Raw genomic sequence first — 57323 nt, forward strand, 5'->3', positions numbered from 1 at the left:
GAACTGAATGTGATTTCTTAAAAATAAAATTGCTCTACAATTGTAGAATTAAAAACAGGATTTCTTATATTTACAGAAATCCTGTTTTTTTATGAATAAAATAATTCTCTTTTTGTCCTTAATTTTAGTGATTTCATGTAAAACTAAAATGAATCAGTATATTCTAACAGATGATAAACACAAGAAAAGACATGGGAAATGGAAGGAAGAGTATTCGGCCGACGATGGAAAACTTACCGCCATTGGAAAATATAATAAAGGTGAAAAAGTAGGAAAATGGAAAATCTGTCTGGGAGATAAGCCTTACGAAAAAAATAAAGTCCGAAAAGATATTACAAAGATCAAAAGATATTTTCCTGATGGAAGACTCATGGAAAGCGGGCAAACAAAGCTGGACATTTCAGCAAACGAGCGCCATTGGTATTACTTCGGAGACTGGAAATATTTTAGTAAAGAAGGCAAACTTTTATACATCAAAACTTTTTATCGAAACAAAAAAGCAGACAGTATATCTTATGTAAAGTAGTTTTTATCAGGAGCTTTTTCCGGCTTTCGCTACTCGCTTTTTTCGATTTCAGGGTTGCGGCTGGCGGAGCCAGCCGCAACCCTGAAATCGAAAAAGAGCTCAAACATGCCGCTCAATCCGGGCTAGGAAATGGCTGTTTCAATTCACTATTTACCCTTTTATAAGAAGACAATTATTTAAGGTTTAGATTCAAAAGAATAATTAATTCTAAACCTAAAACAACAAAGGCAATATTTATTCTATTTTCTATCAAATATTTTTATCATTAACATTATATTTGCCATTATTTTTTTCAAATGCTTTACACTATAATAAAAGCGCTTCATATTATCTTCATGGTAAGCTATTTTGCGGGGATTTTCTATCTCGTGAGAATTTTTGTTTACTATAAAGATACCGATGAATTCCCCGAAGAAAAGAAGAATATTTTGAGGGAACAATATACATTCATGGCGAGAAGACTGTGGAATATCATTACCGTTCCGGCGGGCGTAATCATGGCGGTTTGCGGTTTGGTGATGATCTTTTTGAATTCCGGACTGATGAAGATGCCTTGGTTTCATTTAAAACTGACCTTCCTAATCGGTTTGGCGATTTATCATTACTGGTGCTGGAAGAAGGTTTTAAAACTAAAAGAACTCAACGGAAGTACACTGGAAACAGCGAATATAAAATTAAGACAGGCCAACGAGATTGCAACCTTCATTTTGTTTCTGGTTGTCTTCACCGTGATCTTAAAATCTCAGGTAATTGAATATTGGTGGCAATTAATCGCCGGATTTTTCGTTTTGGTATTTTTAATCATGATGACCGTGAAACTGGTTAATAAGAATAAAAAAAAGTAATGATTTGGTTGCTGGTTAACAGTTTATAGTTGATGAATGAGAAATCTAGCAACGATCAACCAACAACAATCAACATTTGACAATAAAACTATGATTGCAATTTTTAAAAAAGAACTTTGGAGTTACTTTGGAAACTGGAGCGCGTGGATCATCATTGCCGCATTCAGTTTAATAAGTACTCTTTTTTTGTTTTTTTTCGATAACGATTCTAATATTTTCGAAATCGGACTGGCTTCTTTACAAAGTTATTTTGTTTTAGTTCCTTGGTTGCTGATGTTCATCATTCCGGCACTTTCCATGAAAACTTTTGCGGAAGAACAACAAACGGGAACCCTGAACTGGCTTTTTTCTCAACCTCTGAAAGTTTCAGATTTGGTATTTGGGAAATTTCTTTCCGTTTGGGTAGTCGGGATTTTATGTCTTATTCCGTCATTAATTTACCTTTATACCGTATACGTTTTAGGTGTTCCGGAAGGAAATATTGACATGGGAATGACCTTCGGAAGCTATTTCGGATTGATTATCCTGATTGCAACTTTCTCAGGAGTTGGTATTTTAGCATCTTCACTGTCTCAAAATCAGATTATGGCGTATTTGTTGGGCGTTTTCATGTGTTTTATCATGTATTTCGGTATCGAGCAGTTAGCAAGTTATAAACTATTGGGAGGCGCAGATTTTATTCTTCAGAACATTGGTTTCTACCAGCATTTCTTAGGTTTTACAAGAGGGCTGATCGATTTTAAAGATATTGCGTATTTCGTTTTTGTTATAGGTCTTACATTAGCATTGTCCAATCATTTTATCAATAAAAAGAAGTAGAATTATGAAGAAGATATCATTCAAATCTCCATTAGGAATTTTACTGTTTGTGATCCTTCCGTTAGCTATCATTTTAGCAGTTACGGGAATCCGATTGGATTTAACAAAAGAGAAAAGATATACCCTTTCCGATAATACGATCAAAGTATTGGAATCTGTGAAAAAGCCCGTAACGGTGGAAGTTTATCTTGAAGGAGATTTCCCTGCGAGCTTTAAACAATTGCAGAGTGAAACGAAATTCATGCTGGAAAATTTCAGAAAAATAAATCCGAAAATAGATTTTAAATTTATTGATCCCATTAAAACCAAAATGTCGAAAGACAGCCTGATGGCCATGGGAATGCAGCCTTCCGTTCTTCCGGATATTAAAGACGGGAAAGTTTCGCAAATCGTGCTGTTTCCTTATACGGTGGTAAAATACGGCAGTAATGGGGTTTCGATTCCATTGGTGGTTCAGCAGACAGGAATTGATGCAGACGAGCAGTTGAGAAAATCAATCGAAAATCTGGAGTATAATTTTGTTTCAAATATTAAAAACATCGCGGTTGATAAAAGAAAGAAGGTAGGAATTCTGGTGAATCAGGATGAATTAAGTCCTGAGGAATTTCAGGGTTTCATGCGTCTGGCATTAGAAAATTATGATGCCGGACCTGTTATTCCTAAAAATCAGACAGAGCTTACATTGGCAGATGTTCCGTTATTGAAGCAGATGAGCGCTTTGGTCATTGCAAAACCGAGAAAAGCATTTACCGACAATGAAAAAGTGATTTTGGATCAATATATCATGAACGGCGGGAAAACACTTTGGATGATTGATGCCGTAAATGCTGAAATGGATACTTTGATGAGGTCACAAAAAGTAATGCCTTTCCCTGTAGATATCAATATGACTGACTTTTTCTTTAATTACGGATTAAGAATCAACCCGGCATTGGTGAAAGATGTAAAGAAGTTCGCTTTGCTAAAGCTGGTAACAGGCGAAGTAAGCGGGAACCCTCAGTTTACAACACTTCCGTGGCCGTATTATCCGTTGGGAATTGCTGAAAATGATCATCCGATCACAAAAAATATCAATCCGGTAAAATTTGAATTTCCGACTTCCATTGATACATTGGGCGGAAGAAAAAATATCAAAACAAAAGTTCTTTTCGAATCGAGTGAAAGAACCTTATTGAAGCAGGTTCCTAATTATGTGGAATTGAAAGAGGTAGCAAGCGTAGACAGCCTTGGGCAAATGGAAAAACCAAGTACTCCGAAAATTTACGCAGTGGCTTTGGAAGGCAAATTCAACTCGGCCTATGCTTCAAGAATTGAAAGAAAAGGATACCCGAATTTTAAAGGATCAAGTCCTGAAAATAAAATGATCGTCATCGCAGACGGTGATGTGGGGCGAAATAAAATCGTAAAGGGCGAAGCATTACCTTTGGGCGTTGATCTAATGACCAACGAACAGTTTGGAAACGAACAATTCCTGAGAAATGCATTAGATTATTTGTTGGATGACAGCAATCTGATCGATCTTAGAAACAGAAATATCGAAGAAAGGCTTCTCGACAGACACCGAATTAACGAAGAGAAAAACAACTGGCAGTGGTTTAATTTGCTGCTTCCGCTCGTAATCATCGGAATTTTAGGAGGTTTATTCTTCTGGTTGAGGAAGAAGAAGTTTGGATAAATGATACAGAAAAAGAGAAGTTTTTGGCTTCTCTTTTTTTATGATGCTTTTATGAAGTATGATCTGAGTTTATTTAATAGAATTGATTGTTTAGTGAAATTTTTTTCGCTCATTATTTTATTAAATAAATCGAATAATTCAGATTGAGATAGTGCAATTGGCTCAATTCCATATTTGTGGATTTTGCGATTTAGTTTACAAATATACATTGTGTAGGTTCCTTTTGGAGTTAAATCAATATATATATCATCACAATGGAAAATATGCTCATCATAATTGTCGAAGTGCGGATGAACAATTAAAAAAGAATCTTTTGATCTCGGATACTGCTTGTAAGCTTTGTTATTACTAATTACTTTATCAATATTCCCCTCTACTTCTTTATTCTTTTTAATCTCGTTACAATCACTGCATATAACACATAAATTTTTTGGTTCAAACATAAATTTTTTATTCGAACTTTTTGGAATAATATGTTCAATATGGCAATTATTTGCAGATTGTAATGAAATTTCTTTTCTACAATAAGAACATTTCTTTGTTAAATCTCTATAATAATCTCGAATAAATTTTCGAATATCTTTAAGGTCTTCATGTGACCAATCTTCTATTTTAAAAGTTGGATCTGATAACTTTTGAGAAATTCTTTGAGTAAATTCAGATGTGAATTTGATTGGTTTATCAATATCTGCCATTATTTCTTCAATTCTTTAATTAAATTAAATAAACTAATGATAGGATCGTTTTTATGAAGAAATTTAATTTGAGATTTTAATACATTATAATTTTTAACATCTTCTTCATCAAATTTTTTAGTTTTACCTACTTTTGAGATAATGGAAAATGAAATCCTACTTAAATATTCATTTTTAAAACCAGGTGAATTAAAAATATTTGCTAATTGAAAATCGATAGAATTATTTGCGTATTCATTTGCATTCATTAATTCTTGATTATCCATTTGTAAAATATAACAGTTTTCGGTAGATAATTTAGAAATTAATTGAGGTGAATGAGTTGCAATTATAAAATGACAATTTTTATAATTTTGGAAAGTTTCAATTAATAATGTAATATATTTTTCTTGCCATTCAGGGTGTAAAGAAATTTCGGGCTCATCAATTAGTATTAAACTATTGTCAGAAATATTGCAAGCTATACCAACTAATGTTGTGAATATACATTGCTGGCCAGAGCTGGCATCGCTAATTTGATGAATTTTATTTGACTTTAATTTCTTTAATCCTACATCACGTAATTTTGCAAGTCCTGAATCCATCAAAAAAATTAAATCATTTATTTCTATTTCTGAGTCGGTAGATGAAGAGTTAACTACTGCTTCATAAATTCTTTTCCTTCCTCCAAAATTATAAGAATGTAAAATTTTAAGAAGCTTATCTATTCGAACTTTATTGAGTTCATCGGATTCTGCATCTTTAAAAAAGGAGAAGTTTGGTTTGTAGAAGCCTGTTTTAGAGAGGATTTCCATAAATTCATGCTCAAGAACATCTGCTTCAAACAATCTTTTAATTTGATTATTTAATAATCTAATTTCAAAAACTAAATGAATATCTTCTGAATATTCTAAATAGTTTAATACCTGAATAATTTTTGAAAATTGTTTGGAATCATTGTTTCTAATATTTAATAGTTGATTAATTATTTTCGACATAAATCCAAGAGAGAAATTGGAGGTTTTTAGATCTCTGATTCCTACATAAGAATAGTTTTTATACTCATAGTCATATTTACGTTGATCATTGATAATTGGAAATTTATCGTATGGACTTGTAGATACTGCAATGATTTTTTTAGGAATAGAAAGAAATTCCAAATCATTAGTATTAAATAAATCTCTTTCAAGCCTAAAGTATTCAATTACTTCATTTAATAGACGACTTTTACCAGATCCATTTTTTCCAACAATAACAGTGTAGATATTTTGATGATTATTCCGTTTGGGTTCATAAAAATTATAAATTTTATTTCCTTTTTTATATCTTACTATCATATTTAGTTTAAATGATTATATAGTTTTTTCAAATATATTCAAAAATAGCCAAATAACTATTTAATAAAAAAAAGGAAAACCGTAAAGCCTCCCTTATATTTCAATTAAACAACCTCCTAAACTCCCCCGGCGACTGATTCGTCTTCTGTTTAAACAACTTACTAAAAGACTGAGGATGTTCAAATCCCAGTTCATAAGCAATTTCACTCACAGATAAACTCGTTGTGCTTAGTCGCTCTTTCGCATGGTCGATCAGTTTATTCTGAATGTGCTGCTGCGTATTTTGTTGGGTATGAATTCGGAGTAATGTTCCCAGATAATTGGGTGAAATATTCATCTGTTCAGCGATGGATTTTACAGAAGGAATGCCGTTTTCTATAAGATTTCTGTTTTCAAAATATTCGGAAAGTACTTCTTCAAATTTATCCAACAGTTCATGGCTTGATTTTTTTCGTGTAAAAAACTGTCGCTCATAAAAACGTTCAGCATAAATCAGAAATAATTCAAGTTGGGCAACAATCAATTCCTGAGTAAACTTATCAATATTCGTCTGATATTCTTTTTCAATGTTTTTAAATAAATCAACAATAATTTTCTCCTCTTTATCAGATAAAAAAAGCGCTTCATTGATCTGATAACTGAAAAATTCATAAGACTTAATCTTCTTTATCAGAGATGTTCCCCAAAGAAAATCGGGATGAATCAGCAATAAATATCCGGTAGGTTCCACTTCGACATCGGGCTTCATTTCAAGGCTTAAAAACTGAAGCGGCGACACAAAACATAATACACCAGAATCGAAATCATATTCCTGTTGTCCATAATTAAACTTGGCATTCACATTCCTCTTCAAGCCGATGGAATAAAAATTCTGAATCCATTTCAGCTCTGTATCATCCGTAGGATAGTTCACTTTACTGTAATCGATCAAGCTGATCAACGGATGCTCAGGATTTGGAAGATTGCAGAACGCATGAAAATCGGAAAGCGTATTAAAACGAAACGTATTTTTCATAATGACTAAGTTATTTAATTATTTTGAAAGGTGGATTGAATTTTAAGTAGTAAGATGATGAGGAGATCCTTCGACTTCGCTCAGGATGACATCGCTAATACTAACCGTTACAATTATTACGGAAAGTTTTCACGGTGTCATCCTGAGCACGAAGCAGTCGAAGGATCTTATAAACTTTAATTAATGAGTTCTGATTACGTCAGTTCGAGTGTTTTTCGAAATGAAATGAAGAAAAATGTATCGAGAACTTTAATTTAAATAAACTTCTCGATACGATTTTTTTCAAAAATCTACTCGAAGTGACGTTGTGTTATAGCTGAGTTTTTATTTTGGAGTGAAAGAAAAATTAAATCACAGTAGAAAACGTCAGTTCACTCCATTTCTCTGCATCGTCTGTAATGGTTTTAATTTTGTTATTCAAAAACTCATCAGTTCCGCTTCCCAATAAGAAATGTACAGGCGGATTTTCAACTTCGCTGATGGCTATAATAGCTTCTGCTCCTTTGTCGGGATCGTTGGGCTGATTTCCATTGATTTCATCCAGATGAGCCTGCTCAGAATTTCTTGCCGCTTCGTATTCAGGAATTGAATTTTCCGGAGTTCTGACAGATTCTTTTGATAAGAAATCAGTTCTGAAATATCCAGGATAAACCACAGTTGCTTTCACCCCAAAGTCTTTCACTTCCTCAGCTAAAGCTTCCGTTAAGCCTGCCACGGCAAATTTTGTTGAACAATAAATTCCCCATCCCGGAAAGTTTCCTGAATATCCACCGATAGACGAAATATTGAAGATATGTCCGGATTTTTGTATACGGAGATGAGGCATTGCGTTTCTAATTACGTTTAATGTTCCAAAAACATTTACGTCAAAATTAGCTCTTGCTTCTTCATCAGAAAGCTCTTCCAAAGTTCCCAATTGACCGTAACCTGCGTTGTTTACCACAACGTCTACCTGTCCGAAATGTTGAACCGTCTTTTCGATGGCCGATTTTACATTTTCATTGTCGGTTAAACTTACTTCAAGCGGTAAAAATGTTTCCGAAATCTCTCCGATTTCAGCGATCAATGACTGTACATTTCTTGTGGTGGCAGCCACACGATAATTTTGTTCCAGTAATTTTTTAATTAAAGATAATCCTAATCCTTTTGAAGCTCCTGTCACAAACCATACTTTTTTTGTTTCCATTTTTAAATATTTTATTGTTGTTAAATGATGATACAAAGATGGCAAGATGGAAGATGGTAAAAGTAGCTGGATCAACGAATGATGTATCTGAATCGTGAATGTTTCATTTTTAATGAAAAAAAATATTCACGTCTGAGTCTCAGACGAGTCAAAATATTTTCCCTACGTCTGAAGTTCAGACGAGCCCAACCTAAACTAGTTTAGGTAATCTGGAACTCAGACGAACAGAACTACTATTGCTTTATACTTTCTGAAGTTCAGACGGGCAGAATCATAACTGGTTTAAAGAATCTGAAGTTCAGACGAAGATATTTTAAATACGTTGAGGTTTTCTGAGAATCAGACGGATAAAATTTATTTTTTGGGAGCTACTTATAAATAAAAAAGAGAACCCCCGAAAAGCTTCTCTTTTTGATATATTTAAACAAATTCTACCATGGGCTTACTTCAATACCATCTTTAATTTCATTGCTGTAGAACTTACCTGTAGGCGCATCTTTATCCGTTAATGTATGTTTAATGATAAATGTTGCAGCACTTTCTACAGAACCGGTACCGTTGTGATGGTTGAAATCTGTGGCGGTATATCCGGGATCAATAGCATTTACTTTAAAAGGCAGATCTCTCAGATCATAAGCCAAGACGACGGTATAGGCGTTCAAAGCTGTTTTAGAAGTACCATAGGCAGCTGTTTTATAATCGTAATATTTCCAGTTAGGATCGCTATGGAATGTTAAAGAACCAAGTCCGGAAGTGATATTGGAGATTCGTGGACTGTCGGATTTTTTTAATAATTCCAAGAAAATCTGAGTGACATTAATGGTTCCAAAGAAATTGGTTTCAAAAACTTCTTTGATATCTTCAATCTTAGTATCTAAAGAATTCTGAGGAACTTCTCCTAAAATCCCGGCATTGTTGATGAGGATATCCAGTTTTCCCTGTTCTTTTTCGATATTATTTTTAGCAGAAAGAATAGATTCTTCTTTGGTGACATCTATTTCGATGGCTTTAATATTTTCAAATCCTTCTTTTGTTAAATTATTGACAACAGATTCTCCTTTTGCAAGATCACGGCTTCCGAGATATACAAATAATCCTTTTTTAGAAAGTTGTTTTACGATTTCCAAACCAATACTTCTGTTGGCTCCGGTAATTAATGCTGATTTCATTTTTTATGTTTTGAATGATGAAGCAAAATTCAGAATTTTAAAAATGAAATCTTTTGCCATTTGACAAAAAATGAAATTTTTATGAGATAGGGGTTGAAAGTTTAATCTTTGAAGCTAAATTTATGCTTCGATCTTACTACTTTAATTAATATTTTTCCTGATTCTGCTTAAAGAAGATTGCGTCACTCCTAAATAAGAAGCAACATAAGATAGCGGAATCTGGTTTATAATATTTGGATAAATTTCCAGAAATTTAAGGTAACGTGTTGTGGCATCTTCTGCAACTAACGGGCTTCTTCGTTTTATTTTCTGAAGTAAAGCATGAGAGATCATTTTATTAACCATAATATTCCATTGTTCAATTTCTACAAGAAGTCTTTGCCAGTCTTCCCTTGAGAATACAATAAATTTACAGTCGGTCATTGCCTGAATGCTTCCATCTGAAGGGGTGAGGTTATTAAAACTTTCTATATCAACCACGAGATTATTTGCTTCAACAAAATATTTGGTTATTTCTTCACCTTTTTCGTCATGATAATAAACACGAAGGATACCTTCAAAAATAAAGGCTACCTTATGATGAATTTTTCCTATCTCAGAAAAATGTCCGTTTTTGCTTACATTCAAAGTGGTCACATTACTTAAAATAGTATTGATTTCCTCTTCTTTCAACTTGCCGAATTGTAAAAAGTATTGTATTAATTCTTTCATATCGGAAAGTTAGCTAAAAAGATGCACATCAGGTAAAATAAAAAAGAGAAACCCGAAAGCTTCTCTACCTATTGTTTTCAAATTAAAATTAATTCTGCAAAATAGGAATCAAATGTTCCCATTTTAGTTGTTTAGCATAATCTAAAGCCGTTTTTCTGTTGTTTGCTTTTAAATTTTTATCGGCTCCATGCTCTAAGAGTACTTCAATCGAGCTTAAATTTCCGGCAATTGTTTCTTTGTGAAGAAGAGATAAACCTTCCTCGTCCAGATTGGTCAATTCATTCGGATAATCCTTTAAAAAAGTGATAAAACTTTCCTTCATATTCTTGCTCATGGGATGTTCAGTCAGGTTTTCAGGATGTTCCGTTTGCTCGTAAACGACTTCAATATGATTAAAATCTCCAAAATCAAGCCCCCACATGGCATCGTGTTCCTGAAGTTCTTGATCAGACTTCATATCGGCGCGCATTTTATGAATCGTAAATCCTCCGTATGCTTTTGGAATCCGCTCTTCTGAAGAAGAAAATAATTTGGAAAGACCTTTTGGTTTTTTAACAGGGGGTGTCATCGCGAAAAGCCAGTCGCTGATCTCATGCAGAGGAATTTCAAAATAATCACCTGCCTGAATGCTGCTAAGGTTATTGGGTTCATTGATGAGGTAGCCTTTTATGGTATCTCCATTAAAATCAATATCATTGATCCACATATGTTCAACGATTTCTTCTCGGGTTTCGGGATGTTTTTCAGAAAAAGAAGTTTTTACACAGGCAAGGCTCATCGCCGGAATAATTCTTCTGTATTCCCAGGACAGTTCTCTCCAGAAATATTTAAAAGTATCCTGCGCTTTTTGGTAAGCTTCAATCATTTTAGGATCGGCTCCGTCTGTGAAGATGAACGTGTTTTCTTCCATGAAGTTAATATTTTTTGTGATTTAATAATTAGAAATGTCAATGTGAATTTTACTGAAAAGCATTATGAATACTTACCAATTGATATTTTTAGTTTGACTAAAATACAAAAATTATTTAAACGGAAGTTTAAGTTTTATGTGAATTTTAGAACTGTCTTTTATTACCACATTTAGGACAATACGATGCAGTATGAGTTCTGTAAGGTTTTCCACAATTTTCACAATCAGGACCGTATAAATCTATAAAGTGATGCATGATTGCGTTTGGATTGGTTTCCCCAAAACCCGTTAATTCATTATAATAATCAAGAAGTTTTTTGAAATTTTCCTGAAGAGGAGATTTCATCGATTTTTTAGATTCCTGAAATCCTTCAGCTAATAGTTTTGAAGCAATTTTACTTTCTTCTTTATCCAACATGGGAACATCCATTCTGCATCTCCAACAATATCTGATTTTCATGGTATGTTTATTTTATTTGTCCTGATTTTAGATTGCTTTATGAAAAATAATTTTACTTTCCTGTACAAAAAAACAGGAAGCTTGAAAAATAGTAATTCAAATAAAATTTCTGCTAAAATTTCAAGAATCATAATTGTTAAACATCTTTTATAAAATCTTCATATTCATAATAAAACCTTTCAAACCCATCCATTTTATCAACGAAGAATTCAAAAGCTTCCTGCCATGTATTTTTATTGAAAACCGAAATTCCTTCCTTTTCTACCCAAATTCTGCTGATGACTTTTCCGTTTTCCAGTGTATAAAATTCCTCTTTATGGAAATCACCGATAAAATCTTTCAGAATATCTTCGAGAGACCAGATCTTGTTGTAATAAGCATCTCTGAAAACTTCATCTTTCATTTCTATATCTAAAGAAACCTCTGCTTTTTTCTTATCTGCATAAAATTTAAACGAGAAATCTTTGATCTTGGTATCATACAAAATCCATTTTCTCGGAAAAGACTTTCCGAATGCCGTCCAAAACTCTTTTTTTAATTTTTGCGCTTCCTCTTTACTGAACATGATACAAATGTAGGAAAAAAGTAAGAAGCAAGTAGAAAGGTAAAAGAGCCAAGTATATGAAAACTTTGAAAAATTTACGCTCCAATGATAATTCTTTTCACCCTTACTTTTTACTTTTAACTTAATTCTTTTTTCTTAATTTTGCTGTAATGCTGTCAAAAAAATCTCAATATGCTTTTAAGGCGCTGTCATATCTTGTAGAAAAAAGGAATGACGGGCCTATTCTGATTTCTGAAATCGCGGAACACAAAAAAATTCCGTTAAAATTTCTGGAAAATATTTTGCTTGAATTAAAAAAAGCAGACATCCTCGATAGTAAAAAGGGAAAAGGTGGCGGATATTTTTTCAAAGAAAATCCTGAAAATGTGAAGCTTGCCAAAATCATACGATTGGTAAACGGACCTATCGCCATGCTGCCTTGTGTAAGTCTGAATTTTTATGAAAAATGTGCCGACTGTAATGAAGATCACTGTAGTTTGCACGATGTTTTGATTGAGGTTCGGGATGCATCTCTTAAGATTTTGGAAGAAAAAACGTTACTGGATTTGATCGACTGATCTAAATCCTTTTTTTTGAATAATTAGTCTACTTGTTTGGTAGGATAATTATTTTATCAGATATTTGCATTACTTCAAATGAACAAAATATGATTTCAACAGAAGATGCAGATATACTGAAACAGCTTTCAGCAGAGGAAGGATTGAAATTCATCTCCGAAAAATTCTCAGAGGGAGTTGTTTTCTCCACATCTCTTGGTCAGGAAGATCAGGTGATTACAGATATAATTTTCAGTCAGCAACTACCGATAAAAGTGTTCACTTTAGATACCGGAAGACTTTTTTATGAACATTACGATTTACTTTCAAAAAACAATTCAAGATATAAAATAAAAACGGAAGTGTATTTTCCGGAGGCTTCTGATGTGGAAAATTACGTGAATGAAAAAGGGATAAACGCCTTTTATTATTCCGTAGAAAACAGGAAAGAATGTTGTTTCATCAGAAAAGTAAAACCGTTGAACCGTGCATTGGAAAATGCAAAAGTATGGATCACGGGGTTACGTTCTGAACAATCTGAAAACCGTGAAAATATGCAGGTTTTAGAATGGGACGAACAAAGAAACCTTTACAAATACAATCCACTGATCCACTGGACTTATCAGGATGTTTTGGATTATCTTGAAAAAAATAAAGTCCAAGATTTGCCTTTGCATAGAAAAGGATTTATCAGTGTGGGTTGTCAGCCTTGTACAAGAGCAATTGACCCCGGAGAAAACCCTCGTGCTGGACGTTGGTGGTGGGAAAGTTCACGTAAAGAATGCGGTCTGCATTCAAATTAATTAAAAAATCTTTCAAATAATAATGAGTAATTATACATTAGATTATCTGGAGCAGCTGGAGGCAGAGAGTATTTACATTATGCGTGAGGTGGCTGCACAGTTTGAAAAACCGGCTTTGCTTTTCAGTGGTGGAAAAGATTCTATCACTTTGGTTCATCTGGCGAAAAAAGCGTTTGCTCCGATGAAGATTCCGTTTCCTTTGGTACATATAGATACGGGGCACAATTTCCCTGAAGCCCTTCAGTTCAGAGATTATCTGGCTGAACATTTAGGTGCTGAACTGATTGTAAGAAAGGTAGAAGATACTATTAAAGCTAAAAATTTAACCGAACCTAAAGGAAAATTTGCTTCCAGAAACTGGCTTCAAACACATACTTTATTAGATACGATCGAAGACTTTCAGTTTGATGCCTGCATCGGCGGAGCGAGAAGAGATGAAGAAAAAGCAAGAGCAAAAGAACGTTTTTTCTCGGTTCGTGATGAGTTCGGGCAATGGGATCCGAAATTACAGCGTCCCGAATTGTGGAATATCTATAATGGAAGAATAAATAAAGGTGAAAATGTAAGAGTTTTCCCAATTTCAAACTGGACGGAACTGGATGTTTGGAATTATATCCGAAAAGAAAATATTCAGCTTCCTTCAATTTATTTTGCGCACGACAGAGAAGTGATTAAGTATGACGGTCAGTTAATTGCCGCTTCCGATTATATTCAGATTGATGAAAGTGATGAGGTGATTACGAAAAGAGTTCGTTACAGAACCGTCGGAGATATGACCTGTACAGCAGCTGTGGAAAGTGATGCGGAAACTTTAGACAGCGTGATCAACGAAATTATTGCTTCTAAAATTTCTGAACGTGGCGAAACCCGAATCGATGATAAAGTAACGGAAGCCGCGATGGAAGACAGAAAAAAAGGAGGTTACTTTTAATAAATAATGGGCAATGAGTAATAAGTAATGCAAAATATCCTGTATATTTTACTCATAGCTTAATATTAAATTATCAAAGATGAGCGGTTTGAAAGAAATTACTCATTACCAATTACTCATTACTAATATTATTTACGTGGACATACTAAGATTTATAACTGCCGGAAGTGTAGACGATGGGAAAAGTACCCTGATCGGAAGACTTCTGTACGATAGTAAAAATATATTGATTGATCAGCTTGAAGCTCTTGAAAAACAATCAAAAAATAAAAACGAAAATGGAGTAGACCTTGCCATTCTTACAGACGGACTGAGAGCCGAAAGAGAACAGGGGATTACGATTGATGTGGCTTACCGCTATTTTTCGACTCCAAAAAGAAAATTCATTATTGCCGATGCGCCAGGGCATATTCAGTATACCAGAAATATGATCACAGGAGCTTCTAATTCACAGTTGATTATTATTTTAATTGATGCCAGACAAGGCGTTATTGAGCAAACGAGAAGACATTCCATCATTGCTTCATTATTAAAGATGAAAAACGTGGTGGTTGCCATTAATAAAATGGATTTGGTTGATTATTCCGAAGAGATTTTTAACGATATTAAAGCACAATATCAGTTGGTTGCTCAAAAACTAGAGTTGGAAAATGTAAATTATTTCCCGATTTCTGCTTTTTACGGCGATAATATTGTAGATGAATCTGAAAGAACACCTTGGTATGAAGGTCCTACGTTGCTTGATTTCCTTGAAAATGTTGAAGTAAATGACAATACGAATCTTGAAAATGCAAGATTTCAGGTACAGTATGTGATTCGTCCCCAGACAGATGAACTGCATGATTACAGAGGATATTCAGGCGAAATTATTTCAGGAATTTATCAGAAAGGCGATCAAATTACCATTCTTCCGCAAAATATTGAAACAACCATTTCAAAAATTGAAACAGGCGGAAAAGAGGTTGATCTTGTTTTTGCCAATCAGCCTGCCGTATTACATTTGGAAGATGATATCGATGTAAGCCGTGGCGATTTTTTTGTGAAAACCGAAAATCAGCCCAAAGTAGAAAATGAAGTAGAAGCCATTGTCTGCTGGCTGGATAAAAAAGAACTGAACGAAGGCAATAAATATTTCATTCAACATAAAAGTAAGGTTGTAAAAACCATCATCAAAGAAATTGAATATAAAATTGATGTCAATACCCTTGAAAATATTCCGATTTATTCTGGGATTAAGCTGAACGAGGTGGTAAAAGTAAAATTGAAAACAGCTTCACCCCTTGTTTTTGACAGTTTTAATGAAAATAATGATACCGGAAGTGCTATTCTGATTGATGAAACCAGCAATTCTACGGTGGGAGCTGTAATGATTTTATCATGATGGTGATCTCAAGAAAAATCCAGATGAGGCTCAACGTTCTTTTTGTAACGGTTGCCGTTTTGTTCATTGTTGCTTTTTCAATGTATGAAATGGGCTATTTGGATGAGCTTTTTGTAATATTAGCCAAAGACGATTATATTTTTTACTGGATGATGCTTGTCGGAGTATTGGCCGAAATCGTTGCGGGATCAATGGGGATGGGCTATGGCGTAATTTGCACAACGACGCTTTTATTCCTTAATATTCCGCCGCATGCTGTAAGTGCCAGTATACATTCTGCGGAAAGTTTTACCACTGCCGCAGGAAGCGCGAGTCATATTAAACTGAAAAATGTAAGTAAAAGTTTAGTTAAAAAACTGGCTATTCCGGGGGTGATTGGGGCTATTCTCGGTGCTGTTGCCTTAACGTATCTGGGTGAATATTTTTCTAAAATCACGAAAACAATTATTTCTTTTTACACTTTATATCTTGGTATTAAGATTTTATCGAATGCTTTTCAAACCAAACAGGATAAAAAACTGAAGAAAAAGACGAATCTTACAAGATTAGGGGTAATAGGAGGTTTTATTGATGCCTTTGCCGGCGGAGGTTGGGGACCTTTGGTGACAGGAACTTTAATTAAAAATTCTTTTACTCCGAGGTTTGCGGTGGGAAGTTCTACGGTTGCAAAATTTATTCTGACGGTTACGGCTGCGGTCACATTTATCTTTACGTTGGGTGTTCAGCATTGGAATATTATTCTCGGACTTTTAATCGGCGGAATTTTTACCGCTCCTTTTTCTGCAATGCTGACCGCGAAACTCCCTGTGAAAAGTATGTTCGTAGTCATTGGAACTTTGGTGATCGTTATGAGTTCGATTACGATTTACAAATCTGTTTTTTAAGCATAAAATCTGTTAAAGTGGAAAAATAAAGCGAAGAAAAAATAATTTGACTTCGAAAATAATTTACTTTTACAGTCTAATTTAACAGTACATGAATTTACATATCGTTGCGCTTTTTAAGTTTAATGAAAATTACTTGATGGAAGCGGTAGAATTGTTTCAGAATTTGGTGAAAGAAACAAGAAAAGAAGAAGGTTGTCTTCAATATGATTTGGTTGAAGATAAGGATAATAAAGGAACTTTCTTCCTGATCGAATTATGGGAAAGCGTAGAACATCATAATCGTCACAACGGACAAGATCATTTGCTGGATTTCCGAAAAGATGCTTCGAAGATCATGGAAAAATCGATAGAAGTGTATAAAGGATTTAAGATTTATTGATTTAAAAAGATAAAAGATAGAAGATAAAAGATAAAAGAATTTCGTTAACTTTAGCTTCTATCAACTATCAACTATCAACTAAAAAGTATAAAAGGCTGCCTTACGATCTGTAAAGCAGCCTTTATTAGAAAAAATAGAAAGTATTAAAATTTAGATTTTTGAATTGATATTGATCTGAACTAAAAATTCATGTTTGACCATTTACAATTCATTTTTTTATTTTACAATCAGCTTTTTGGTTTCTGAACTTCCACCGTAAGTGATTTTAACTAAATAATTTCCCGGGATTAGTCTAGACAAGTCTAAATCCTGTTTGTAGAATCCCGCCTGATTGGTTAATTCAGCCTGATAAACCTGTTTTCCTGTAAGATCAAATACCTGTACAGTTCCTTTATTATCAAGTTTTTCTTTAACATCAAATAAAACAGTCACTTTTTTATCAGCCGTTGTAGGATTTGGATAAATACCGAAAGAAGCTTTTTTTCCAGCAATATCTGTAACACCTAGCACAGAAGTGATATTTTTATATTTAAAGTACATGTTTCCTGTAGTTGCTCCTCCGTTTGAAATGAAGTACATTCTGTAATATTCACTTCCTTTTTTGATATAATAAACAACGTCTGTATAGAATCCTTGAGTAGGTTTCCAAGAGTGACCAATGGTTGTAATATTTTGGGAAAAGTTTGTACTTGCAGGAATTGAGAATGTAGAAGTCTCCTGTGTTTCCGGACGAACTTTTGCCACTGTGATATTTGGACTTTGAATCACTCCTGAAAGCGGATACATCATGATATTATTATAGAATGTATAATATTTTGTAAACATGAAATCCCAGGAAGCTTTTGGTGGTTCAAGATTTTCAACTTTTGCACCTGTCGTAAAAGAGAAATAGTTGAAGTAAGCATCATCAGACCCATTGGCGATTGTTCTTGTTTCTGTTGCTCCCCAAGTTGACGTAGCAGCATTCCATTTAGAATATTTGAAAGTATAAGCACTGAAATAGTCTGTAATGGCAAATTTAATATAACTATCATCCGGATACTGTAAAACAAAAATAATTGTTCCATCCACATGGTGAGTTCCTCCATTATAATTACCCCAACCAAAAGAAGCTGAACCTTGTTCAAAAGCACCGTCTGCAAGAGATGTTGTTTGATCCGGATTGTAAATAGGAGCCCCCCAAGATGATAAATTGGCAATATTGATATTATCCCATTGGCTCATATCATTAGATGCCTCATATACTTTGATATCTTTAGCATCATTTACTCTTGAACCAAAGCTCGTTGCAGAATTTCTAAAGAATGCAATGTCCCAAGAATTGGCAGGTTGAGAAACCTGATTATTATTTTGTAGACCAAAAAAAACACGATTTTGATATTGACTTCCCATCGACATATCCACCTGCGTGTATCCTAAAGCATCTGTCTGAGCTAAAACCGTTTGTTGAACCGTAAGAGCCAATAAAGAACTCAAAAGTAGTTTTGTTTTCATAATCTTAATGTTTAAATTCTTATTTAGAATGATTCCACAAAACTATAAATTTATTTTTATTAATTCTAAATAAAAACATGATATTTATCTTGTTTTTATATTAATTTTTTGAAATATTGAGATTTAATGGGCTTTTTGAAGTGGTGTAAAAAGAAAAAGTCGACTTATGAAAAATTCATAAATCGACTTCCCTGATATAGTAGTCTAATAAAATCTTTTATTTCTTGATAAATTTAGATTTTGTAGCAGTACCATCTGCTTCTTCGATAAGAACAAAGTAAACTCCTGATTGAAGTTCGCTGATGTCTAATCTTTGATTGTTCAATTTTCCGTCAGCTACTTTCTGTCCTAAAGCTGAATAAACCTGAACATTTTTAGGATCTTTCTTAGTTACAAACTGTAGTGCAGTGTTGTCTGAAGTTATAGCAAATTGAGTTTTAGTTGAAGATTTTAAAACATCTGAAGTTCCTAAAACACTAGTAAAATCATATACTACATCATCAAAATCAGCTGCAGTGTGTTGAGCTCCAGCTACAGTATTAACAGTTTTGAAAACAATATAAGATGAAGAAGAACTAGGAATTACTCTTGTAAACGTTTGAAAAGTAGTTTGTTGAGTAATTATAATAGGATCTCCTACAGCCACAAAAGTAGTCATATCTGTAGGGCTCGATGCTAAACCTACTTGTAGTGTTACCTGTGCCGTGTTAGAGCTATTTAATCTTGTTTTAAAGGATAAAGTCTTATCACCTGTCGGAGCTACAATTTGTGGTGAAACTAAATATTGAGGAGTATCCTTATTACCTCCAGAGTATGATGAAACGTACTTATCAGAAGCATTTCCTGCAGTTTCATAAACAATCATCATTGGTGGGGGTGGGCTTGGTGGCATATTCATTGGAGGAAGTACCGCAGACCAACCACCTTGTGGAAATGTTGTATTCCCTGCAGTGAAGTTATTAAAGTTTTCATTAATCGTAGCTACTTGCGCATTAGCTGTAACAGCCGTTAGCATTAAAGTCCCTAAGAGTAGTTTTAAATTCATAACGTTATTTTTATTTAGAATTATTCCACAAAAATACATATTTATTTTTAATTGTTCTAAATAAAGCGCTATATTTGCGAAAAATTTTTGCGTCTATGAAGAAGAAAATGCTTTCTATACTGTCATTGTCTGCCGTTCTATGGGTAAATGCACAGGAAAAAGATTCTCTACAACAGAAAAAAATAGAAGAGGTTGTCATCACAGGGCAGTATATGCAACAATCGATCAATAAGTCTATCTATAAAGTTGAGGTAATTGATGCTGAACAAATAAAAAATATGGCAGTAACTACTGCAGCTGAAGTACTTAATCAAAATCTTAATATTTTAATTGAACCTAATAGCGGAACAGGAGATTCTGGTGCCAGTATTATGGGATTGAGCGGAGCTTATACAAAGATTCTTATTGATAATATTCCTGTAGTAAATGATAGAGGTGTTGGAAATCAAGTAGATCTTAGTAAAATTAACGTTAATAATATTGAACGTATTGAGATTGTAAAAGGTGCAATGGGGGTTGAGTATGGTAATAACGCGGTTGCTGGTGTAATCAATATTATTACTAAGAAAAATTATTCTAAAAAATTCAATGCTTTAGTTTCTTTACAGGAAGAAACAATAGGTAAAGATTATGATTGGTTTAAAAAAGGAAATGGTCGTCATATTCAATCTTTAAATTTAGGATATAGAATCAATGACAATTGGTCGGTAACAGCCGATATTAATCATAATGATTTTCAGGGTTATAAAGGGAAATATAATGGATATAAATATTTTACTGAAGGTAACGACGGAAAAAGAGGTTATGAATGGTTGCCAAAAGATCAAACAACAGCAAATGCAGCGATTCGTTATTCTAAAAATAGTACAACTTTCTTCTATAAGATCAACTATTTGAGTGAAGAAGTTAATTTTTATAATCAATTAGTTGAAGATTTACCTCTAGGAGCAGGGAACAGAACCTATATTTCTAAAGATAAAGATTATTTTACTAACAGATGGATTCATCAATTTAATATTCAAACGAAATTAGGATCTAGAATCAATTATAATGGCGATTTTTCTTACCAGACTCAAGAAAGAAAATCTCAGGATTATGTTTATGATGTTCCTAATAGACAAGAGATTTCCAGAGCGGATAAGTCGACTTATTATGATTCTAAGATATTATACTCACGAGGGATGTTTAGTAATTTCCTAGATAGTGATAAAGTTAATTTCCAGATTGGATATGAGTTGGAAAGAACTAGTGGTTTTGCTAATGCTTCTACGTTTCAAAGTGTTTCAGAACGTCCGGATGTAAATAGAGCAATATTCAATTATTCTAATTTTGTTTCTGCAGAATGGAGAATTACAGATAAGTTTTCACTTCGTCCAGGAGTAAGATTAGCTTTAAGTGATAAATTCGATAGTCAATATAACTATTCACTTACAACAAGATGGAATACTTCTGAAAACTCTGATCTACGTGCTGTTTTTGGTTCTTCTAATAGATTTCCGACTTATGAAGAACTTTACACCTATATTGTAGATAATAATCATGATATCAGAGGAAATGAAGATTTAAAGCCAGAAACAGGGTACTCTTTAGGTGTATTTTGGGATTATAAAACAACAATGTCAAACGCTTGGAAATTTAATTTCAGTGCTTCCGGAATGTATCTTGATGTAAAAGATAGAATTCAGGATGTAATAATCAGCAATAGTCCGTTGCGATATACATTTTTAAATATAGATAAATATAGATCTCTTTTATTTGGTGGTGCAATTACGGCTAGAAAAGATAATTTTTCACTAAATGCAGGGATTTCTGTAATGGGAATTTCGCAGGTTCTTAATGCTGCAGGCGTTGTTTCTCCAGATGATTATAATTTTTATACTGAAGCCAATTTTTCAGCAAATTATACATTACCAAAGATAAAAACATTATTTGCTCTTTATTATAAGTATACTGGGGTAAGAAAGCAGTATACCCAAGAAGTTACATCAAATCTTGCTGCTGAACCAAAATTCTTTTTAGGCGAAGTTGGAGATTTCAATATGATGAACTTCACGGTAACACAGCCATTCTTCAACAATCACGTAGAGTTTAGTTTAGGTATTAAAAATATTTTCGACGTATCCAGTGTGAGAAACTCAATAGCTTCTGGAAATGCACATAATGCAGCTCCGGATAATCAAAATCTTTTTTATGGAAGAAGCTATTTCGCACGGTTAAATTATAATTTTTAAAGTTTTAAAAATGAAAAAAATACTATTTGGTCTTTTAGTAGGAGCATCTTTTATCTCTCAATCATGTATTAATGATAACGAAGATCCTGTTGCAGTATCTCCTATAGAAGGCGCAATCGTAAATCCTGTTGTTGGCGGTGCTACGCAGCCAAATCAGGTATGGTTTGATTTAAGTGAAGCAAATGAAGTTCTCACAAAAAGAACTGACTGGGATTTGGCATTATATTCGGGAAGTGCTTTTAAAGTTGTTTTAAACTCATCAATTATGATGGCAGCAGCTAAAATTCCTAATGCAACAAATATAGATTTGGTTACAGACGCAAGTGTTGCAACTTTGAAAACGCAGGTTCAGGTAGCAAATTTTAATCCTTCCAATGAGGTTTATATAGATGATGTTAAAGGAAATTTTCCTTCTGGATATACTGCTATAGAAGAAATTAAAGCAAATGATTCTGAAAATGCAGTGTACTTGGTAAATATGGGTAAAGAGATTTACACAGGTTCAGTTCCAATTGGTTCAGTCTCTACAGGTGGAGACAGTAGAGGTTGGATGAAAGTACAGATCGTAAGATCTGCTGATGGCTACAAAATAAAATATGCAGAGGTTACTTCTACTACACACCAAGAGTTGAATGTTGCTAAAAATGTGACATATAACTATAATTTTGTAAGCTTAAAAAATAATAAAGAAGTATTTATTCAACCTGAGAAGAAGAAGTGGGATTTATGCTTTACTGTATTTACCAATGTTATTGCAGGAGCAGGAAGTTACATTTACGCAGATTTTGTTACGAATAATAATGTAGGTGGAGTTGGAGCATATGAAGTGATGGTTACTTCGGGATCAGGAGTTGAGGCTTATAATAATTTTAAATCTTCTGATATTGATCAATCTAAATTTATATATAATGACCATAGAGTAATTGGAGCAAACTGGAGAAATCCTGTAGGTACTAATGGACTGGAAGTATATGGAGATCGTTTTTATGTCATTAAAGATTCCGATGGGTATTACTTTAAATTAAGATTCACGAGACTTACAAAAAGTGATACAGGAGAAAGAGGATTCCCTCAATTCGAATACAAACCTTTATAAAATCAAACAAATAGTATATCATGAAAAAATTCATTTTGGCAGCATCGGTTCTTATTGCAGTGTATTCATGTAAAAAAGAAACCGGAGCTAAAACTGAAACTACGACAGAAGTAAGTTCTGAAACACCAAAATCAAATAATAAAATTGTAACGTTAAACGGAGGAATTACGGAAATCGTAGCCGCTTTAGGTCACGAAAAAGAAATCGTAGCAACCGATGTTACAAGCACCTATCCTGAATCTTTAAAAACAACGGCTAAAAATTTAGGACACATGAGATCGATGACAATCGAGCCGATCATGTCAGTTAATCCAACATTGATTTTAGTTTCAGATAAAGATATTAACCCTGAATTGATGGGTAAAATCAAAGCTTCAGGAATCAAGACAGAGACTTTTAAACAAGAGTTTACGGTTGACGGAACTAAAAAATTAATCGCCGACGTAGCAAAAGCGATCGGAAATACAGATTATCAGAAACTAACGGATAAAATCGATGCTGATTTAAAACAAGTTCAGCCTATCGCTAAAAAACCTAAAGTATTATTCATCTATGCAAGAGGAAATATGCTGATGGTTTCAGGAACAAAAACTCCAATGGACGCATTGATCGGTCTTGCAGGTGGTCAAAATGCCGTAACTGATTTTGAAGATTTCAAACCGTTAACGCCTGAGGCTGTGGTAAAAGCAAATCCTGATGTTTTATTCTTCTTCTCAAGCGGACTGGAAAGTGCGGGAGGTAACGAAGGAGCATTAAAAATGCCGGGTGTTTCTCAAACCAATGCCGGTAAAAATAAAAATATTATTGCAATGGACGGAGGTTTGGTTTCCGGTTTCGGACCAAGACTTGGTGAGGCTGTTTTAGGATTAAATAAATTATTAGTTGAAAGCACAAAGTAAATTATACTTTTACATTACAATGAGTTCCACACTGCTTGTCATTCTTGCAGTATGGTCTCTTAATACAGGGGTTTACGACTTTGGTGGTAAATCTGCGTTTGAGGTGTTGGGTAAAGTAATGAAAGGAGATTCAACGTTGTCGTTGAGTGATAAATATGTAGTTTGGGATGTAAGAGCAGCCAGAATTATCATGGCAATTCTCATCGGAAGCATGCTTTCGGTATCCGGAACGAGCTTACAGGGATTATTCAGAAATCCATTAGCAACAGGAGATTTAATCGGGCTTACCGCCGGAGCTACATTAATGGCAGCCATTACCATTGTTTTAGGAGGATATTTCAGAGAATATCTTCCTGAAGTAGTACAGTTTTCGCTGGTCGGGATTGCAGCTTTCATTGGTTCGCTTTTAGCCATGCTATTGGTCTACAGAATTTCCACAAGCGGTGGCAAAACCAATGTGGTGATGATGCTTTTAACGGGTGTCGCTATTTCAGCTATTGGATTTTCCATCGTAGGTTTTCTGATTTATATTTCGAAAGACGAACAATTGCGAGATCTTACCTTCTGGAACATGGGAAGTTTAGCCGCTGCCACATGGACGAAGAATATTATTTTGACAGTGATTTTAATACTTTCGTATTCCATTCTTTTGCGAAAAGGAAAGGCGTTAAATGCCATGATGTTGGGTGAAAAAGATGCTCAGCATTTAGGAATTAATGTTGAAAAGCTTAAAAAACAAATCGTCATTATCGTATCATTAATGGTGGGAAGTTGTGTGGCTTTTTCCGGTACAATTGGCTTTGTAGGATTAATTGTTCCTTATATTTTAAGGCTTTTATTTAAATCAAATTACAACTATATTTTACCTTTATCAGCCATATTGGGAAGTGTTTTATTACTGGCGGCAGATACTATCAGTAGAAGTATTGTGCAGCCTTCCGAATTACCGATCGGGATTTTAACAGCTATGATGGGAGCTCCAATTTTCATTGCTATTTTAATGAAATTTAAAAAATCAATGTAATGGTTAAAGCAGAACAGATCAGTTATAAGCACAAGGATTTTTTTATTCTGAATGAAGTTGATGTCACTTTAGGCTATGGTGAATTTTTAGCCATTGTTGGTCCCAACGGCGCCGGAAAATCAAGTCTTTTGAGTGTTTTGGCGAATGAAGTAAAGTCGGATCAGAAGATTTTATTTAAAGATAAAAATATCCGCGATTGGAAGGTGGCTGAATTATCTAAACATAAAGCTAAATTCTCCCAGCACAACAGCAATGATATTCCACTTGAGGTAAAAGATGTCGTGATGATGGGGCGCTACCCTTATTTTGATGCACAACCAAGACAGGAAGACCATGAAGCCATGAATAATATGATGTATGAGACAGATGTTTATCATTTAAAAGACAGGGAGTATAATACTTTGTCCGGAGGTGAAAAACAACGTGTACATCTTTCAAGAGTAATGGCTCAGTTGCAGAATGATATTACCAATAAGCTTGTTTTTTTGGATGAACCTTTGAATAATTTGGATGTTAAACATCAATACAAAGCATTAGAAATCATTAAAAATTTCACCAAAAAAGAAAATTCGGCGATTGTTGTTTTGCATGATTTAAATCTTGCCGCACAGTTTGCAGATAAAATTTTATTGATGAAATCAGGAAGAGTGGCTTCTTACGGAACACCAACGGAAGTTTTTACGGCAAAAACCATCAGTGATGCGTATAATTTTCCGTGTACCATTTGCGACCATCCGATCACAAGCAACCCAATGATTATTTTTGGATAATATGGACAAAGAAAACTTAAAAATATTAGCTCAGAATTTAGCCAATCCTCAAGGTGAAAAAGGAATTGAGATCGGCGAGATGATGAATGCCACCAATATCGGGATGACGCTGGAAAGCATTAAAACACTTTTAATTGAAGATGACGAAACAGTTCTCGAAATCGGGCATGGAAATGCAGCTCACGTTAAAAGTATTTTAAACAAAGCTCAAAGCGTGAAATATACAGGGATTGATATTTCTGAAACCATGCATAACGAAGCCAAAAGATTAAATGAAGAGTTTAAAAATCAGGCAGATTTTGTTTTGTATGAAGGATCTAAATTGCCTTTCGAAGATAAAATTTTCGATAAAATATTTACTGTAAACACCGTGTATTTTTGGGAGAAACCGATTGAATATTTAAATGAAATTTACAGAGTGTTGAAAGACAACGGAACTTTTGTTCTTACGTTCGGACAACGAGATTTCATGGAAACTTTACCTTTTACCCAATTCGATTTTACATTGTACAATACTGATGAAATGGAAGAAACCGTTTCTAAAAGTCATTTCAAAAGAATGAAAATTTCTGAAAAGGAAGAAGAGGTAAAAAGTAAAACAGGAAACGAAACAATGACAAGAAATTATACAGTTTTAACCATAAAAAAATAAAATAATGAGCACATTAGTTAACGATTTAAAGGAAAAATGGGAAGCTCTGAAAGCTGAAAATCCGCATTTGAGAATCAGAAATGCAGCTGCGCAACTTGAAGTAAGTGAGGCAGAATTATTAGCAACAAACGTAGGAGAGGGCGTTACCGTTCTTAAACCTGAATTTCAAAATATTTTAACAGAAGTTGAACAGTTAGGTAAAGTGATGGCTCTTACGAGAAACGACGAGTGCGTTCACGAGAGAAAAGGAACTTATCTAAACGGAGATTTCAGCAGCCCGCACGCTCAGCTTTTTGTAGGGGAAGATATCGATTTAAGAATCTTCTTAAACCATTGGAAATTCGCTTTCGGTGTTGTGGAAGGTGATAAAAAAAGTCTTCAGTTCTTCGGAAAAGACGGTTTGGCACTTCACAAGATTTATTTAACAAAAGACAGTAACGACGCTGCTTTTGATGTGATTGTTGAAAAATTTAAGGCTGATGAGCAAAATTCTACATTAGAATTAGAAGCTGTGGCTCCAAAAGCTCCTGAAAAAGCCGATGCTGATATTGATGTGGAAGGCTTCCAAAAGGCTTGGTCTGAACTGAAAGATACGCACGATTTCTTCATGATGACAAGAAAATTCGGAGTGAGCAGAACGCAGGCTCTGAGATTGGCTCCGGAAGGATTTACCAAAAAAATTGATAATTCTAAAGTAGTAAATGTTCTTGAAGATGCTTCTGAAAAAGAACTTCCGATTATGATTTTCGTTGGAAACAGAGGAATTATTCAGATTCATACAGGAAATGTGAAGAAAGTTCTTTGGCACCAGCAGTGGTTCAATGTAATGGATCCTGATTTCAATTTACATCTTGATGTAACTAAAATTCATGAGGCTTGGATCGTGAAAAAGCCAACGGAAGACGGAGAGGTAACGGCTATTGAAGTATTTAACAGTGAGGGTGACTTCATCGCACAGTTCTTCGGAAAAAGAAAACCTGGAATTCCTGAATTACAAGAGTGGAAAGACCTTGTAGCAGAATTGGAAAAATAAATAGTTAGATGATTTTATAAGGCCGTTTTGGAATTTTCAAGGCGGCTTTTTTATTAGGCGGAAAAGTTAAATTGTAAAAAATGTAAATTTATCAGCGTCTAGTTTGTCATTCTGACGAAGGAAGAATCTCAATTTTATTTTTAGAGATTCTTCACTATGCTTTGCTCCGTTCAGAATGACAGCTAAGTATTAAATATGAAACTAAAAAAAATAAAAATATGAAAAACATTTTCATCGCGATATTATTAGCAGGTTTTTGCTCATTACAGGCACAAAGCTTCAAAGCCTATCAGTTTTACGATAAAAAAGGAAAAGAAATAAAGACTGAAAAATTGATCAAAGAATTGGCCGATTACGATGTGGTTTTCTTTGGCGAAAATCATAATAGCTCAATCAATCACTGGCTTCAGTTGAAAATTACAGAAGCTTTATTTGCTCAGAAAAACGGTCAGCTTATTTTGGGTGCTGAAATGTTTGAAAGAGATAATCAGTCTCAATTAAATCAATATTTTAACGGGAAATTTGATGCGAAAACATTGAAAGACTCTGCCCGTTTATGGAATAACTATGCAACAGATTACAAACCGCTGGTTGATTTTGCTAAAAGTAAAAAGCTGAATTTCATTGCAACCAATATTCCGAGAAGATATGCTTCTCAGACGGCAAAAGAGGGCTTGGAATCTTTGAATAATTTAAGTGAAAAAGATAAATCTTATATTGCGCAATTACCGATTAAAGTAACATTGGACACACCGGGTTATCCTGAAATGAAAACCATGATGGGCGACCATGCAGACGGAACAAAGGTTATGAATTTTATTTCTGCACAGGCAACGAAAGATGCCACAATGGCGGAATCTATTTTGAAAAACTTTCAAACCGGAAAAACGTTTATTCATTACAACGGAAATTATCACAGTAAGGAATTTGGCGGAATTTATTGGTATATCAAACAGAAAAATCCAAATCTTAAAATGGCAGTGATCTCTGTTTTTGAATCTGAAAATCCTGAATTAAAAGTTCCTGAAAAAGAGTATGTCCCAACAGATTTTAATCTGATTATCCCGAGTGATATGACGAAGACTTTTTAATTTCAAAATCTTACAAAATATAAAACGAGTTAACGCTCGTTTTTTTTTATTTAAAATTTAGCAGAAAAGTGTGTTTTTTGAATAAGTTCAATTTTTTTCAAGCTCTATCTTTCTAGATTTGTTTTCAACAAAATACCAAAACATTCGTGTAAGTATAAGAGCAGACAGATAAGAAAGTATTGATTTTAAAGTGTATCGTAGCACAATTATTGTGCAGTTATTATAGGTATTTGTTGTTTTGGAGACTTCGGTCTCCTTTTTTGTGAATTGAAATAACATTTTTATGCTTTTTTGAACTAGTTCAAGTTTTTTCAGGTCTATTGTTTCTAATTTTGTTTCAACAATTTACCAAAGCAAACACACAAAAAATGAAAAAAAATAAATTTAATTAAAAAAAATGTAGAGCATATTCATAACTGTGCATCGACAATAAGGTAATATTGTAAACCGAGGAAGCGAAAGCTTCCTTTTTTGTTTGATTCCTTATGATAAATAAAAATAGTTTAAATTTTTAATGGATGATGTTTTTTGAACTAGTTCAAACTTTTTGAATTTAAATGCATCTAAATTTGTCTCAGCAATTTACCAAAGCACAAGTATTCATGATGAAAAAATATAGAATTTAATCTTTTACATTTTACAAAGGGGTAAAATCAGAAGAGGGGGGAAGTCTTTGTACTTCCTTTTTTTGTTTGTTAGTTTTTCTCATAAAAAAATAATGATTGATACTTTTTTGAACTAGTTCAAACTTTTTCATCTGAAATGCTTCTAAATTTGCATCATCAATTTACCGAAAGCCAAAAATACAAATGATGAAAAAAAACAAAGAAACACGGTAAAGTTTGATTCTTTACATTTTAAGGGGTAAAATTGAAAGGAAGGAAGTCTTAGTACTTCCTTTTTTTATTTTTTATAATGAATATTTTTTATCAATTACAAGTGAATTATTTTAACTTGAATTTTTTATTTAATGTAAAATATTTTTGATAAAAATTGTTTTTTGAACTAGTTCAAGTTTTTTCTATTTCAATGAAGCTATCTTTGTATCAACAATTTACCGAAAATAAACACAAATACACAAATGATGAAAAAAAAAAGGGTAAGAGTTTTTTTCTTACAATTAATAAGGGGTAAAATTGGGAAGAAAGGAGACGAAAGTTTCCTTTCTTTATTTTTATAGGATATAGATTTTAGATAAATAATTGTACGGTTGATGTGATTAATGTAAATTTTAGAAATGATTAAAAATATTTTTAATAAAAATTACTTTTTGAACTAGTTCAAGTTTTTTACAATTCAATGTAGCTACATTTGTATCAGCAAATTACCAAAACGTAAAAACACAAATGAAAAACACAAATGATGAAAAAATATGAATTCCAAAGCGCTATTGTTTTGAATTTATTTATGGTAACTTGACACTAAGGAGGAAGCAAAAGCTTCCTTTTTTTGTTTTTATAAGTAATGAAAAATAAATGTATTAGCTATCTTTGTGATACATTATATCAGAATGAGAAAATTATCCTTTTTATTTATTCTTTTCATTGGTTTTATTCATGCTCAGCAATTAACTCAAGCTGAGATTTCAATTATTAATCAAGGTGATGTAAAATCTGCTTTGCCGATATTTCAAACGACTGATGATCATCAGCATAAAACGTTGTTAAGCCTTTCTACAGAAGCCAATCCTTTAGATCCGAATATTGCGACATTGGTAAAAAGAATGCAGCTTTCTTTATTGTCTACAGACGGTGGAGTAGGAATTGCCGCGCCACAGGTGGGAATCAACAGGAAAATAATCTGGGTTCAGCGTTTTGATAAATCCGGAGAACCGTTGGAATACTTTATTAATCCCGTGATTGTCTGGAAATCGGAGTTACAGAATTTGGGACCGGAAGGTGATTTGTCGATTCCTGATTTTAGAGATCAGTTTTACCGAAGCAAAGTGATTCAATTGGAATATGTAGATCTAAAAGGTCAAAAGTATTCTGAGATCGTAGAAGGCTTTACTGCCGTGATTTTTCAGCATGAAATCGATCATCTTTTCGGAATTTTAATCTCAGATAAAAAAGAAAAAGAGAAAAATGATTCTTATAAGCCAGTAGATGCATTTAAGAAAAGCGATTCGGTGACGAGGTAATTATTTTCTGTTAAAAAAATATTATTTGTTAAGTTCTTCAACCATTTTAATGATTTCTATAAAGTCATTTTCTTTTTTGAAAGCTTTTATTTTTTCAACAATTTCAGGATAATCTTTGAAGAAAATATATAAATTTTCTTTAGCTTTTTCGTATTTTTTATCCTTCATTCGGATCATATAAGGATATGCAACTAATTTTTTTTCGGGATCTGAAGAATCCTGAAATACAAAATTAGGATAGCTTTCAATTGTTCTGGAAACTGCATTATATCCAGTGATTAAGGTAAAATAGATATTAAATTTCCCTTCAGAAACAACTTCTCCAAAGGTTTCATTAATTGTTGTAAGAATGCCGACTAAGGCATAGCTATCAGCGTATGCTTTAAAATTATATAGAGGAACAAATTTCAGATTATCAGAAGAAAAACTAATAACATCCGTAGGTTGATATTTTACCGTGCTTTCCGTTGAGCTTTTTCTAAACTTCAGGTTGTCATTTTGGCTCGGAAACCATTTCAATTCGCCTTCCAATGTAGATCCATCTTTAAGAATAACTTTTCCATAATTAAATTTTTTTGCAAAAGAATATTCTTGTGCATACGAAAAAATTAAACTGAATGTTAAAATAAGGCTGAAGATTTGTTTCATGGTGTAATGTTATTGAAAAACTGTAACGTTTAAAGTAAAAATTTATTATGTATTAAAAGAGTTAATATTTCTTCATCTGCACATTAGTCACATTTTTAATTTTAATCTTTTTTCCAACTTTTTTCAACAAACCGGTTTCTGTATTTCGTTTAAATACAGTCACATTGCTGGAAACGGTATTGGCTGTAATCAAAAATTTTCCGCTAGGATCAAGAGTGAAGGTTCTGGGATGTTTTCCTTTTACCGATTGATAATCAACTATTTTTAAAGTTCCATCATTCTGAATAGAAAATATGGCAATATTATTTTCATTTCCACGATTGGAAGCATATAAAAACTTTCCGTCAGGCGAAATATGAACATCAGAACTTTCAAAATTATCTTTAAATTTTTCCGAATGGGTATAGATCCTCTGTAAATTGTTCAGTTTTCCACTTTCATAAGAATATACGCTTACCGCACCGCCTATTTCTTCAATAGAATAGGCAAATTTTCCGTTCGGATGAAAAGTGAAATGCCTCGGTCCGCTTCCCGGAGCTGTTTTGGTGAAAGGTATTTCAGCTTCTTGCAACGGCTGTTGGGTTTCACTTTCAAATTGATAGATTCTAATTTTATCCGCTCCTAAATCCGGAAGAAAAAGATAGTCGAAATTGGGAGAAAAAACAGTGGAGTGGATGTGCGAACGTTCCTGTCGAGCAGGATTTACACTTCCTTCCGAATATTGGATATTCTGAACATAAGGTTGAATTTTTCCGCCTTCTGAGATAGGATATACTGAAACACTACCTTGTGTATAATTTCCGTTTACCAGCCATTTTCCATTTTGATGAGCCATCAGATAAACCGGGTTTTCGCCGCCACTTTTTTGCTTGCTGATGAAGGTTAAAGCTTTCTTTTCAGAATTAAATTCAAAACTGCTCACACTTCCGCCATTTGGAGTTTTACTTTCTGTACAGGCAAAAAGATATTTTCCGTCAGAAGATAGCGTAAGATAAGATGGATTCGAAATGCCTTTGTAGGAGGTTACTTTTGAAAGATTACCTTTAATGGTATCCAATTCATATACATAAATTCCTTCTGAATCTTTATCCCAGTTGTAAGAACCGAAAAAAACGTATGTTTTTTGAGCGTGAAGTTGTAGATACGTAAAAGTCGCAATGGTGAGGAAAAGAAGTTTTTTCAATTTCAAAGGTTGATTAAAAAAATTAAAATTTCAGATTTCTTGCTTTAATCTCTTTATCCAGTTCTTTCGCTTCTGATTGATTTCGCATCAGCATGAATACAAAAATCAATGGGAAAAATGTGAAAAATCCGAGACCTTTTTTAACAGCACTAAAGACGGCAATTCCTACAAAAAAGCCTATTAATACAGCACTTATAATATTGGTGTTTTTAGCTTTCTTTCTTTTGTCCAGTAGCTCTTCGTCTGTTAATTCTGAAATTGTTTTTCCGTTCATTCCTTATTGTTTAATATTGATTTTTTAGGTTATTCTGTTTTTTAAATAAGACTTTAATAGCCGATTAAGATTCCATAAAAATAATTATTTCTTTATAATATCCCTTTGTTAAAACAAAAAAATCTGCTTCCTCAGAAACAGATTTGATATTTTGAATGAAACAAATTTAGTTGTTTGTCACGGAAAGTTTTACTTCAATATTATTTCTTGTCGCATTCGAATACGGACAGATTTCGTGAGCTTTTTCCGTTAAAGACTGGGCTTCTTCAATAGAAACTTCAGGAATATTCACATCCAGTTCCACTGCCAGACCAAAACCTCCGTTTTCCAACTGGCCAATGCTTACTTGCGCCGCCACTGTTGTTTCTCCGGTTTTTATTTTAGCTAAACTGATCACCCTGTTCAACGCGCTGTCGAAACAGGCAGAATATCCCGCTGCGAAAAGCATTTCAGGATTGGTGAAATCATCATTTGCTCCGCCTAGTGCTTTAGGCATTCTTACTTCAAGATCAAGAATTCCGTTTTCGCTTTTTACGTTACCGTTTCTACCTCCTTTGGCTGTTACTTTTGTTTTATATAAAGTTTTCATTTATTTTTCTATTTTGCTTAATATTTTTTGGACACTTTCTTTTAAATCAATCCAGTCTTGAGGTTGAACATCAACAATTTTATGAATCTTCGCCGGAATTTCGCAAGCCTTTTGCTGAAGGCCTTTTCCGGATTCTGTGATGAATACTTCAACCACTCTTTCATCTTCTTTTTTTCTTTTTCGCTGGATAAATCCTTTGGTTTCCAATCTTTTCAGAAGAGGCGTTAAAGTCCCGCTGTCGAGGTATAATTTTTCCCCGATGCTGCTCACCGGCAGTCCGTCGTTTTCCCACAAGATCATCATCACGAGATATTGAGGATACGTAATATCCAACTCATCGAGAAACGGACGGTAAAGCCCTGTAATCTCCTTTGCAATCACGTAAAGCGGAAAGCAGATTTGATTTTCTAATTTTAAAGATTTTGAATTTTCCATACGATTGAAAATGAAAAGTCTGTTGACTTTATTATTTTTTAATGATGAATTCCTCCATCGGAACTCGAACTTTCTTCATGGTAGAAAGCCAGTCTTTTTCTTCGTCTCTGTAACCAAGATACAGCAAACTTACACTTTTTAAACCTAATTCGTTTAATCCTAGAATTTCATCAACCACAGCAGTACTGAAACCTTCTGCGGGAGTACTGTCGATTTTCAACTCAGCAGCTTGCGCTAAAGCAAAACCTAAAGCAATATAAGTTTGTCTTGCCGTGTGGGCAAAATGTTCTTCTGCAGTTTGTGCATTGTACATTTCCTTAATTTTATCGGTATAACTTCCGAAACGTCCTCTTGGCAATTCTCTTACATCCGTGTGGTGATCATATACTTTATCGATTTTTTCATCGGAGTAGCTGTCCCAAGCTGCAAAAACCAAAACGTGTGAAGAATCTCTCATGACTTCAGGATTCAAAGCACCCTGAACCATTTTTTCTTTCAATTCCTGATTTTCAACCACAATAACTTTGAAAGGTTGAAGTCCTGAAGAAGTAGGAGCCAATCTTGCTGCCTCTAAAATAGTATTTAAATCTTCTTCTGATACTTTTTTTGTTGGGTCATAAGCTTTTACAGCGTGTCTCCATTTTAAATCTTCTATTAATGACATTGTATATATTTTAAAATTAAACTTTATTATTATTCAGAATTAGGTCTGAATGAATTAACTGTACAAATGTACAAACAATTATATTGTGTGCAATTTAATTTGCCGAAATTTAACATTTGAAAAAATCTATAATTTATATTTATGAAATTTTAAATAATTGATATTTAATTAGATAATAAAAAAAAACTGCATTGGATGAATGCAGTTTTAAAATTTTTATGTCTGATAAAATGATCTATTTTTTAATTAAATCGCTTTTCAGAATTATATTTTTAATCTCTGTTTCAAAATAATAATATAAATCACTGTTTTCATTCATCTGGTTTTCAAGAACAATGATGCTTATATCGCTTTCAGGAATATAAATGTTGAGCGATGCAAAACCGTCTCCAAGTCCTGTATGGCCGAAATACTGAACATTTTCATCATTAACGATTCTTATATTATATCCGTAACCCATTTTTTCTTTTCCGAAAACGTCATGTTGTGACATTACTGATGGAGTCGTCATTAAACGATAAGAGCTAAAGTTGAGGATTTTATTCTTATGAAGCTGATCATTCCAGATCGAAAGATCTTTTGCGGTAGTTATCACGCCATCTGCAGGAAGATTTTCATCATCGATAAAAGATTCGTCGACGGTACTGAAAACATTATTATTAACCATGTGACCCGTAACAAGTCTCCCTTTATTTTCTTTAGAATAGCAGAAAGTATCCTTCATTCCCAATTGCTTAAAAAGTTCTGTTGCCAGCTGTTTATAGGACTGTCCTGATACATTTTCAATGATTTTTCCTAGTAGAATATTGGAAAGATTGCCGTATTTAAAATCTGTTCCGGGCTCGAACATCAAAGGCTTTTCAAGATCTGTAAGTCCATGAGTATGATTTAAGAGTTGATGAACAGTCACTTTTTCAGCCCAAGGTTGTGTAAGATTTGGTAAATAACTTTTAATAGGAAATTTTAAATCTACTTTTCCTTTTTCCACTTCTTTCAATAGTAAAACCGCTGTGATCTGTTTGGTATTCGACATGATTTCGAACTGATCGGTAAGTTGCAAAGGATTCTGATGAGTAATATCTCTAAAACCATGCGCCCTGGAATATTGCGGCTTTCCGTTTTTAGTGATTAATACAACTCCATTAAATATTCTGGGTTCTTTGACACTGATTAAACTGTCTATTTCGAAAATATAATTCGTCTGCGCGAAAGACGTGAAGAATGAAAATAATAATATAAAGGTTAATAGTTTGAAATTCGTCAACATTGGGATCTTGGTTAATTTTTTGAATTCCAAAAATAGAATTAAAAATTAAATTTAGCTAATGAAAATAAGGGTTTAACAAGCCTTTATGATAAAAATTAAACCATCAAAAAATTGATGGTTTAGTAAAATTTTTATTTGAATTTTAATTCTGCTTCAAAAACTTCCACAAAATGCTTTCTGATCTTTGCTTTAATATCTTCCATTTCTTCAGGCGTGAGTTCTCTTTCAAGCTCTCTTTTCAAAGAAGTCACCTGCTTATCTTTGATTCCGCAAGGTACAATGTATTCAAAATAGCGCATATCTGTATTTACATTCAAGGCAAAACCGTGTAACGTAACCCAACGGGAAGCCTTTACACCCATTGCACAGATTTTTCTGGCATACGGTTTTCCGACATCCAGCCAAACGCCTGTTTCGCCTTCCGAACGTTCACCTTTCAAACCATATTCTGCGATGGTTCTGATGATTACTTCTTCAAGATTTCTCATATATTTATGAATGTCGGTGAAGAAATTTTCAAGGTCTAGAACAGGATAACCAACGATTTGTCCGTAACCATGATAGGTGATATCGCCACCACGATTTACTTTTACAAAGGTGGCATCGATTTCCTTTAATTTGTCAATTCCGGCTAACATATTTTCTTCATGTCCGCTTTTTCCCAACGTATATACATGAGGATGCTCTACTAATAGAAAATGATTCGGAGTTATACTATGTTGTTTAGCAGGTAAATCTCGGTTTTTAATTTTGGTATCAATAATATCTTTCATCAGTTTTTCCTGATAATCCCAAGCGGGCTGATATTCTTTTACGCCTAAATCTTCAAATTCTACTACTTTATTTTGAATTGTGTTCATACCATTTTTTGAATAGACAAATTTAGTGATTTTTACCCTTTTATGGAATGGACAAAATCTATGGCTTTTGTTTTCCAATCTCTATTTTGTAGTAAAATATTCACAAAGGCAGTTCCGATGATACCACCGTCTGCTTTTTCGGTTACATTTTCAAAATCTTCTTTTGATTTAATTCCGAAACCAATCATCACGGGATTTTTCAAGGGAAGAGAAGCTAATCTGGAAAGATAGTCTTCATTTTTCAAAACTGCATTTTTATTTCCTGTTGTAGATGAGGAACTTACCGCATATAAAAATCCTGAACTTAATGAATCTAAATACAAAATTCTTTCATCTGAAGTTTCGGGCGTAACCAAAAATGTAAAGTTTAAGTGATATTTTTCTAAAATTTTCTGATAATTTTTTTTGAATTCAATAGCCGGTAAATCCGGAATGATGAGCCCCGAAATACCACTTTCAGAGCATTCTTTGCAGAAATTTTCAAATCCGAAACTTAAAACAGGATTAATGTAACCCATCAAAATCAAAGGAATTTTAATTTCGTTTTTAATGGATTTTAATTGAGAAAATAATGTGGAGATGGTCATTCCGTTTTTCAGAGCCAGTTCGTGAGCCTGAGAAATTACCGGACCATCTGCCACAGGATCAGAGTACGGCATCCCGATTTCGATCATATCGGCTCCCGAATCCTGAATTAATTTTATAATATCAGCAGTATCTTCCAGTTGGGGAATTCCTGCCGTAAAGTATATGTTTAGTTTTTTCATATTTAAATTTCAATTGATTTTAAAATTCTTCCATCGGACAATCTCCATTCCGTTAGTCCATTTGCGCTTCTACCCATTACTATTGCAGCAGCTGTGGATGGACTGCTAAATAAATAATCTTCCGTGAAAATCAATTTATTATCAATATTTATAATTTTTTGCTCATCAATTAATCTTTGTCTATAATTTATGATTGATTGATTTAAAGAACTCGTCACGGAATCGGCAATTTCAGAGTCTTTTAAAACAACAAAGCCTTCATTAGTAATCTGCCCTTGAGCGTTTGCTCCTCTTGTAGCTTTAATATAAAAAGTATTATTTACTTGTTCCTCAATTGTTTGATTTTCATGAATCAATTCTTCAAAAATCTTATATCCCAATGTATTAGTCAATAATTTTATATTTTCAATAAATTCTTCCATTTCGGCTCTATCTGATTCTGAAATACTTGAGCGGGTTGGAATATTTGAATTATCTAAATTATATCTGTTAACCTTTTTAGCAGTTTCATAAAGTCTATTTTCTAAATATTTTACGTGAGCCTTATTTAGATTTTCATCTTTACTTATAAAAATAACGGCTTCATTCCAAAAGTCTTTGCCAGAAACATGTTGAGTGATTCTTTTATATATTTCTTCACCTTCTCCAATATAAGCTAAATCTTTATTGTCCGTTGATTTTCCAAAAAGAATATAGATTCCTGTACTTTCCAATTCTGTTCGATCAGCAGAAATTTTTATTTTATTTCTAGGAATTTTGAATGCTTTTCCTGTCCAATTTGAAAGTTCACATGTTAATCTTCCATTAGGTTCTCCGTCAATAAGAAATATTTTAATTGTTTTCCCAAACATAATTGTTAATAGTTTTTTACAAAATTAATCATTAAGATGTTTCAAATACGTTTCCATATCCTTATCGCCACGACCACTTAAGCAGATTACAACGACATCATCTTCATTAAATTTCTTTTTGTCTAAAACCGCCAACGCGTGAGAGCTTTCCAACGCGGGAATAATACCTTCGAGTTTTGTGAGTTCAAAAGCAGATTGTAAGGCTTCGTCATCATTAATACTGAAAAATTCTGCACGTTTTTCCTTAAATAAATTAGCGTGAAATGGCCCGATTCCCGGATAGTCCAACCCAGCAGAAATAGAGTGGGGCTCGATCACCTGACCATCTTCCGTTTGCATGACCAAGCTTTTACTGCCATGCAAAACGCCTAACGTTCCCAAAAAAGTGGTGGCTGCAGATTTTCCGGAATCTACGCCAAAACCTCCGGCTTCAGCGGCAATAATTTTTACATTTTCTTCATTTACGAAATGATAAAAAGTGCCTGCAGCATTGCTTCCACCACCAACACACGCGATAACATAATCTGGGTTGGAACGACCAATTTTCTCCTGAAGCTGTTCTTTAATTTCTTGTGAAATAATACTCTGAAACCTCGCTACCAAATCCGGGAAAGGATGAGGCCCAACTACACTTCCGATCACATAATGTGTAGTCACAGGATTGTTGATCCAGTCTTTTAACGCTTCATTTACAGCATCTTTTAATGTTTTTGAACCTGAGGTTGCTGCAATAACTTCTGCGCCTAGCATTTTCATTCTTGCCACGTTCGGAGCTTGTCTTTGAATATCAATTTCGCCCATGTAAACGATACATTCAAGACCTAATAAAGCACAAGCTGTTGCCGTTGCTACGCCATGTTGTCCGGCTCCGGTTTCTGCAATAATTCTACTTTTTCCGAGACGTTTTGCCAATAAAACCTGTCCGAGTGCATTGTTGATTTTATGCGCTCCCGTGTGATTCAGATCTTCTCTTTTCAGATAGATTTGAGTATTGTATTTCTGACTTAAATTTTTTGCAAAATATAAAGGTGTGGCACGGCCAACGTAATTTTTTAATAAATCCTGATATTCCTGTTGAAAATCTTCCGATTCAATGATTTCAAGATAGTTTTTCTGTAATTCCTCTACATTGGGGTAGAGCATTTCGGGAATGAAAGCTCCTCCAAATTCTCCATAATATCCGTGTTCATCGGGATTTTTATAATTCATTTTGTAATGTATTTATGAATGAAATATTATATTCCAATTGTTGTTTTGTAATCTGTTTATTTTGAAATAATAATTGAATTTTAGCGGTTAAATCAATTAACATTGTCAAATTTGGTTTAGATTGATACATATTTACTGCAATTTCCAGATTGTCTATTAGGAAGTAAGAATCCAGCTTTTCATATAAGCAGAAAATCTTACAGTAAACAATTCCGAAATCATATTTTACAATAGCTTTTACATTGTTATCCAGTAATTTATCGGCAATGACGACAAGATGATAACTATCCCAAAGATGAATGGTTTCAAAAAAATACTGAATGTCTTCTCTGTTGAAATTTTTAATAATATCAATGAAATCACTTAATAATCCACCGATGTACCAACTTTCTGTATTGCTGTCATTCTGAGAAATAAATGTATGTAAATTCTCAATCTTTTCATTTTTAAACTTTATAGGAAAAAAAGCCTGATGAACGGATTTTCCAAGAGATTCAAAGTTCATCCGCTTGATTTTCAAAAGCTTTAATTTTTTCGAATAATATCTTTTCAAAGTGTGTTGTTTTTTGTGTTTATTTACATGTTTTCAAAGGAAGTCCCGAAGGAACGACTTATAACAGAATTGGATGCTAGTCCAATTTAAATTATAGAATTATTTTCAATCCCATAAATACCTTTCGTCATATTTCATTTTTTGTTTTTCCAGCATTTCTATCAGTTCATCTTTATAACTTTTAGTTTGATGATGCTCTCTCTGATTTTTAATATAATTCTTTACTGCATATACATTCTCCTCATTGATGGAAAATGCACCATAACCATCTTGCCAAAAGAAATTTTCATATTTCTTTCCCTTTGTTTTAATCCATTTTGAAGAATGTGCTTTCACTTCTTGTACCAGTTTCATTAAAGCAATTTTTTTAGATAACAAACAAAGGATGTGGATATGATTATCTGTTCCTCCAATTTGTAATGCTTTACTGTCACGATCTTTGCATAATACGGCAATATAAGAAAACAGTTCTTTCTCTATTTTTTCCTCAATGAAATCTTCTCTCTGTTTTGTACTAAAAACTATGTGAACGTAGTTTTTGACTAATGATTGTGACATTTTATTTGTGTTTTTTTTAATCGGATTAGTATCCGATTCTGTTTTAAGTCGTCCTTTCAGGACTCCCATTTATATCATATCTTTAAATACTTTTATTGTTTTTATATTTTTTATTCCGGGCTCAATTTCAAATTTTGAATTAATATCTAAAGCAAAAAGTTTTTGATTTAAAATATTCAATTGATTTATATTTTCTTCTGAAATTCCGCCGCTTAAAAAATAGGGTAGAGGAATTTCAATTTCATTCAGAATATTCCAGTCAAATTGTTTTCCTGTGCCGCCGAATGCTTTTGAATCAGTATCGAATAGGAGGTAGTTGATGGTTGATGGTTGAGAGTTGATGTTTTGCTGGAGCTTACCTTTAACTTCTGACTTCTCACTTCCTATTCTGATTACCTTAATAATTCTGGTTTCAATATTTATTTTTTTTCTTAATTCAATAATAAAATTTTTATCTTCATCGCCGTGTAACTGTATAAAATTCAATTTTGCTTTTTCGGCTGTTTCAATAATTTGATCTAAACTTTCATTAACAAAAACTCCCACTTTTCCTTGATGCTCAATATTTGAGATTTCCTCTAAACTCAAATGATTCAAAACATATCTTGGCGATTTTTCATAAAAAATAAAACCTAGAAAATTTACATTCATAGAAATTAATTCTTGAATTTGGTCTAATTGAGTTAAACCGCAAACTTTCAGTTTTGTTTTGTTCTGATTAGTAGATGATTGGTGAGTCATTGTTACACTTCTAGACGTTTGATTATTAAATATTTGAGATGAATTCTTCGAAAGCTCCCGCTGGATTATTATTTTTCATAAAATATTCACCCATTAAGAAACCATTAAATCCTTTTTCTTTTAAATATTGAAAATTTTCAATACTGTAAATTCCGCTTTCCGCCACTGAAAGAACATCATCTGGAAGTTGATTTTTCAATTGAACAGAATGTTGTAAATCAACTTTAAAATCTTTTAAATTTCTATTGTTAATGCCTACTAAATCAATGTTTTTGTTAAAATGCTTCAATTCTTCTTCTGTGTGAATTTCCAATAAAACTTCCATTCCAAGTTCATGAGATAAAGCGGTAAATTCCTGAACCTGTTGAGGAGAAAGGCATGCGGCAATTAACAAAATAACATCCGCGCCGATGCTTTTAGCCTCATAAAACTGATATTCATCAATCATGAAATCTTTTCGCAGAATGGGAATATTGATGTGATTTCTTACATTTAAAATATCACCAAAACTTCCTCCAAAAAAATCTTTATCCGTTAAGATAGAAATTCCGCTTGCTCCAAATTTTTCATAGGCTGAGGTGACTTCCAAAGGTGAAGCTTTATCATTTATAATTCCTTTTGAAGGCGATTGTCTTTTGAATTCGGCAATAATTCCACTTTTGTCTTTTATGCTTTCTTTTAATGAAAAAGTTTTTCTTCCGAAAAATTCAGAATCTTTCAGTTTCTCAATTGAAATCGTGGATTTTGAAAAAGTGACTTCTTCTTTTTTTCTTGCTATAATTTTATCGAGAATATTCATACTTCATTATTTTTTAAGGTTTTTATAATTTTAAACCAAGCCATTTTTTGTTTCCTGTTCGTTCTACCGTTTCTTTTAATGTACTTTGTATCGTATGACCATAAAAATCTTTAACATCGGTGCTGGCTCCATTTTTTAGCAGTAAAACTGCAATATCGTAAAGATCGTATTGAATAGCTTTTAAAAGAGGAGTTTGTTTATCGTCGTTGGTTTGGTTCACATCAGCTCCTTTTTGTATTAAGAAATCTACTGCTTTGAGATTTTTTTCGTTCCAAACCGCCACTAATAGTGCTGTTTCTCCATCGTTTTTCTGTATATTTACGTCTGCGCCATTTTCCACAAGATATTTTGTAATTTCGAAATTGGTTTTCCATAATGCTTCCGTTAGCGGAGAAACACCTCCGAAACCTTCGCTCTTTTGGTTTATATTCGCTCCCTTTTCCACAAGGTATTTTACTTTTTCAATACAGTTGGAGGAAACCGCTTCTATTAATGGTGTTTTTCCGTATTTTTCAGTATTTATTTTCGCTCCCTTTTTTATTAAAAAATCCATAAGCTCCGTTGAGCAGAATTCATTGCTTGAGGCGCAGGAAAGTGGAGTTATACCATCTTTAGAAACCGCATTGATATTTCCGCCTTTGCTCACAATCTTCTTTGCAATGTCAGTAAAACCTCTTTTGCAGGCATACATCAGAGCGTTTTCTCCATCTTTTGGATTGGTGTAATTTACATCAGCACCTTTATCTATTATTTTTGAAATAATTTCTTGAGAAATAGTTCCGGAGTACAATGCATCCAAAAGTGTGCTTCTTCCTGTTTCTTTGTTGGAGCTGTTTACGTTTACATTTAGATTTAACAATTTTTTAGCAACGTCGTTCCATTCATAAGCTAAAGCCCATTGCAAGGCAGAAGTTCCATTTAAATCTTTACTATCGATCTTAGCATTTGCATTGTTGTTCAGCAGAAATTTTGCCATTTCCTCGTTTCTATTAGCACAAGCTAGAAAAAATGAAGTATGACCAGCTTTATTTTGAAGATTAATCTCCGCATTGTTGTCGAGCAGCAATTCTGCGATTTTTATTTGATTATAAAAAGTTGCTACCATCAGCATTGTCCATTCTTTATTGGAAGTATCAGTTACATTTTTTTGTCTTCCTCCTCTAAAAAATCCATCAAATCGGGAATTTACATCGATTCCTTTGTTGAGTGCATCTTGAACACCTTTAACATCTCCATTTTTAATGATCTCTATTATTTTTTCGCTTTCGGCTTTTGGAAGTTCAATAATTTTTTCCTGAGTTTTTACAACCGGAATTATTTTTTTCTCAGCGGGTTTATCTTTACAATTTTGTAATGAAAAAGAAAAAACTAAAAATACGAGTACTTTATTCATTTGTGTTTTATTTTTAATTATTCACTAATTGCTTCAAGACATTTCAATGCTTTCCCGCCAAACAAACTTTCCTGTGCCAACAAAAGACAATCATCATAATTTCCAAATTTATGGGTATGATAAAGCGCAACCGAAGCATTTGCTAAAACCACTGAATTCTGTGATTCTGTTCCTTTTCCGTTCAAAACATTTCTAAAAATCTGTGCCGTTTCCTGAGTGGTTTTTCCGGCCTGAATACTTTCTGCGGTTACCGATTCAAATCCCAAATCTTCTGCCGAATAAATTTCGTCCCCATTTTTCGTAATAATTTTACTATCCTGCGTCAGGCTGATTTCATCATAGCCATCCATTCCATGAACCAAAATAAATTCTTTGTCATCTTTTTGGAGCAGGTATTGATAAAGTCTGGCTATTTCCAGATTATAAACTCCAATCATTGAATACTGTGGTTTTGCAGGATTTACCAAAGGTCCCAAAAGATTGAAAAAAGTTCTCAATCCCAACGATTTTCTCAGCAAACCAACTGATTGAAGGGCAGGATGGAAGTACGGTGCATGTAAAAAACAAATATTTGCCTTTTCCAGATCTTCCTGCAATCTGGCGGAATCATTTTTAAATTCATAGCCTAATTCTTCCAAAACATTAGAAGCACCTGTGGTCGTAGAAGCTCCGTAGTTGCCATGTTTTGTTACTTTTTGTCCGGTTCCCGCCACTACAAAACTTGCCAATGTTGAAATATTGATCGTATTTTTTCCGTCGCCGCCCGTTCCGACAATATCAATTGCATCACTTGTATCTAAAGTTACCGGAACCGCCATTTGCAGCAGTGCTTCACGGAAACCTTCAAGTTCTTTCAGCGTGATATTTCGCATTAGAAAAACGGAAATAAAGGCAGTAACTTCTGTCGCATTAAATTTATTTTGAGCAATTTCAATCATAATAGCTTTTGCCTCAGATTTCGACAAAGTGTGATGATTAAATAAATATTGCAGTATTTCTTTCATTTTTGGAAATTTTTGGGTGGAAGGAATTTCTAATGTTTTCAATTGAGAAGGAAATTTTTAATGATTACCTCTCCGTCCGGAGTTAAAATACTTTCAGGATGAAACTGAACACCATGCACATCATATTCTTTATGCTGCAATGCCATGATCATTCCGTCTTTATCTACTGCCGTAATTTCTAGTTCATCAGGGAAATTTTCCGGATTCACTGCCCAACTGTGATATCTTCCGACTTCCAAACCGCTTGAAAGATTTTTGAAAAGCTTAGTATCATTTTTAACCAAATCAGCCGAAGTTGCAACACCATGAAAAATTTCCGAAAGATTAATTAAGCTTCCGCCAAAAGCTTCTGCAATGGCCTGTTGACCTAGGCAAACACCCAAAATACTTTTCGTAGAAGCATATTCTTTAATTAACTCCAACAAAATACCAGCTTCTTCGGGAATTCCCGGACCTGGCGAAAGAATGATTTTATCGTATTTACCAATTTCCTCCAGCGTAATTTGATCATTTCTAACCACATCAACTTTTGACCCCAAAATTCGTTCAATAATCTGAACTAAATTATAAGTAAAGCTATCGTAATTGTCGAAGACAAGGACTTTAGTTTCAGAGTTTGTACTTTCTATTGTATTGTTCATTTTTCTCTTTTTTAATTAATTTTCAACCAATTTTTCCGCCTTTTCAACAGCTTTTTTCAGAGCATTCAGCTTATTATTTACTTCCTGCAATTCACTTTCAGGGCTTGATTTTGCCACCAATCCTGCGCCTGCCTGATAATATAAAGTATTGTTTTTGCTTAAAAAAGTTCGGATCATAATGGCTTGATTGCAAGTTCCATTTAGACCAAGCATTCCGATGCAGCCACCATAATAACCGCGGGAATCTTTTTCATATTTATTGATTAATTGTAATGCTTTATGCTTAGGAGCACCGCTTAAAGTTCCCTGTGGAAAGGTAGTTGCAACCATTTCAAACGGATTTGTTTTTTCCGTTAAATCGGCGGTAACTTCGCTTACCATGTGGATGACGTGAGAGAAAAGTTGGATTTCCTTTAATTTTGTGACCGTGATATTTTTACCTAATTTTCCTAAGTCATTTCTCGCCAAATCAACGAGCATCGTGTGCTCTGCATTTTCTTTAGGATCACTTTTTAAGGCTTCAATAGATTGTAAATCAATATCAAAATTCCCTGTTCTTTTGAAAGTTCCGGCGATAGGGTGAATGATAGCCTTATTGTCTTTAATAATTAATTGACTTTCAGGGCTTGAACCAAATAATTTGTAATTTCCGTAATCGAAGAAAAATAAATACGGCGAAGGGTTGATATTTCTCAACGCTCGATATACATTGAACTCGTCACCTTTAAATTTCTGTTCAAATCTTCTGCTTAATACCAACTGAAACACATCTCCTCGCATACAATGTTTTTGCGCAGTTTCTACCAGATCAAGATATTCTTCATCGGTCATATTTGAAGTTTCTTCACCATTTTTTTCAAAAGGATAAATAATGGTATTTTGATTTTTAATCAGACTTTCTAATGAATGAAACTCAGATTTTACACCCTGAATTTGGTTTTCAATAATATGCATTTCATCATTATAATGGTTGATTGCAATAACATATTGATATAATCTGTAACGAAGAATCGGAATCTCAACTTCAGGACTTTGTGCTTTAAATTTTACATTTTCAAAAAACTGAACGGCTTCAAAACTGGTGTACCCAAAAAGACTTTGTGCTGTTTCTTCAATCGAATCACTGGCTTTTTCACATTCAAAACATTTTGAAAAATCCTCGAAAATATCCGAAACTTTATGATCGATAATGAATTGTTTTACAGGGTTTTCTCCCGGAAACTTAATTTCAAATTCATTTAAATTTTTAATTTCAATTCCGGCAACCGCATTGATGGCGATAAACGAAAAATTATTATCAATATTCTTAGCATCAGAACTTTCCAGAAGAATAGTGTCCCTGAATTTATCCCGAACCTGCAAATAAATATTCATCGGAGTCTGAAGATCACCCAATGTTTTTTTCGAGGTCGTTTTAATTTTTATTTTTTTATTGAACATGTAAGGTTAATTTTAAATTTATGGTAAACAAAAAAAAACTTCAACGGCATCCGTCAAAGTCTTTATTATATTGTTTTAATTGTATCTCTGTTGCGTTCTATTTACAACATGACAATAACATCAGACCCGACGAAGAGTTTGAGTGCCACCACCAAAAATTGTTGTTCATATTTAACATGGGACAAATGTAGAATATTTTTTTGATACACAAAACAAAAAAAGTGAAAATAAACAAACTTAAAATTAAATTCATGTATTTAAACAGTTGATATTTAATTCAATAGAATTACTTTTTTTATTAAAGAACAAGTTCTGTGATGGGAAGATCGGGAGTTCCGCTATAAAAAACAATCAAAGTTGCACCTTTTTCTCCCGTTTTACCGCGATGAGGAACGTTTAACATTTCCGGAACAATTTGCCCTTGTCGGAACCATTGTGTTTCGCCGTTGTCTCTTCTTTCAACCTGAATTTCACCTTTTTCAACATATGCTGCATTAATGACCGGATGCTTGTGCCAATCCAGCGCTTTATTGGGTGGAACTGAAATCTTTAAAACAGTAATTTCTGGTTGTCCCTCCGGATATTTATCATACAAAGCGCCATCCCACGATTTTTGCGTTTTTAATAAAGTAACCGATTCTATTTTATCAGAATACTCAGAAGATTGATCGTCTGAAGACGAATTGTCGCAAGAAAGTGTTGCAACTAAAAGGGAAGTAATGAATACTGTTTTCAGTAAAGTCTTTTTAGGCATAAATTTTTTTTTCATTTTAATCATTTAATTAATCGATTGCACAAAAATAAAAATTTTCATTAAAAATCACTAATCAATGAATTAAATAAAGTAAAAAGGTAAAGGTAAAAAGAGCCAGATCGTAGAGAAATAAGGTAAGAAAGTCTTTGATTTTTATTTCAAATATACTTTCAATAGCGGCGGGTTGATCGAAAAAGAGTAGTGCTGAATTAAGAATTGATGAGACTGTATAATCTAACAGGGATAATAAAAATATTAAGCTGTAAACAAAAGTTATATCGGATATCAGGGCTTCATCTACTTTGCTCTTTTTACTTTTATCTTTTTACTTTTAAATAATATTTATCATGAGTTTAAAAGTTTATTTTTTATATTTTTGTTTCCAAATTAGAAAACAATGAAAAAAGTATTAGCATTAGCATTTGTAGGAGGTTTATTCGTAGTAAACTGTTCAAAAAAGCCAAACCACGATTTGCAGGACAGCAACACGATGTTACCAGAACCGGATGCTCCGACAGTAGTAGATTCTACAGCGAAAAAAGCTGACACACCAGCTGCAACGCCTGCACCGGCAACTGAAGCTCCTAAAACAGATTCTGCAGCAGCAAAATAATGAAAAAACTGTTTGTGACAGGGCTTGTAAGCTTGCTTATGATGTCCTGTTCTAAAAAAGAAAATTCATCGGTAGAGTCTTCTTCTGATGCAACTGATGTTTCTACACCTGCGCCAAGTAACCTTACGGGAGAGCAGATTATCGGAACATTGGATTGCTCAGGCTGTCACTCGCCGAGTGAAAGAATGATAGGACCTTCTTATAAGGAAATCGCAGAAAAATATTCTGAAAAAGATATTGAAATGCTGGCTTCAAAAATTATAGAAGGAGGAAGCGGAAATTGGGGAAGCGTACCTATGCAGCCTCATTCACAAGTGTCTAAAGAAGATGCTAAAAAAATGGTAGAATATATTCTGAGTCAGAAAAAATAAAATATGACTACTGAAAAATCCAGTCTGCACGCGAGAAATCTGCACCGTAATCCGTATGATTTTGATCTGTTGATTTCTTGTGTGCCGGAACTGAAACAATACGTTTTTGAGAATAAATATGGAACAATCACCATTAATTTCAGTATTCCAAAAGCGGTAAAACTTCTTAATAAGGCATTGTTGCAACATTTTTACTATGTTAAAAATTGGGATATTCCCGATGCCAATCTTTGTCCGCCCATTCCCGGAAGAGCAGATTATGTACATTATATCGCTGACTTGCTGGCGGATCAACAAAAACAAATTCCTTTAGGTTCATCTGTTCAAGGCTTAGATATTGGGACGGGTGCCAATTTGGTGTATCCTTTAATTGCGCATCGCTCTTATGGCTGGAAGATGCTGGGAACGGATATTAATGAAGATTCTTTACAAAATGCAAAGCAGATTTTAGATCAAAATGATGATTTACAATCTGATATTCAGTTGAAAAAACAGAAAAATTCTGATTATATTTTTAAGAATATTATTGATGCTAAAGATCGATTTGCTTTCACGATGTGCAATCCTCCTTTTCATGATTCTGAAGAAGCTGCCTTAAAGGGAAATCTTAGAAAAACGAAAAATTTAAACAAATCAAAAATTCAAAAACCCAATCTGAATTTCGGAGGTCAGCAGTCCGAATTATGGTGTGAAGGTGGAGAAATCGCTTTTATCTCTAATATGATTCAGGAAAGTGTTTTGTTTAAAAATCAGGTTCTTTGGTTTACGTGTTTAGTCTCTAAGAAAGATAATCTGCCACGGCTTCAAAAGCTTTTAACCAAAGTAAAAACGCAGGATGTTAAGATTATCGAAATGGCTCAGGGGCAGAAAATCAGCAGAATGTTAGCATGGACATTTATTGCAGAAGCGAAACGTAAATAGATCAATTAGATTTTTTTTGAAGCTAATCCCGCTTTCCGCTGTATCTTTTTTGTTACGGCTTCCGCTTCGCTCCAGCCGCAACAAAAAAGGATGCCGCTTTCAATCGGGGCTAGGGGATTAGGCATAGTTTAAACATTTGGGTATAAATTCATAGAGAATTTAAAGGTGAAAATTAAAACATTCGGTAAATAAATTATATTTCTGAAAAAAGTCGTTGATCATCAATTCAAAAATCACTAATTTTGCACGTTATTTTAAATAAATACAATGCAATTATCAGAACAAGAAATCATTAGAAGAGAAAAGCTTAACAAGCTTACTGAAATGGGGATTAATGCGTTCCCTGCGGATGAGTACACACTTACAGACACTACAGAATCTATAAAACAGAACTTCACAGAAAGTAAACAGGTGAAGATCGCAGGTAGATTGATGTCCCGCAGAATTCAGGGAAAGGCTTCTTTTGCTGAGTTGCAGGATTCTACAGGTAGAATTCAGGTGTATTTTAACAGAGATGAGATCTGTACAGGTGAAGACAAAACGTTGTATAATGAAGTCTACAAGCACCTTTTAGATATAGGAGATATTATCGGTGTTGAAGGTGAACTTTTCACAACTCAGGTGGGTGAAAAGACTGTTTTGGTGAAAAACTTCACGCTTTTAACTAAATCTTTACGTCCACTTCCACAACCGAGAACTGATGAAAATGGAGTAGTACACGATGCTTTCAATGATCCTGAATTAAGATACAGACAACGTTATGTAGATTTAATCGTAAATCCTCAGGTAAAAGAGACTTTTGTTAAAAGAACAAAAATGTATACAGCAATGCGTCAGTTTTTCAATGATGCAGGCTACATCGAAGTTGAAACTCCGGTTTTGCAGGCAATTCCGGGTGGAGCAGCAGCAAGACCTTTCATTACGCATCATAACGCTTTAGACATTCCTTTATATATGAGAATTGCTAATGAGTTATATCTGAAAAGATTAATTGTTGGTGGTTTTGACGGTGTATATGAATTCTCAAAAAACTTCAGAAATGAAGGGATGGACAGAACTCACAATCCGGAATTTACCGTAATGGAAATCTATGTGGCCTACAAAGACTATTATTGGATGATGGATTTCACCGAAAAAATGATAGAACATTGTGCAATAGCAGTAAACGGAACTACAAAGGCAAAATTTGGTGATCAGGAAATTGATTTCAAAGCGCCATACGCGAGAGTTTCAATGACGGAAGCTATTCAAAAATATACAGGTTTTGATATTACTGGAAAATCTGAGCAGGAATTGTTTGATTTTGCTAAATCTATCGGAATTGAGGTGAACGAAACAATGGGGAAAGGAAAATTAATAGATGAAATATTTGGTGAAAAATGTGAAGGAAACTTCATTCAGCCTACTTTCATTACAGATTATCCGGTAGAAATGTCGCCTCTAACCAAAAAACACAGAAGTCAGGAAGGTCTTACAGAGCGTTTTGAATTAATGGTTTGCGGAAAAGAAATTGCGAATGCTTATTCTGAGCTTAATGACCCGATTGATCAGAGAGAACGTTTCGAAGATCAATTAAAATTATCTGAAAAAGGAGATGATGAAGCAGGACAATTTATTGACGAAGACTTCTTGAGAGCTCTGGAATACGGAATGCCGCCAACATCAGGAATGGGAATCGGGATGGATAGATTGATTATGTTCTTAACGAATAATGCATCGATTCAGGAAGTGTTGTTCTTTCCTCAAATGAAGCCTGAAAAAGCGGTTCCTCAAATTGAATTGGGTGACGATGAAAAAGTGATCCTTGAAATTTTGAAATCAGGAGAACAAATTGCTTTGTCAGATGTGAAAGAGCAATCTAAACTTTCAGGTAAAAAATGGGACAAAGCTTCTAAAACTTTAACGAAGAATAACTTGGTGAAAGTAGAGAAGATTGATGAAAATGTTTTGATGAAATTGGTGTAGTTGTAAAGCGCACAAAATATAAACGTAAAAAAGCGGACTTATTAATTTAATAAGTTCGCTTTTTTTATGACTTGTCACATTTTATCGTTTTTTATCAATTAAAATACTCTTTATACATTAAGATTTTCATCTGTGATTTTTTTTTTTTTTTTTTTTTTTTTTTTTTTGTTTTGTTATTTTGATACTTTATTTTGAATTAATATAAATTATAATTAAAAAAAATAATCTATAATTATTTTAAATTCATCATTTGTTTTAATTTGTTATTTTTATTACATTTGATGTATGGAGGTGAGAAAAGACAGAAAAAAGAAAGGAGATGTTCAGGAAAGATATGGGTTGTATCAGAATGAATTTGAGTTTGATTCTTGTGGAGTTGGTTTTGTAGCCAATATAAAAGGAGTAAAATCATACAAGATTATTAGCGACGCAATTACGATGTTGGAAAATATGGAGCATCGGGGGGCCACGGGGTATGAAAGCAATACAGGTGATGGCGCCGGTATTCAGATACAGATTCCTCATGAGCTTTTATATGACGAAGGTCTGCATTATGGCATCGATTTACCTGAACCTGGATATTATGGAGTCGGAATGCTGTTTTTTCCTCAAAACAATTTTATCAGGGAAGAATGTAAAGAAATCATTTCTCAGTCTGCAGAAAAGCTAAATCTTAAAATTTTAGGGTACCGCCCGGTTCCTGTAAGTAATATAGAATTGGGAGATCTTGCAAAAAGTGTAGAGCCTGTGATGGAAATGCTTTTTGTAGAAAGACCTTTTGATGTAGAAACCGAAAAAGATTTTGAAAGAAAGCTTTTTGTTTTTAAAAATTATATTTCACATCAGGCTACAAATGTGGTAAACGGTGATCCTATTGGGTTTTATATTGCCTCTTTTTCATGTAAAAAAGTTATTTATAAAGGGCAATTAAGAAGTATTCAGGTGAGAAATTATTTTAAAGATCTTACCAATCCGAATATCCGTTCCGCTTTTGGAATGGTGCATTCCCGCTTTGCCACCAATACTTCACCCACCTGGAGCTTAGCGCAGCCCTTTAGATTCTTGGCTCATAATGGAGAAATTAATACCATCTGGGGGAACCTCAACTGGCTTAAATCCTCAGAAAAAGTGTTTTCAAGCCCATTGTTTACACCACAGGAAATGGATATGATCCTTCCGTTGATAAAACCCGGACAGTCAGATTCCTCTTATCTCGATAATATGGTGGAGTTGCTGTATCACTCAGGTCGCTCGCTTCCGCATACCATGATGATGCTGGTTCCTGAAGCTTGGGACGGCAATGCGCAGATGGAGCAGTATAAAAAAGATTTTTATGAATTTCATGCCTGCTTAATGGAGCCCTGGGATGGGCCGGCTTCTATTTCCTTTACGGATGGAGAAATTATTGGAGCTACATTAGATCGAAACGGACTTCGACCTTCCAGATATTGTATAACTTTAGATGATTTGGTGGTGATGGCTTCAGAATCAGGAGCTTTGCCTGTAGATCCCAAAAAGATTATAAAAAGAGGACATCTGCAACCCGGAAAAATGTTTTTGGTAGATCTCAAGAAAGGAGAAATTGTAAGTGACGATCAGTTAAAAAAAGAAATATGTACATCACAGCCTTATCGTGAATGGCTGGATACATTGAAAATTAATATTGAAGAACTTCCGAATCCTAAAATCCGCTTTAATAAACTTGAAACGGATGATATATTTAAATGTCAGAAAGCATTTGGTTATTCCCGGGAAGACTTGGAAGTGGTAATTAAAGAAATGGCAGGGCACGGAAAAGAGCCCATAGGATCGATGGGGTTTGATGTTCCGCTGGCCGTTTTAAGTGAGCAGCCACAGCATCTTAGCTCTTATTTCAAGCAGTTGTTTGCTCAGGTTACCAACCCTCCGATTGATCCCATTCGTGAGAAATTGGTGATGTCTTTAAAAACGATTATTGGCGGAAACGGCAATCTCTTGCAGGAAGATAAAAGTTTTGCACATTCTATTATGTTGGAAAGTCCTATCCTTAATAATAAGCAGTTAGAAAAGCTCAGAAGTGTAGATACCGGAAAATTTCAGGCGAAGACTATTTATACATACTTTAATGCCGATGGTAAAACCGGAAGTTTAAAAAAAGCAATCGACAGGCTTTGCAGATATGCTGTAGATGCCGTAGATGATGGTTTTGAAGTGATTATTTTATCCGATCGTTCTCTGGATTCTCAACATGCTGCAATTCCTTCACTACTAGCTTGTTCGGCAGTTCATCATCATTTAATCAGAAAAGGAATTCGCCGGAAAATAGGCTTGGTGATGGAGGTAGGAGATGTTTGGGAAGTTCATCATTTTGCCGCATTGCTTGGCTTTGGAGCAACAGCTATCAATCCTTATCTGGCATTGGCAAGTATTCGGAAAATGTTTCTTGAAGGTATTTTTGGAGAAGAAAAAGATTTAGAACTGTTAAAAGATAATTATAAAAAAGCAGTCGGAGAAGGTCTTTTGAAGATATTTTCCAAAATGGGGATTTCTACATTACAGTCGTATCACGGGGCTCAGATTTTTGAAATCATCGGACTGAACAGAATTGTCGTGAATACATGCTTCACCGGAGCCGTATCGAGAATAGAAGGAATTGGATTTGATGAAATTGCCAAAGAAGCATTGATTAAACATCAGGAGGCATTTGGGAACAGTACATCGGTTATTTTAGAACCGGGTGGTATTTATCAATGGAGAAAGGATAGTGAATATCATCAGTTTAATCCTCAGTCTGTTCATTTGTTGCAGCAGGCTACATGGAATAATAACTATGATATTTTTAAAAAATACACAAGACTGGTTAATCAACAGACGGAAAATGCTTCTGTTCTGCGAGGGTTGTTGGAGTTTAAAAACATCAGAGAATCAATTTCTTTGGATGAGGTAGAGCCCATTGAAAATATTTTAAAACGATTTGCAACCGGAGCCATGTCTTTTGGGTCTATTTCGTGGGAAGCGCACACGGCATTGGCTATTGCTATGAATCGAATTGGTGCAAAAAGTAATACCGGAGAAGGTGGCGAAGATGAAGTGCGATATCATCCTGATGAGAACGGAGATAATCTACGTTCAGCCATTAAGCAGATTGCCTCAGGAAGATTTGGGGTTACAGCAAGATATTTGGCTGAGGCGGAGCAGCTTCAGGTGAAAATGGCGCAAGGAGCAAAGCCGGGAGAAGGCGGTCAGCTTCCTGGTTTTAAAGTAGATCAGTGGATTGGGAAAACTAGGCATTCCACTCCGGGAGTTGGGCTTATTTCGCCACCGCCACATCATGATATTTATTCTATAGAAGATCTGGCGCAGCTTATTTTCGATTTAAAAAATGCAAACCGCCATGCGACTATTTCAATAAAATTGGTTTCAAAGGCCGGAGTGGGAACTATTTCCTCAGGCGTTGCCAAAGCTAAAGCAGATCATATATTGATTTCTGGCTATGACGGCGGAACAGGTGCTTCGCCACTCGGCTCAATAAGGCATACAGGATTACCTTGGGAACTTGGGCTATCGGAGGTACATCAGACATTGATCAAAAATAAACTCAGACAGAGAGTGACCATTCAGGCAGACGGGCAGATTAAAACGGGAAGAGATCTTGTAATTGCTACATTGCTTGGCGCGGAAGAGTGGGGGATTTCTACCTCTGCACTTATTGTTGAAGGATGTATCCTGATGAGAAAATGCCATTTGAATACCTGCCCTGTAGGAATTGCTACTCAAAATGAAGAATTAAGGAAAAACTTTAAAGGCAAAGCAGAGCATTTGGTGAGCTATTTTAATTTCTTAGCAATGGAAGTGCGCGAGCTTATGGCTGATCTTGGATTCAGAACGGTGGATGAAATGGTGGGGCAATCTCAATGTCTTGAGCAAAAATCTGAGGTTAAATTTTGGAAACATCAACATATAGATTTAAGCAGGCTTCTACAGAAAATAGAGACAGATCTGCCGATTATTAAGTCGGAAGATCAGGAGAAAGATTGGGAATCTTCTATTTCGTGGAATATGTTGGAAGTTGCTAAAGATGCTATTGAAACTAATGCTAAAGTAAAAGCAGGCTTTGATATTAAAAATACAGACAGAGCTGTAGGAACAATTCTTTCGCATGAGCTGACTAAAAAATATAAATCTGAAGGAATGGAAGAAGATTCGCTTCAGTTCAGTTTTAAAGGAACTGCTGGGCAGAGTTTCGGGGCGTTTTGCAACAAAGGAATCACTATGCGATTGGAAGGCGATGCCAATGATTATTTCGGAAAAGGTCTCTCCGGGGCGAAGTTGTCTGTTTTTCCGGATAAAAATTCAGCTTTTAAAGCTCATGAAAATACCATAATTGGGAATGTGGCTTTGTATGGAGCTACTTCAGGAAAAGTGTTTATCAACGGAAAGGCGGGAGAGCGTTTTGCGGTAAGAAATTCCGGCGCTACGGCTGTTGTAGAAGGAGTGGGAGATCATGGCTGTGAATATATGACGGGCGGCATAGTCGTCGTTTTAGGAAGTGTAGGCAGGAATTTTGGAGCCGGAATGAGTGGGGGAATTGCTTTTGTATGGGATGTTAATCGTGAACTGAAAGCCAATTTTAATCCGGACATGGCAGATCTAGAGGAAATAACGAAGGAAGATGAGGATTTAATTGCGGAATTAATTCGTGAGCATCTTCAAAATACGGGAAGCGAGGTTGCTCAATATATTTTAAGTGATCAGGAAAATGCTTTTAAATATTTTACCAAAGTATATCCCAGAGATTATAAAAAAGTAATGGAAAGTAATGCAAATGTTGTTAAATAATGGGAAAGACAGATGGTTTTTTATTATACGAAAGAGCGCTTCCCTCTAAATTGAATACGGAGGAAAGAATCAAGAATTTCGAAGAATTTGTAGTTAAACCTTCGGAAGAGCAACTGAATTGTCAGGCTGCACGGTGTATGGACTGTGGAATTCCTTTTTGTCAGAATGGATGCCCCTTGGGAAATGTAATTCCTGAATTTAATGATGCGGTATATCAAAAACAGTGGGAAAAGGCCTATCATATTTTAATAGCGACAAATAATTTTCCGGAATTTACAGGTCGCGTTTGCCCGGCGCCCTGTGAGAGTGCATGTGTGTTGGGAATTAATAGTGAACCTATCACCATTGAGGAAATTGAAAAAAATATTGTAGAAATTGCCTTTGAGCAAGGTTTTGCCAAACCAAAAATTCCGCAATTCAGAACAGGGAAAAAAGTAGCTGTGGTGGGTTCAGGGCCGGCAGGATTGGCAGCAGCCTATCAACTTAATCAGGCGGGACATTCGGTAACTGTTTTTGAGAAAGATGAGGAAATTGGAGGATTGTTACGATTCGGAATTCCTGATTTTAAATTGGATAAATCGATTGTACAGCGTCGTGTTGAGTGGATGTGCAATGAAGGTGTGGAATTTAGAACCTCCGTTAATGTAGGCATTAATTATTCTGCAGAACAGCTTCACCGAAGTTTTGATGCGATAGTTCTGGCAATGGGAAGTACGGTTCCTAAAAAGCTGCGGATTCCTAACTCCGATGCTAAAGGGATTTATTATGCCATGGATTTTCTTAAGCAAAGCAATAAAAAGGTGAGTGGAATTCCATTCAGTGATGAAGAGATTGATGTTAAAGGAAAGAAAGTCGTAGTTATTGGCGGCGGAGATACTGGATCCGATTGCATTGGAAACAGCAATCGTCAGGGTGCCGAAGTTATTTATCAAATTTATTATAAACCTATGCAGCCCACCACAAGAGATAAAACAATGCCCTGGCCGGATTACCCTGCCTTGTTGCAGATTACTTCGTCTCATGAAGAGGGTTGCGATCGCAGATGGTCTGTCAATTCCAAAGAGTTTATAAAAGATGAGGAGGGCAATCTGAAAGGGGTTCGGTTGGTAGAAGCAGAATGGACTAAAAATGAAGATTCAGGAACTTGGGATTTATACACTGAGAAACCTAATTCTGAATTTGTGATCGACTGTGATATTGCATTTATCGCTTTGGGGTATACGCATGTAGAGCACCGCGGACTTGTAGAAGCGCTAGACATTCATCTGGATCCTAAAGGAAACTTAATAGGAACCAATAAAGAATACAAAACTAATCAAACCAAAATTTTTTCTTGTGGAGATGCCAGAAAAGGGCAGAGTCTTGTTGTTTGGGCTATTGCAGAAGGAAGGCAGTGTGCGGAAAAAGTTGATGAATTTTTAAAACAGATCTAAAAACGGAATCCTTATCAGGAACAAGTATTGATAAACAAACTATTACTATTATAACGATCTTATCAAAAGAGGCGGACTTTAGTCCGCCTTATTCATATGTATATTTCAATTAGGCTTTAGCCAAAGCTTAAAATGTTTTCTCGCAGATTTTTTGCAGAAAAATAACAATATTTAAATTCGTTTATTCGTGGCATAAAATAAATGTTTCCTTATTTTATCGCAGATAAAATCTTTCAGCCTAAAAAAATATTAAGTAACCTGAGTTCGGGATAAGAAGGCAAATAAGAC

Annotated in this window: 57 protein-coding genes (1 of these 57 only partly in view); 26 read left to right on the forward strand and 31 right to left on the reverse strand. The window is 34.2% G+C overall.

Annotated elements, in window-relative coordinates; all coding sequences use genetic code 11:
* The 5 genes from kbl to gldG all read left to right on the forward strand — a co-directional run.
* A protein-coding gene (gene kbl / locus OXQ85_RS17215; RefSeq protein WP_267406079.1) for a glycine C-acetyltransferase crosses the window boundary here: on the forward strand, nt 1-21 show its final stretch. 1176 nt of this gene lie to the left of the window's left edge; the window shows 21 of its 1197 coding nt (coding positions 1177-1197); the start codon falls outside the window, past its left edge; it ends in the stop codon at nt 19-21.
* 127 nt (nt 22-148) lie between these two features.
* Nucleotides 149-526 (forward strand): hypothetical protein, encoded by a 378-nt coding sequence (locus tag OXQ85_RS17220; RefSeq protein WP_267406081.1) that lies wholly within the window; start codon nt 149-151, stop codon nt 524-526.
* A 296-nt stretch (nt 527-822) separates the two neighbouring features.
* Nucleotides 823-1371: a CopD family protein gene (locus tag OXQ85_RS17225; RefSeq protein ID WP_267406083.1), complete on the forward strand. Its 549-nt coding sequence runs from the start codon at nt 823-825 to the stop codon at nt 1369-1371.
* Between the two features lie 90 nt (nt 1372-1461).
* Nucleotides 1462-2190 carry an ABC transporter permease subunit gene (locus OXQ85_RS17230; protein WP_267406150.1) on the forward strand — a complete coding sequence of 243 codons (729 nt, stop codon included), beginning with the start codon at nt 1462-1464 and terminating at the stop codon, nt 2188-2190.
* Between the two features lie 4 nt (nt 2191-2194).
* Complete coding sequence (gene gldG / locus OXQ85_RS17235; protein ID WP_267406085.1) at nt 2195-3865, forward strand: gliding motility-associated ABC transporter substrate-binding protein GldG; 1671 nt, start codon at nt 2195-2197, stop codon at nt 3863-3865.
* A gap of 38 nt (nt 3866-3903) precedes the next feature.
* On the opposite strand, the gene OXQ85_RS17240 is transcribed toward gldG, so the two are convergent.
* The 9 genes from OXQ85_RS17240 to OXQ85_RS17280 all read right to left on the reverse strand — a co-directional run bounded on the left by OXQ85_RS17240 (nt 3904) and on the right by OXQ85_RS17280 (nt 11892).
* Nucleotides 3904-4560 carry an HNH endonuclease gene (locus OXQ85_RS17240; protein ID WP_267406086.1) on the reverse strand — a complete coding sequence of 219 codons (657 nt, stop codon included), beginning with the start codon at nt 4558-4560 and terminating at the stop codon, nt 3904-3906.
* Complete coding sequence (locus OXQ85_RS17245; protein ID WP_267406087.1) at nt 4560-5876, reverse strand: ATP-binding protein; 1317 nt, start codon at nt 5874-5876, stop codon at nt 4560-4562. Before OXQ85_RS17245 ends, OXQ85_RS17240 begins: the two co-directional genes overlap by 1 nt.
* A 100-nt stretch (nt 5877-5976) precedes the next feature.
* Nucleotides 5977-6891 carry a response regulator transcription factor gene (locus tag OXQ85_RS17250; RefSeq protein WP_267406088.1) on the reverse strand — a complete coding sequence of 305 codons (915 nt, stop codon included), beginning with the start codon at nt 6889-6891 and terminating at the stop codon, nt 5977-5979.
* 346 nt (nt 6892-7237) lie between these two features.
* Nucleotides 7238-8077 (reverse strand): SDR family NAD(P)-dependent oxidoreductase, encoded by an 840-nt coding sequence (locus OXQ85_RS17255; RefSeq protein WP_267406089.1) that lies wholly within the window; start codon nt 8075-8077, stop codon nt 7238-7240.
* A gap of 431 nt (nt 8078-8508) precedes the next feature.
* Nucleotides 8509-9246, reverse strand: coding sequence for an SDR family NAD(P)-dependent oxidoreductase (locus OXQ85_RS17260; protein WP_267406090.1), 738 nt, complete (start codon nt 9244-9246; stop codon nt 8509-8511).
* A gap of 141 nt (nt 9247-9387) precedes the next feature.
* Nucleotides 9388-9957: a Crp/Fnr family transcriptional regulator gene (locus OXQ85_RS17265; protein WP_267406092.1), complete on the reverse strand. Its 570-nt coding sequence runs from the start codon at nt 9955-9957 to the stop codon at nt 9388-9390.
* Nucleotides 9958-10045: 88 nt separating this feature from the next.
* Nucleotides 10046-10867: a DUF2314 domain-containing protein gene (locus OXQ85_RS17270; RefSeq protein ID WP_267406094.1), complete on the reverse strand. Its 822-nt coding sequence runs from the start codon at nt 10865-10867 to the stop codon at nt 10046-10048.
* Between the two features lie 145 nt (nt 10868-11012).
* A complete protein-coding gene (locus tag OXQ85_RS17275; protein ID WP_267406097.1) occupies nt 11013-11327 on the reverse strand; it encodes a hypothetical protein in 315 nt (104 codons plus the stop codon).
* Nucleotides 11328-11463: 136 nt separating this feature from the next.
* Complete coding sequence (locus OXQ85_RS17280) at nt 11464-11892, reverse strand: DUF4268 domain-containing protein (RefSeq protein WP_267406098.1); 429 nt, start codon at nt 11890-11892, stop codon at nt 11464-11466.
* A 149-nt stretch (nt 11893-12041) separates the two neighbouring features.
* Between OXQ85_RS17280 and OXQ85_RS17285 the strand changes: the two genes are divergently transcribed.
* From OXQ85_RS17285 to OXQ85_RS17310, 6 genes are all read left to right on the forward strand, one after another.
* Nucleotides 12042-12449, forward strand: a complete 408-nt coding sequence (locus tag OXQ85_RS17285; RefSeq protein WP_267406099.1) for an Rrf2 family transcriptional regulator — start codon at nt 12042-12044, stop codon at nt 12447-12449.
* An 89-nt stretch (nt 12450-12538) separates the two neighbouring features.
* Nucleotides 12539-13231: a phosphoadenylyl-sulfate reductase gene (locus OXQ85_RS17290; protein WP_267406100.1), complete on the forward strand. Its 693-nt coding sequence runs from the start codon at nt 12539-12541 to the stop codon at nt 13229-13231.
* A gap of 22 nt (nt 13232-13253) precedes the next feature.
* A complete protein-coding gene (gene cysD, locus OXQ85_RS17295) occupies nt 13254-14162 on the forward strand; it encodes a sulfate adenylyltransferase subunit CysD (RefSeq protein WP_267406102.1) in 909 nt (302 codons plus the stop codon).
* Between the two features lie 136 nt (nt 14163-14298).
* Nucleotides 14299-15543: a GTP-binding protein gene (locus OXQ85_RS17300; RefSeq protein WP_267406151.1), complete on the forward strand. Its 1245-nt coding sequence runs from the start codon at nt 14299-14301 to the stop codon at nt 15541-15543.
* Complete coding sequence (locus OXQ85_RS17305; protein ID WP_267406103.1) at nt 15540-16427, forward strand: sulfite exporter TauE/SafE family protein; 888 nt, start codon at nt 15540-15542, stop codon at nt 16425-16427. The genes OXQ85_RS17300 and OXQ85_RS17305 overlap by 4 nt, the downstream gene beginning before the upstream one ends.
* A gap of 91 nt (nt 16428-16518) precedes the next feature.
* Nucleotides 16519-16809 (forward strand): putative quinol monooxygenase, encoded by a 291-nt coding sequence (locus OXQ85_RS17310; protein WP_267406104.1) that lies wholly within the window; start codon nt 16519-16521, stop codon nt 16807-16809.
* A gap of 216 nt (nt 16810-17025) precedes the next feature.
* Here the strand turns inward: OXQ85_RS17310 and OXQ85_RS17315 are convergent, their stop codons facing one another.
* Nucleotides 17026-18303, reverse strand: coding sequence for a T9SS type A sorting domain-containing protein (locus tag OXQ85_RS17315; RefSeq protein ID WP_267406105.1), 1278 nt, complete (start codon nt 18301-18303; stop codon nt 17026-17028).
* A gap of 217 nt (nt 18304-18520) precedes the next feature.
* Nucleotides 18521-19348, reverse strand: coding sequence for a choice-of-anchor J domain-containing protein (locus OXQ85_RS17320; protein ID WP_267406106.1), 828 nt, complete (start codon nt 19346-19348; stop codon nt 18521-18523).
* 95 nt (nt 19349-19443) lie between these two features.
* Here OXQ85_RS17320 and OXQ85_RS17325 point away from each other — a divergent pair, with 95 nt between their 5' ends.
* From OXQ85_RS17325 to OXQ85_RS17365, 9 genes are all read left to right on the forward strand, one after another.
* Nucleotides 19444-21579: a TonB-dependent receptor gene (locus OXQ85_RS17325; protein WP_267406107.1), complete on the forward strand. Its 2136-nt coding sequence runs from the start codon at nt 19444-19446 to the stop codon at nt 21577-21579.
* Nucleotides 21580-21589: 10 nt separating this feature from the next.
* Entirely contained in the window at nt 21590-22675 is a 1086-nt protein-coding gene (locus tag OXQ85_RS17330) for an HmuY family protein (RefSeq protein ID WP_267406108.1), read from the forward strand.
* Between the two features lie 20 nt (nt 22676-22695).
* Nucleotides 22696-23574, forward strand: a complete 879-nt coding sequence (locus tag OXQ85_RS17335) for an ABC transporter substrate-binding protein (RefSeq protein ID WP_267406109.1) — start codon at nt 22696-22698, stop codon at nt 23572-23574.
* Complete coding sequence (locus OXQ85_RS17340; protein ID WP_267406110.1) at nt 23558-24598, forward strand: iron ABC transporter permease; 1041 nt, start codon at nt 23558-23560, stop codon at nt 24596-24598. The genes OXQ85_RS17335 and OXQ85_RS17340 overlap by 17 nt, the downstream gene beginning before the upstream one ends.
* A complete protein-coding gene (locus tag OXQ85_RS17345; RefSeq protein ID WP_267406111.1) occupies nt 24598-25368 on the forward strand; it encodes a heme ABC transporter ATP-binding protein in 771 nt (256 codons plus the stop codon). The genes OXQ85_RS17340 and OXQ85_RS17345 overlap by 1 nt, the downstream gene beginning before the upstream one ends.
* A 1-nt stretch (nt 25369) precedes the next feature.
* A complete protein-coding gene (locus OXQ85_RS17350) occupies nt 25370-26020 on the forward strand; it encodes a class I SAM-dependent methyltransferase (protein WP_267406112.1) in 651 nt (216 codons plus the stop codon).
* Between the two features lie 4 nt (nt 26021-26024).
* Nucleotides 26025-27053 carry a ChuX/HutX family heme-like substrate-binding protein gene (locus OXQ85_RS17355; protein ID WP_267406113.1) on the forward strand — a complete coding sequence of 343 codons (1029 nt, stop codon included), beginning with the start codon at nt 26025-26027 and terminating at the stop codon, nt 27051-27053.
* A gap of 218 nt (nt 27054-27271) precedes the next feature.
* Nucleotides 27272-28144, forward strand: a complete 873-nt coding sequence (locus OXQ85_RS17360) for a ChaN family lipoprotein (protein WP_267406114.1) — start codon at nt 27272-27274, stop codon at nt 28142-28144.
* 1510 nt (nt 28145-29654) lie between these two features.
* Nucleotides 29655-30284 (forward strand): peptide deformylase, encoded by a 630-nt coding sequence (locus tag OXQ85_RS17365; RefSeq protein ID WP_267406115.1) that lies wholly within the window; start codon nt 29655-29657, stop codon nt 30282-30284.
* A 21-nt stretch (nt 30285-30305) separates the two neighbouring features.
* Here OXQ85_RS17365 and OXQ85_RS17370 read toward each other — a convergent pair whose 3' ends face one another.
* The 20 genes from OXQ85_RS17370 to OXQ85_RS17465 all read right to left on the reverse strand — a co-directional run bounded on the left by OXQ85_RS17370 (nt 30306) and on the right by OXQ85_RS17465 (nt 46929).
* Entirely contained in the window at nt 30306-30932 is a 627-nt protein-coding gene (locus tag OXQ85_RS17370) for a hypothetical protein (protein WP_267406116.1), read from the reverse strand.
* A gap of 61 nt (nt 30933-30993) precedes the next feature.
* A complete protein-coding gene (locus tag OXQ85_RS17375; RefSeq protein ID WP_346659717.1) occupies nt 30994-32115 on the reverse strand; it encodes a lactonase family protein in 1122 nt (373 codons plus the stop codon).
* 22 nt (nt 32116-32137) lie between these two features.
* Nucleotides 32138-32389, reverse strand: a complete 252-nt coding sequence (locus OXQ85_RS17380) for a hypothetical protein (RefSeq protein WP_267406118.1) — start codon at nt 32387-32389, stop codon at nt 32138-32140.
* Between the two features lie 166 nt (nt 32390-32555).
* Nucleotides 32556-32978, reverse strand: a complete 423-nt coding sequence (locus tag OXQ85_RS17385; RefSeq protein ID WP_267406120.1) for an organic hydroperoxide resistance protein — start codon at nt 32976-32978, stop codon at nt 32556-32558.
* The gene (locus OXQ85_RS17390) at nt 32979-33413 is read right to left on the reverse strand and encodes a MarR family transcriptional regulator (RefSeq protein ID WP_267406121.1); all 435 of its coding nucleotides are present in this window, start codon (nt 33411-33413) and stop codon (nt 32979-32981) included.
* A 31-nt stretch (nt 33414-33444) separates the two neighbouring features.
* Nucleotides 33445-34077, reverse strand: a complete 633-nt coding sequence (locus OXQ85_RS17395; protein WP_267406122.1) for an NAD(P)H-dependent oxidoreductase — start codon at nt 34075-34077, stop codon at nt 33445-33447.
* A 235-nt stretch (nt 34078-34312) separates the two neighbouring features.
* Complete coding sequence (locus tag OXQ85_RS17400; RefSeq protein WP_267406123.1) at nt 34313-35344, reverse strand: serine hydrolase domain-containing protein; 1032 nt, start codon at nt 35342-35344, stop codon at nt 34313-34315.
* Nucleotides 35345-35475: 131 nt separating this feature from the next.
* A complete protein-coding gene (gene lipB, locus OXQ85_RS17405) occupies nt 35476-36204 on the reverse strand; it encodes a lipoyl(octanoyl) transferase LipB (RefSeq protein WP_267406124.1) in 729 nt (242 codons plus the stop codon).
* A gap of 32 nt (nt 36205-36236) precedes the next feature.
* Entirely contained in the window at nt 36237-36971 is a 735-nt protein-coding gene (gene trpA, locus OXQ85_RS17410; RefSeq protein WP_267406125.1) for a tryptophan synthase subunit alpha, read from the reverse strand.
* A 2-nt stretch (nt 36972-36973) separates the two neighbouring features.
* Nucleotides 36974-37822, reverse strand: a complete 849-nt coding sequence (locus tag OXQ85_RS17415) for a GIY-YIG nuclease family protein (RefSeq protein WP_267406126.1) — start codon at nt 37820-37822, stop codon at nt 36974-36976.
* Between the two features lie 24 nt (nt 37823-37846).
* A complete protein-coding gene (gene trpB / locus OXQ85_RS17420) occupies nt 37847-39031 on the reverse strand; it encodes a tryptophan synthase subunit beta (protein WP_267406127.1) in 1185 nt (394 codons plus the stop codon).
* Nucleotides 39021-39536 carry a hypothetical protein gene (locus tag OXQ85_RS17425; RefSeq protein WP_267406128.1) on the reverse strand — a complete coding sequence of 172 codons (516 nt, stop codon included), beginning with the start codon at nt 39534-39536 and terminating at the stop codon, nt 39021-39023. The genes trpB and OXQ85_RS17425 overlap by 11 nt, the downstream gene beginning before the upstream one ends.
* A 153-nt stretch (nt 39537-39689) precedes the next feature.
* Nucleotides 39690-40142 (reverse strand): IS200/IS605 family transposase, encoded by a 453-nt coding sequence (gene tnpA / locus OXQ85_RS17430; protein ID WP_267406129.1) that lies wholly within the window; start codon nt 40140-40142, stop codon nt 39690-39692.
* 69 nt (nt 40143-40211) lie between these two features.
* Nucleotides 40212-40883: a phosphoribosylanthranilate isomerase gene (locus OXQ85_RS17435; protein WP_267406130.1), complete on the reverse strand. Its 672-nt coding sequence runs from the start codon at nt 40881-40883 to the stop codon at nt 40212-40214.
* Nucleotides 40884-40908: 25 nt separating this feature from the next.
* Nucleotides 40909-41682, reverse strand: coding sequence for an indole-3-glycerol phosphate synthase TrpC (gene trpC, locus OXQ85_RS17440; RefSeq protein ID WP_267406131.1), 774 nt, complete (start codon nt 41680-41682; stop codon nt 40909-40911).
* A gap of 22 nt (nt 41683-41704) precedes the next feature.
* Entirely contained in the window at nt 41705-43075 is a 1371-nt protein-coding gene (locus tag OXQ85_RS17445) for an ankyrin repeat domain-containing protein (protein WP_267406132.1), read from the reverse strand.
* Nucleotides 43076-43092: 17 nt separating this feature from the next.
* Nucleotides 43093-44079, reverse strand: coding sequence for an anthranilate phosphoribosyltransferase (gene trpD, locus OXQ85_RS17450; protein ID WP_267406134.1), 987 nt, complete (start codon nt 44077-44079; stop codon nt 43093-43095).
* Between the two features lie 38 nt (nt 44080-44117).
* Nucleotides 44118-44720 (reverse strand): aminodeoxychorismate/anthranilate synthase component II, encoded by a 603-nt coding sequence (locus OXQ85_RS17455; RefSeq protein ID WP_267406135.1) that lies wholly within the window; start codon nt 44718-44720, stop codon nt 44118-44120.
* A 15-nt stretch (nt 44721-44735) separates the two neighbouring features.
* Complete coding sequence (locus tag OXQ85_RS17460; RefSeq protein ID WP_267406136.1) at nt 44736-46160, reverse strand: anthranilate synthase component I family protein; 1425 nt, start codon at nt 46158-46160, stop codon at nt 44736-44738.
* 298 nt (nt 46161-46458) lie between these two features.
* Nucleotides 46459-46929 (reverse strand): cupin domain-containing protein, encoded by a 471-nt coding sequence (locus OXQ85_RS17465; protein ID WP_267406138.1) that lies wholly within the window; start codon nt 46927-46929, stop codon nt 46459-46461.
* Between the two features lie 382 nt (nt 46930-47311).
* Between OXQ85_RS17465 and OXQ85_RS17470 the strand changes: the two genes are divergently transcribed.
* The 6 genes from OXQ85_RS17470 to OXQ85_RS17495 all read left to right on the forward strand — a co-directional run bounded on the left by OXQ85_RS17470 (nt 47312) and on the right by OXQ85_RS17495 (nt 57035).
* A complete protein-coding gene (locus OXQ85_RS17470) occupies nt 47312-47527 on the forward strand; it encodes a hypothetical protein (protein WP_267406139.1) in 216 nt (71 codons plus the stop codon).
* Nucleotides 47527-47898: a c-type cytochrome gene (locus OXQ85_RS17475; RefSeq protein ID WP_267406140.1), complete on the forward strand. Its 372-nt coding sequence runs from the start codon at nt 47527-47529 to the stop codon at nt 47896-47898. Before OXQ85_RS17470 ends, OXQ85_RS17475 begins: the two co-directional genes overlap by 1 nt.
* 3 nt (nt 47899-47901) lie before the next feature.
* Nucleotides 47902-48819 (forward strand): 23S rRNA (adenine(1618)-N(6))-methyltransferase RlmF, encoded by a 918-nt coding sequence (gene rlmF, locus OXQ85_RS17480; protein ID WP_267406141.1) that lies wholly within the window; start codon nt 47902-47904, stop codon nt 48817-48819.
* Nucleotides 48820-49086: 267 nt separating this feature from the next.
* Nucleotides 49087-50784 (forward strand): lysine--tRNA ligase, encoded by a 1698-nt coding sequence (gene lysS, locus OXQ85_RS17485; RefSeq protein WP_267406142.1) that lies wholly within the window; start codon nt 49087-49089, stop codon nt 50782-50784.
* Nucleotides 50785-51069: 285 nt separating this feature from the next.
* Nucleotides 51070-55602: a glutamate synthase large subunit gene (gene gltB, locus OXQ85_RS17490; RefSeq protein ID WP_267406143.1), complete on the forward strand. Its 4533-nt coding sequence runs from the start codon at nt 51070-51072 to the stop codon at nt 55600-55602.
* Complete coding sequence (locus tag OXQ85_RS17495; protein ID WP_267406144.1) at nt 55602-57035, forward strand: glutamate synthase subunit beta; 1434 nt, start codon at nt 55602-55604, stop codon at nt 57033-57035. Before gltB ends, OXQ85_RS17495 begins: the two co-directional genes overlap by 1 nt.
* Nucleotides 57036-57323: the final 288 nt, after the last annotated feature.

The organism is Chryseobacterium sp. GM_Chr_2, assembly GCF_026540445.1.
Classification (GTDB): Bacteria; Bacteroidota; Bacteroidia; order Flavobacteriales; family Weeksellaceae; genus Chryseobacterium.

Coding starts and splice junctions, on each gene's coding strand:
- OXQ85_RS17220 (WP_267406081.1), top strand. CDS start 149: ATGAATCAGTATATTCTAACAGATGATAAACACAAGAAAAGACATGGG.
- OXQ85_RS17225 (WP_267406083.1), top strand. CDS start 823: ATGCTTTACACTATAATAAAAGCGCTTCATATTATCTTCATGGTAAGC.
- OXQ85_RS17230 (WP_267406150.1), top strand. CDS start 1,462: ATGATTGCAATTTTTAAAAAAGAACTTTGGAGTTACTTTGGAAACTGG.
- gldG (WP_267406085.1), top strand. CDS start 2,195: ATGAAGAAGATATCATTCAAATCTCCATTAGGAATTTTACTGTTTGTG.
- OXQ85_RS17240 (WP_267406086.1), bottom strand. CDS start 4,560: ATGGCAGATATTGATAAACCAATCAAATTCACATCTGAATTTACTCAA.
- OXQ85_RS17245 (WP_267406087.1), bottom strand. CDS start 5,876: ATGATAGTAAGATATAAAAAAGGAAATAAAATTTATAATTTTTATGAA.
- OXQ85_RS17250 (WP_267406088.1), bottom strand. CDS start 6,891: ATGAAAAATACGTTTCGTTTTAATACGCTTTCCGATTTTCATGCGTTC.
- OXQ85_RS17255 (WP_267406089.1), bottom strand. CDS start 8,077: ATGGAAACAAAAAAAGTATGGTTTGTGACAGGAGCTTCAAAAGGATTA.
- OXQ85_RS17260 (WP_267406090.1), bottom strand. CDS start 9,246: ATGAAATCAGCATTAATTACCGGAGCCAACAGAAGTATTGGTTTGGAA.
- OXQ85_RS17265 (WP_267406092.1), bottom strand. CDS start 9,957: ATGAAAGAATTAATACAATACTTTTTACAATTCGGCAAGTTGAAAGAA.
- OXQ85_RS17270 (WP_267406094.1), bottom strand. CDS start 10,867: ATGGAAGAAAACACGTTCATCTTCACAGACGGAGCCGATCCTAAAATG.
- OXQ85_RS17275 (WP_267406097.1), bottom strand. CDS start 11,327: ATGAAAATCAGATATTGTTGGAGATGCAGAATGGATGTTCCCATGTTG.
- OXQ85_RS17280 (WP_267406098.1), bottom strand. CDS start 11,892: ATGTTCAGTAAAGAGGAAGCGCAAAAATTAAAAAAAGAGTTTTGGACG.
- OXQ85_RS17285 (WP_267406099.1), top strand. CDS start 12,042: ATGCTGTCAAAAAAATCTCAATATGCTTTTAAGGCGCTGTCATATCTT.
- OXQ85_RS17290 (WP_267406100.1), top strand. CDS start 12,539: ATGATTTCAACAGAAGATGCAGATATACTGAAACAGCTTTCAGCAGAG.
- cysD (WP_267406102.1), top strand. CDS start 13,254: ATGAGTAATTATACATTAGATTATCTGGAGCAGCTGGAGGCAGAGAGT.
- OXQ85_RS17305 (WP_267406103.1), top strand. CDS start 15,540: ATGATGGTGATCTCAAGAAAAATCCAGATGAGGCTCAACGTTCTTTTT.
- OXQ85_RS17310 (WP_267406104.1), top strand. CDS start 16,519: ATGAATTTACATATCGTTGCGCTTTTTAAGTTTAATGAAAATTACTTG.
- OXQ85_RS17315 (WP_267406105.1), bottom strand. CDS start 18,303: ATGAAAACAAAACTACTTTTGAGTTCTTTATTGGCTCTTACGGTTCAA.
- OXQ85_RS17320 (WP_267406106.1), bottom strand. CDS start 19,348: ATGAATTTAAAACTACTCTTAGGGACTTTAATGCTAACGGCTGTTACA.
- OXQ85_RS17325 (WP_267406107.1), top strand. CDS start 19,444: ATGAAGAAGAAAATGCTTTCTATACTGTCATTGTCTGCCGTTCTATGG.
- OXQ85_RS17330 (WP_267406108.1), top strand. CDS start 21,590: ATGAAAAAAATACTATTTGGTCTTTTAGTAGGAGCATCTTTTATCTCT.
- OXQ85_RS17335 (WP_267406109.1), top strand. CDS start 22,696: ATGAAAAAATTCATTTTGGCAGCATCGGTTCTTATTGCAGTGTATTCA.
- OXQ85_RS17345 (WP_267406111.1), top strand. CDS start 24,598: ATGGTTAAAGCAGAACAGATCAGTTATAAGCACAAGGATTTTTTTATT.
- OXQ85_RS17350 (WP_267406112.1), top strand. CDS start 25,370: ATGGACAAAGAAAACTTAAAAATATTAGCTCAGAATTTAGCCAATCCT.
- OXQ85_RS17355 (WP_267406113.1), top strand. CDS start 26,025: ATGAGCACATTAGTTAACGATTTAAAGGAAAAATGGGAAGCTCTGAAA.
- OXQ85_RS17360 (WP_267406114.1), top strand. CDS start 27,272: ATGAAAAACATTTTCATCGCGATATTATTAGCAGGTTTTTGCTCATTA.
- OXQ85_RS17365 (WP_267406115.1), top strand. CDS start 29,655: ATGAGAAAATTATCCTTTTTATTTATTCTTTTCATTGGTTTTATTCAT.
- OXQ85_RS17370 (WP_267406116.1), bottom strand. CDS start 30,932: ATGAAACAAATCTTCAGCCTTATTTTAACATTCAGTTTAATTTTTTCG.
- OXQ85_RS17380 (WP_267406118.1), bottom strand. CDS start 32,389: ATGAACGGAAAAACAATTTCAGAATTAACAGACGAAGAGCTACTGGAC.
- OXQ85_RS17385 (WP_267406120.1), bottom strand. CDS start 32,978: ATGAAAACTTTATATAAAACAAAAGTAACAGCCAAAGGAGGTAGAAAC.
- OXQ85_RS17390 (WP_267406121.1), bottom strand. CDS start 33,413: ATGGAAAATTCAAAATCTTTAAAATTAGAAAATCAAATCTGCTTTCCG.
- OXQ85_RS17395 (WP_267406122.1), bottom strand. CDS start 34,077: ATGTCATTAATAGAAGATTTAAAATGGAGACACGCTGTAAAAGCTTAT.
- OXQ85_RS17400 (WP_267406123.1), bottom strand. CDS start 35,344: ATGTTGACGAATTTCAAACTATTAACCTTTATATTATTATTTTCATTC.
- lipB (WP_267406124.1), bottom strand. CDS start 36,204: ATGAACACAATTCAAAATAAAGTAGTAGAATTTGAAGATTTAGGCGTA.
- trpA (WP_267406125.1), bottom strand. CDS start 36,971: ATGAAAAAACTAAACATATACTTTACGGCAGGAATTCCCCAACTGGAA.
- OXQ85_RS17415 (WP_267406126.1), bottom strand. CDS start 37,822: ATGTTTGGGAAAACAATTAAAATATTTCTTATTGACGGAGAACCTAAT.
- trpB (WP_267406127.1), bottom strand. CDS start 39,031: ATGAATTATAAAAATCCCGATGAACACGGATATTATGGAGAATTTGGA.
- OXQ85_RS17425 (WP_267406128.1), bottom strand. CDS start 39,536: ATGAACTTTGAATCTCTTGGAAAATCCGTTCATCAGGCTTTTTTTCCT.
- tnpA (WP_267406129.1), bottom strand. CDS start 40,142: ATGTCACAATCATTAGTCAAAAACTACGTTCACATAGTTTTTAGTACA.
- OXQ85_RS17435 (WP_267406130.1), bottom strand. CDS start 40,883: ATGACTCACCAATCATCTACTAATCAGAACAAAACAAAACTGAAAGTT.
- trpC (WP_267406131.1), bottom strand. CDS start 41,682: ATGAATATTCTCGATAAAATTATAGCAAGAAAAAAAGAAGAAGTCACT.
- OXQ85_RS17445 (WP_267406132.1), bottom strand. CDS start 43,075: ATGAATAAAGTACTCGTATTTTTAGTTTTTTCTTTTTCATTACAAAAT.
- trpD (WP_267406134.1), bottom strand. CDS start 44,079: ATGAAAGAAATACTGCAATATTTATTTAATCATCACACTTTGTCGAAA.
- OXQ85_RS17455 (WP_267406135.1), bottom strand. CDS start 44,720: ATGAACAATACAATAGAAAGTACAAACTCTGAAACTAAAGTCCTTGTC.
- OXQ85_RS17460 (WP_267406136.1), bottom strand. CDS start 46,160: ATGTTCAATAAAAAAATAAAAATTAAAACGACCTCGAAAAAAACATTG.
- OXQ85_RS17465 (WP_267406138.1), bottom strand. CDS start 46,929: ATGAAAAAAAAATTTATGCCTAAAAAGACTTTACTGAAAACAGTATTC.
- OXQ85_RS17470 (WP_267406139.1), top strand. CDS start 47,312: ATGAAAAAAGTATTAGCATTAGCATTTGTAGGAGGTTTATTCGTAGTA.
- OXQ85_RS17475 (WP_267406140.1), top strand. CDS start 47,527: ATGAAAAAACTGTTTGTGACAGGGCTTGTAAGCTTGCTTATGATGTCC.
- rlmF (WP_267406141.1), top strand. CDS start 47,902: ATGACTACTGAAAAATCCAGTCTGCACGCGAGAAATCTGCACCGTAAT.
- lysS (WP_267406142.1), top strand. CDS start 49,087: ATGCAATTATCAGAACAAGAAATCATTAGAAGAGAAAAGCTTAACAAG.
- gltB (WP_267406143.1), top strand. CDS start 51,070: ATGGAGGTGAGAAAAGACAGAAAAAAGAAAGGAGATGTTCAGGAAAGA.
- OXQ85_RS17495 (WP_267406144.1), top strand. CDS start 55,602: ATGGGAAAGACAGATGGTTTTTTATTATACGAAAGAGCGCTTCCCTCT.